Below are 55,927 nucleotides of genomic sequence, written 5' to 3'. Positions count from 1 at the left end.
CGGGAGCCACGGCTGGAAGTGGTCCGTGGCCATGATGCCGCGGAACCCGTGGGCCTCGGCGGCGATGCAGTTCTCGATGACGGCGGAAGGCTGGACCTGCTCCAGCATCGCGGCGTACCCGATGTGCATGGCCCCTCCTCTCGCGTCGTCGCTGTCTCCATTGAATGGATACTGGATCCAAAAGTCAAGCGGCTAGCTGTGGGATTGAGATTTGTTGCTCCCGGGGTCGGCGCCATGCGTTTGGCGTCGAGCACAAAAGCGTGGGTGGCGTGCCTGAACACACCACCCACACCCTCGTCATTCGTTGACCGAACTACGGCCCCTCGTCCAACGCGCCTCCATTCGCACGATGCCGAGTTCGTCGCTGGATGAAACGAACAACGCCGCGCACGAGAATGAAGGCGACAGCGAGAATCGCCGCGACGACCAGCAAGCTGATGATCAGCCCCGACCAGCTGAAAAGTGACGCGTCCATCTTCGTACTCCTTACGGCAGCGCAAACGACCCGGAGGCGGTGTACACGTAAGACCGACAATCCATCTGCATGTACGCTACTGCGCCCGTCGCTCTTCCGTTCCGGGAGAACGACCAACTACTCGCCCCGCTTGGTGAGGTGGCGCTGTAAGACTTCGAGTAGATCAGTCCGACAAACGGCCAAGCAGCCACCGCCCCGAATGCATCTGCCTTCACCGAACTCGTGATCTTGGTCAGCGCTTTGCCACCCGTGCGCTTGGTCGTCCACGAAACGCCCCAGTTGGCATCCACGAGATTGATACCACCAGTAATGCGGCCACTAGCGTTCGCTGTGGCGCCAGCCCCCGATCTTGTCACGTTGAACGATTGATTGAGGTTGTACAACGCAGCGGGGACGATGCGGGCTTCGGCACCGCCGTATGCCGCAGCCTCGATCGCGGGTGAACTGGCACTTGCGGGAGGCTCCGCGTCTATCAAGTACGCGCGCATGAACTCAAGGTCCTCAGCGCTCAGTGGCTGTCCCACTGAATAGTGGTCGGCTAGTGCGTCTTTTCGTTCCTCAACTTCCGCCCTCGACAACGCCGTGTTCTCGTCGAACGTCACGTCGGTCTGGTCGATAGGAGTCGTGTTCTCCTCATAGGCTTCGGCGGCTTCACCCGTCAGAGTCGAGGCCTCACCGCCGACTGATACGGCCTCTATGCCGCTCGAGGCCTCGGACGTCAGAGTCCCGTTGAGGGTCGAAGCCGGCCGGGCCGAAGCGGAGCCAGCGATGTAGCCCAGCGACCCGGTCGCGAGCAGGCTCACCGCCACACACGCGCCAAGCGCAATCCGCCGATTCTGATGTACACGCACAGTTTCTCCATCCATCGCGCTCACCGTGAGCAGCCGACCCGCCGCAGCTCAAGCTATGACGCGCATTCGAACCTGTCTGTCCGCCGTTCGGGGGACTCGGCTTCAGGAGAGGCTGACGCCACAGAGAGTTCCCCGTCAAACCGCAGGAGCTCGTCGATGCAGGCTCAGCAGTATTCCGGCACTAAGCACGAACTCGATGCCCGGAAGGCCGGGCCGATACGCGGCCGCGGTACTCGACCCGTCCTCTTTCGGAGTCACGCCCTCCGCCATCCGAGGAGGGCGGCAAGACCGATCGTCCAGGAGACAGCCGACGCGACCGACCCGCCTATACCGCCCACTCAGCGGCGACGGGACTGCACGGCGAGGGTCACGGTGGCGGAATCGGCGGGGGCGGGTGCGGCGGCGGCGAGGTCGGGGAGACCGGCGGCGACGGTCTTGCGGGTGCGGCCGATCGCTCGGCGCGACAGCGCCCACTGCAGGCCGTAGCCGATCGCGAACACCATGAGGGTGAAGATCAGTGCCATCGCGGCACCCTGATCGGGTGCGTAGAGCTGCGCGGACCGCGGGTTGATCATGGCGTAGATGTACATCGACAGCGGACGAGACGACGGCGTCGCCAGGAACGCCGGCAGCGTGAACTCGTTCGTGCCGAGGATGAACATCTGGATCCACACGGCCATCACGGTCGGCATCAGCAGCGGCGCGATGATGCGGCGGAACCCCTGGAACCTGCTGGCCCCGCTGGTGAGCGCCGCCTCCTCCAGCTCGGGCCTGATCTGCAGCGTCGCGCTGTACGACGAGCGGTACGCGATCGACACCCGGTACGAGTAGGCGATCACGAGCGCGAACAGCGTCCCGGCGAGCGGGATGTAGGGATTCAGCACCATGAAGGTGAGGAACATCGCGAAGCCGGCGATGGTCGCGGGGATCGCGACCGACGACGACGCGAACAGGTCGAGCGCCTTCACCCACCCGGTCTTCTTGCTGCGGGCGATGCCGTACGCGAGCACGGTCGCGAAGACCACCGCGATCGTGGCGCTGCCGCCCGCGATGAGCACCGTGCGCCCGAGCGACACCCAGAACTCGGAGTCGGCGAGCACCACCCCGAACGCCCCGAAGTCGGTGCGGCTCAGCATCGCGTCGATCGAGAACGCCACCGGGTACGGGGTGATCGCGGCCCACAGCAGCGCGAGCAGCGGCAGCACCGCGGTCAGCAGCACGAACACGGCCACCAGCACCATGACCGGGATCTTCCACGGCCCCATCCGCATGGTCGACGGCCGGAAGCCCTTGCCCGACACGGAGGCGCGGCGCTCTGCGTTCCTGGTCGCCCGCAGGTACACCGCGAACGCGATCGTGGTGATCACCAGGAACACCAGGCCCCACGCGGCGGCGAGGCCGTACTGCGGCAGCTCCCCCGCCTTCGAGCTGATCAGCGTCCACAGCTTCAGGGCGAAGATGCTGCGCCCCGACTCCTGGCCGAACAGCAGCGGCACCTCCAGGCTGCCGAGGCCGAGGATGAACGTCAGCACCGTGACCCCGAGCAGCCCGGGCCACAGCATCGGCAGCGTCACCCGCCGCAGGGTCTGCGGCCATGACGCGCCCGACACCCGCGCCGACTCCTCGAGCGACCCGTCCATGTTCGTCAGGATCGGCACGATCATCAGGTACGGGAAGGTCACGTTGGTGAGCGCCTGGATGACGATCATCGTCGGGAACGCATACGGGTCGATCGGCACGTCGCTCGCGAACGGCAGCAGCCGCAGCAGCTGGTTCAGCACACCCGACTCGGGCGACAGCATCAGCAGATACGCCTGCGCCTTCACGATCGGCGGGATGATGTACGGCACGATCACGAGCACCGAGATGAGCCGGCGCCACGGGGCGTCGGTGCGGACGGTGACCCAGGCCAGGCCGAACGCCATCAGCAGCGTGAGCAGGGTCGAGCCGCCGACGAAGGCCCCGGTCGCGCCGAGCACGCCCCAGAAGTCCTCGCGCAGCTGCCACAGGGTGACGAAGTTCTCGACGCCCCACTGGGCGGACGAGACCCCGAAGGGCAGGAACGGACCACGGAACGCGGTGATCACCTGAACGATCAGCGGCACCGCGAGCAGGAGGAAGATGACGATCCCGGAGACGACCATCGCGATCGTCATCGAGGTGGGACGCCGGCGTCCCGTGGTCCGTCGTGCCTGGAACATGGTTATCCGTTCAGCGCCTTGTCGGCCGCGTTGATCATGGCCTGCCAGTCGTCGCGGGTGTCTTGCGTCTCGGTCTCGGCACCGCTGTCGAGGCCGAGCAGCAGCGCATCGGCGTTCGTCTTCATGAGGCCCGTGGCCTCGCCGAAGGTCACGGCGGGGAGCCCGGCGAACGGCACCTGCGTGCTGGCGAAACGCTCGTCGGTCATGCGCAGGTGGATCCAGTCGGGGTCGAACGCGTTCCAGAGGGTCCACAGCGCGGCGCCCGGCTTGTTCTTCGCGTCGGAGTTGACGCCCGAGAACTGCGCCCACACCCCGGAGTGCTCGAACGGCGCCACCTGCAGCGACGGGTTCGGGTTGAACAGGGTCTGGTTGAGCGCGACCGGCACGTCTCCGCTCGACAGCGGGGCGCCCTGGTCTTCGAGCAGCTTCATGGTGCCGGACGACATCAGCTCGTCGATCAGGTCGAGCATCGCGTCTTCGCCCTCGGCCATGCCGTAGCCCGCGAAGACCACCGCGTTGTAGCCGGCGACCGACACCTTGCCGGTGTACTCGGGGGCGAGCAGGCCGTCGAGCGACGCCGGGACCTCCGCGATCTTGTCGGTGTTGTACTGCAGCAGCGACCCGTTGATGCTGTCGGGCATGAGCTCGGGGGCACCGAGGGTGAGGTACTCCTCCGGCACGCCGAAGCTCTGCCAGTCGACCTTCTCCCAGAAGCCCTCGTCGTACATCGCGGCCATCGAGGTGATCGAGCCGGAGACGACGTCGGTGTTGCGCGACCCGGTGGCCTTGGCCGAGATGATCGCCGACGACAGGTTGTAGGTGAGGCCCCGCGTCTCGACCTTGATGTCGGGGAAGCGCTCGTTGAACTGGGCGATCACGTCGGGCGACAGCTCGTACCAGTCCCAGATGACCAGGGTGCCGCCGTCCTCCTCCTTCGCCTGCTCGTAGAGGGCGTCGAGCTGCTTGTCGATCTCGGGCCAGTAGTCGTCGTAGAAGTTCTCGCAGCGCGTGATTGCTCCGACGTCGACCGCGTCGCACGTGGCCGCGGCGGCGTCGCCCTTCAGCGAGCTCTCGCCGTCGCCCGCCTCGGCCTGCGTGCCGCAGCCGCTCAGGGCGAGTGCGACGACCGCCGCTCCGGCGACGGCTCCCAGTGTTCTCTTCATGATCCGAATGTCCTCTCTGACATCAGGTGCGTGATCTCGGGTGTGGTGCGGGTTGCGTCATGCGGCCAGCACGCGGCAGGCGTGCGGGACCAGTTCGAGGAAGACCCTGCCGCCCTCGGGGGGTGTCGCCAGCGGAGCTCCGCGGCCGACGATCGTGCCGACCGTCTCGCCACCGGCGAGCACCTCGGCCTCGTACTCGACGATCTCGCCGAGGAACTCCACCCGCACGATGCGCACGGGGACGACGTTGGGGCGCTCGACCGCGGTCTCGTGCCAGCGCACGGCCTCGGGCCGCAGCGTCAGCGTGACCTCGTCGCCCGCCGTGACCCCGTCGGGGACGGGCGTGTGCAGCCGGGTGCCGAGTGCCTCGACCACCGCGTCATCGCTGCCGTCGCGGTCGACCACACGGGCGGGCACCATGTTCACGCGGCCGACGAAGTCCGCCACGAAGCGGTCGGCCGGCTGGTCGTAGAGCTCGCGCGGGGCGGCCTCCTGCACGATGCGGCCGCCGTTCATCACGGCCACCCGGTCGGACATCGACAACGCCTCGGACTGGTCGTGGGTGACGTAGAGGGCGCTGATGCCGAGGCTGCGCTGCAGGCTGCGCAGCTCGTTGCGCATGGTGTCGCGCAGCTTCGCGTCGAGGTTGGACAGCGGCTCGTCCAGCAGCAGCAGCCGCGGACGGTGCGCGAGCGCGCGGGCGAGGGCGAGTCGCTGCTGCTGCCCGCCTGACAGCGCGGTGGCGGGGCGCTGCGCGAGGTGGTCGAGCTGCACGAGTTCCAGTGCCTCCATCGCGCGCTTCTTCGCCTCCTGCTTCGGCAGCCGGGAGCCGGCGACCTGGAGGGGGAAGATCGCGTTGGCGAACACGGTCATGTGCGGCCAGATGGCGTAGTTCTGGAAGACCATGCCGATGTCGCGCTTGTCGGGCGACACGTGCTGGGTGCCGGTGGACAGCACGCCCCCGTCGAGCGATATGACTCCGCCGTTGCTGCGCTCGAGCCCGGCGACGCAGCGCAGCGTCGTGGTCTTGCCGCAGCCCGACGGCCCGAGGAGGGAGTAGAACGTGCCGGGCTCGATCGTGAACGTGACGTCCTTCACGACGGGGACGGCGGCGCCGTCGAGCTCGTAGTCCTTCTTCAGGGCGTCGACGACGAGTCGTCCGCCCCCGGCGTTCGCGGTCATCGGCGTCCTCTCTCGGGCGTCTGTTCTGGATTCTGGATCCACAATCGTCGCTACCATCATCGTCCCTCTCCCGTCGTCGCCGCCACCGGCTGCGGGGCGGCGGGTGCACCCCACGGCCGCGGCTTCACGAAGAACAGCACCACGAGCGCGCAGACCCCGAAGGCCACGGCCGACAGCAGCAGCGACTGCGACATCGCCCGCGCCAGCCCCACGCCGTCCTCGTCGGACAGCACGCTGCCGGGGTGGATCGCGCCAGGCACGAACCCGCGGATCTGCGCCGCCAGGGTCACGTTCATCAGCACGGCCAGCAGGGCGGAACCGATGACGGAACCCATCTGCCGCGTCGTCGAGTAGACCCCGGAACCCGCCCCGGCCTGCGTGTGCGGCAGGTTGCGTGTGGCGGTCGAGGCCAGCGGCCCGAACATGCCAGACACCCCGACCCCGAGCAGCGCCGACGGCAGCAGCAGCAGCCAGAACGGGGCGTCGAGCGTCATGGTCGCGGCGTACCAGGCCATCGCGACCGCCGAGATCGTGAACGCGGCGAAGGTCACCCAGCGCGGTCCGACCCGGTCGCTGAGCTTTCCGACGAACGGCCCGAGTACCCCGGACACCACCGCCATCGGCGCGAGCATGAGGGCCGCGAGCGTGGAGTCGAGGCCACGGGCGACCTGGAAGTAGAAGGCGAGGGGCACGGGCATCGCGGTGATGCCGACCCCCACCAGGAAGATCGTGGCGTTCGCGACGGAGAAGTTGCGATCGCGGAACAGCGCCAGCGGCATGAGCGGCTCGGCGCGGCTGACGCGCTGCCACACCACGAACAGCACCAGCAGCACGACGCCCGCGGCGATCAGCCCCCACACCGTGACCGGACCGGCGATCACACCCCAGTCGTACACCTCCCCCTCCTGGAGTCCGAAGACCAGGAGGAAGAGCCCGGCACCCGAGAGGATCACGCCGAGCAGGTCGAACCGATGGGGGTGGCCGTCCAGATCCGGCACCAGCCGCCACGCGACGACGAACGCCACCACGCCGACCGGGACGTTCACGAAGAAGATCCACTCCCAGCCGACCGTGTCGGTGAGCACGCCGCCCAGGATCGGCCCGACGAGCGTCGCGAGGCCGCCCACGGCACCCCACGCCCCCATCGCCTGGCCCCGGCCGCGCGGCGGGAAGACGCGGGCGATGATCGCCATCGTCTGCGGCGTCATCAGCGCGGCGCCGAAGCCCTGCACGGCCCGCGCCGCGATCAGCATCTCGATGCTGCCGGACAGGCCGCACGCGAGGGAGGCGAGGGTGAACAGCACGAGTCCCGCGAGGTACACCCGCTTGGGGCCGAACCGATCGCCGAGGCGGCCCGTGATCAGCAGCGGCACCGCGTAGGCGAGCAGGTACGCGCTGGTCACCCAGATCACCGTCGTGAGGTCGGCGTCGAACGCCGCGAGGATGACCGGGTTGGCGATCGCCACGATCGTCGTGTCCACGAGGATCATGAAGAAGCCGATGCACAGGGCCCACAGGGCGGGCCACGGCCGGACTGTCTGCGTCATGAGCTGCTTTCGGGTGGGGCGTCACGGGGGGGCGGGTGGTCCGGGGTCCGTCCTGTTCGCCCCCGAGTGCAGGACGGACGCCGGAGTTCCGGGGGCCGGGGTCAGCCGTCGGCGGAGGGGATCCCGGTGACGGGCTCCCCCAGCAGCGGCGTCGACACGGCGTAGATGCCGTGGTTCGCGAACAGCCAGATGAGGTTGCGGTCCCACTCGACGAAGATGCCGTGCACGGGTGCGGCGAGATCGTCGTCGTCCTTCAGTCCCATCGGCGGCACGAAGTAGGCGCCCACCTTCGGGTCCTCGGGGTCGCGCACGTCGAAGATCTGCAGACCGGCGGCGTAGAACGCGTACGGGATGACCCCGCCGTGCGGCGTGCCGGTGTTGGTGAAGTAGCCGGAGCGCTTGGGGCCGAACGAGCCGCGGCGCTGCGCCCAGTCGGTGAAGGCCGCCTCCGCGGGCGGCGTGGGCCGGGGCAGCGTGCGCACGACCCGCGGGTTCGTCGGGTCGCTCACGTCGATCTGGTAGATCTCCTTGGCGGGCTCGTAGCAGTCGGTGTTCATCGGGTAGCCGGAGACGTAGACGTACCCGGTCTCCTCGACCTGGGTGGTGTCGACGTTGTCGCCCTCGGTGCCGGCGACGCTCGTCGGCAGCGGGCACCAGCCCACGTGGTGGATGTCCGTCGGGTCGGAGACGTCGAGCACGAAGAAGCCCTGGCCGCCCTGCGCCGCGTAGCCGTACGTCCAACCCGACTCGACCGAGCGGGGCAGGAACACGCCCATGCGCGAGCCGAACCAGGAGGTCTTGTTGTTCCAGCGGTCGTTGTCGGCCAGGTACGGGGAGTCGTCCTCCTCGCCGGGCCGCGAGCCGGGCACCCACCAGGTCGACAGCAGCTCGGGCTTCGCGGGGTCGGACACGTCGTAGGCCGCGTGGCCCGCGGTCCACAGCGTGGTGCGGTACGGCTGGTTGGTGAAGGTGTTGTCGGGCGCGGTGGCCACGAACAGGTACTTGTCGCCGTAGTACACCGGGAGGTCGAGCACGCCGTTGCCCTCCTGGATCTCGCCGGGCGAGTGGTTCGGGTCGGTCGACACCTCGGTGAGCAGCGTCCACTCGCGCGGGCTCGGGCCGTCCATCCGCCAGGTGCGGAAGCCCCGCAGGCCCTCCCACTCCTTCAGCTGCCCCTCGACCGTGTCGTCGAGCCACTTGTTGGCGACGCGCCCCTGGAGGAAGTACCGCGGGGTCTCGCTCGCCTGGATCGCGATGTACGCGCCGAGCTCCTGGTTCCACTGCACGGTGGTCGCGCCGAACTGCGGGCGGGGGTCGCCCCAGCCCCACTGCTCCTCGTCGACGATCGTGAGGTCGCGCGGGTCGGTGATGTCGTACAGCTTCCAGTGGTTGCCGCCGCCGTAGTGCAGCATCAGCCGCCGCCCGTCCCAGTCATAGATGCACTGCCACGAGTGGCTCGTGTTCACCACGATCGGGTAGAACGCCTCGGCCTTCGCGTTGAGCGTGTAGGTCTCCGGGTCGCGGTAGTCGAGCTGACCGGGCCAGTCGACGAACACGTCGCGCGGGACGGAGGGGGTGTGGGCGGGCGGCAGGAACGTGCCGTCGGGCTGCATGCCCCACGTGGAGGGGTCGGGATCGGCCGGTTCTCCGGCGACGCGCTCGAAGTCCTCCGGACGGTACTTCTTCGCATCGGGCACGTAGGGAGAGCCGGCCATGTCGCCTCCATTGGCTGAATCGGGTGGGATCGTCACGACGTCGTGTCGTCCCCCTCAGATTCACCCGGTGCCGCGATGCTGTCCAATATCCATACGGGTCAGAGCCATGACCATCCGGGCATATCAGCCGAGGGGTCGCGGCTCCCCCTCCGTGTACTCGCTTTCCAGGGCCGCGAGCCGCGCGCCCTCCTCGCGCAGGTGCGTCAGCAGGGCGGTCGCGGCGGGCGAGGGCGCCCGATCCTTGGGCAGCGTGACGCCGACCGAACGCCGGATCGAGCTGAGCGGCGTGGGCAGGATCCGCAGCTCGCGGTCGTCGACCGCGATGAACATCGGCAGCGCCGCGATCACGTCGGTCGAGATCAGCAGCGTGCGCAGCGTCAGCATCGACGTGCACTCCACGCGGTCGGGAGGCAGGGGCAGCCCCTCGTGGAAGAACACCGCCTCCAGCTCCGCGCGCAGGGCGGTCTGGGCCACGGGGAAGATCCACGGGTAGGAGATGAGCTCCGCGAGCGAGTGCGCCTTGGCACCACCGAGCACCGGGTGCCCGGCCCGCGCGACCAGGCGGATCGGCTCGAGGTGCAGCCGCTCCTGCTCCAGTCGCACCGGCACCGTGGGCGACAGCCGCCCCACCGTGAGGTCGAGGTCGCCCGCGAGCAGCAGCTGCTGCAGGGTGTCGGGCGTGCCCTCGCGCACCACCACCGTGAGCCGGGGATGCTCGGCCTTCAGCCCCGCGATCGCCCGCGGCAGCAGCAGGTTCGACCCGGCCAGGTGCGTGCCGACCGTGACCGTGCCCAGCTGTCCGGACTGCAGCAGCCGCACTTCCTCCCCCGCCGCCCGCAGCTCGGCGAGCACGGACCGGGCCCGCTCGATGAACGCGTGCCCGTACGGCGTCGGTCTGACCCCGCGCGGCAGGCGCTCGAACAGTGCGACCCCGAGCACCTCCTCCACCTCGCGCAGTCCGCGCGTGACGACGGGCTGGGTGATGTGCAGCGACTCGGCCGCGCGCACGAGCGTGCCCTCGTCGGCGATGGCGGTGATGAGGACGAGGTGCCGGATCTTGACCCGGCCGTCGAGCAGTCGATCGGTGACCATGAGCGGGACTATAGCCGTGGGGGCATGGCAGTGCATCAAGAGAGTATTTGTCGGCATCCCTTCGACGTTCCTAGCCTGAGCGCATGCCTTCCGAGACGATGACGCCTCCCCGCCCTGCCGCCGAGCAGGGCCGGGCGCCCCGCGCGATCCACAACCTGATCGCCGGCGAGCGCGTCGAGGGCATCGGCTCCTTCGCCAAGATCAGCCCGATCGACGGCACGCTGATCGCCGAGGTGCACGAGGCCGGGGCCGAGCAGGTCGACCGTGCCGTGGCTGCCGCCCGTGCCGCGTTCGACGGACCGTGGGGTCGCATGACGGTGGCCGAGCGCGCCCGCCTGCTGCGGGGCGTCGCCGACGCGATCGACCGCCGCGCCGATGAGCTCGTGGCCGCCGAGGTCGGCGACACCGGCAAGCCCGAGTCCCTCGCCCGCGACCTCGACGTGGCCAGGGCCGCCGCGAACTTCCGCTCCTTCGCCGACACGGTCTCCGCCACCGGGCTCGACTCGTTCCTCACCGAACTGCCCGACGGCCGCCGCGCCCTCAACTACGCGGTGCGCAAGCCCCTCGGCGTGGTCGCGGTGATCGTGCCGTGGAACCTGCCGCTGCTGCTGCTCACGTGGAAGCTCGCGCCGGCCCTCGCCACCGGCAACACCGTGGTGATCAAGCCGTCCGAGGAGACGCCGTCGTCGGCCACGCTGCTCGCCGAGATCCTCGCGGAGGCGGGGGTGCCGGCCGGGGTGGTGAACGTGGTGCACGGCTTCGGCGCGGGTTCCGCGGGCGAGGCCCTCACGAAGCACCCCGGCATCGACGGTGTGACCTTCACGGGCGAGTCCTCCACGGGCTCCGCGATCATGCGGGCCGTCGCACCGCGCGTGCGTCCGGTGTCGTTCGAGCTCGGGGGCAAGAACGCCGCGCTCGTGTTCGCCGACGCCGACCTCGACGCCGCGGTGGCCGGACTCGCCCGCAGCACCTACCTCAACACGGGCCAGGTGTGCCTGTGCACCGAGCGCATCTACGTCGAGCGGTCGGTGTTCGACGATGTGGCGGCCGGGCTCGCCGAGCACGCGGGGCGGCTGCGCCTCGGTCGGCCGGAGGACCCCGCGACCACCACGGGCCCGCTGATCTCGCAGGCGCACCGGCAGAAGGTGCAGTCGTACTTCGACCTCGCGGTGTCGGAGGGCGCCACGGTGCTCGCGGGTGGCGGGGTGCCGACCCTCGGCGACGGACTCGACGGCGGCTCCTGGATCGAGCCGACACTGTGGACCGGGCTCGACAACAGCCACCGCACCGTGCGCGAGGAGGTGTTCGGCCCGGTCGCCGCCCTCATCCCGTTCGACAGCGAGGAGGAGGCGATCCGGCTCGCGAACGACACCGACTACGGGCTCGCCGCCGTCACCTGGACCACCGATCTCACCCGCGGTCACCGCGTCGCCCAGCAGATGCGCACCGGCATGTCGTGGGTCAACACCTGGTACCTGCGCGACCTGCGCAGCCCGTTCGGCGGCGTGGGGCTCTCCGGCATCGGTCGCGAGGGCGGCCACCACTCGCTCGAGTTCTACACCGAGCCGACGAACGTGTGCGTGCAGCTGTGACCGGGGTCCTCGACACCGAGGCCGTGCGGGCCGCCGACGAGCGGCTGCGGCGGGCGGCCGAGACCGGTCGCCCGTGCGCTCCGGTGCGCGACCTGCTCGGCGACACCGACCAGGACGCCGCGTACGCCGTGCAGTCGCTCGGCATCGCCCGTCACGTGGACGGGGGCCGGCGCATCGTGGGGCGCAAGATCGGCCTCACCTCGCCGGTCGTGCAGGCGCAGCTCGGCGTGGACAGCCCCGACTACGGCGTGCTGCTCGACGACATGATCCACGCCGACCGGGAGCCGCTCGACCTCGGGCGCTTCCTGCAGCCGCGCGCGGAGGCCGAGGTGGCGTTCGTGCTCGGGCGCGACCTCGACTCCCCCAACGCGACCGTCGCCGACGTGCTGCGGGCGACGGAGTTCGTGCTGCCCGCGATCGAGGTCGTGGACTCCCGGGTGGCGGGATGGGACATCCGCCTCACCGACACCATCGCCGACAACGCCTCCAGCGGCGCGGTCGTGCTGGGCACGACCCCCCGCCGGCTCGACGGCTTGGATCTGACCGCGCTCGGCATGACGCTCGACCGCGACGGGCGCCCCGTCTCGACCGGCAGCGGCGCCGCGTGCCTGGGCAGCCCCGTGATCGCGGTGGCCTGGCTGGCGCGCGAGGTCGCCCGGCGCGGACAGCCGCTGCGCGCAGGCGAGGTGATCCTGTCCGGGGCGCTCGGGCCCATGGTCGACGCAACGGCCGGCGTGTTCCGCGCCCGGCTCGACGGACTCGGAGAGGTGCGCGCCGACTTCCACGGCACGGCCTCCGGCACGGCGACGGAAGGGGCGGCGGCATGACCACGGGAATCGCCATCATCGGCTCCGGCAACATCGGCACGGACCTGCTCATCAAGGTGAAGCGGCTGTCCACCACGCTGCACGTGGTGGCGATGGCCGGGATCGACGAGCACTCGGACGGCCTCGCGCGCGCCCGCCGCCTGGGTGTCGCCACCACGCACGAGGGGGTGGACGGGCTGCTCGCCCTGCCCGAGTTCGCCGATGTCGAGCTGGTGTTCGACGCGACCTCGGCCGGCGCGCACTCCCGCAACGACGCCCTCGTGCGCAACGCCGGACGGCTCATGGTCGACCTCACGCCCGCCGCGATCGGCCCCTACGTGGTGCCCGTGGTGAACCTCGACGCGCACGCGGGGGCCACCAACGTGAACATGGTGACGTGCGGCGGGCAGGCGACCGTGCCCATGGTGGCCGCCGTGTCGCGCGTGGCCCCGGTCGCATACGCCGAGATCGTCGCCTCGATCGCCTCGAAGTCCGCAGGACCCGGCACCCGCGCGAACATCGACGAGTTCACCCAGACCACGGCCCGCGCGCTGGAGGTGATCGGGGGCGCCGAGCGGGGCAAGGCCATCATCGTGCTGAACCCCGCCGACCCGCCGCTCATCATGCGCGACACCGTGTACTGCCTGGTCGAGGGCGACCCCGCCACGCTCGACCGCGACGCCGTCCGCACCTCGGTGACCGACATGGTCGCCGCGGTGCAGGGGTACGTGGGCGGCTACCGGCTCGCGCAGGACGTGCAGTTCGACGCGGTCGACGAGGGGTACGTCCCCGCGCTCGACCGGGCGTTCCGCGGCACGCGCGTGACCGTGTTGCTGGAGGTGACCGGCGCCGGGCACTACCTTCCGGAGTACGCGGGCAATCTCGACATCATGACCTCGGCCGCCCTGCGCACCGCCGAGCGACTCGTCGCCCGACGGACGGGGGTTCCCGCATGACCGGCTCGACTCCGCGCGTGTACGTGCAGGACGTGACGCTGCGCGACGGCATGCACGCCATCGGCCACGGTTACACGACCGACCAGGTTCGCGACATCGCCCGGGCCCTGGAAGCGGCGGGCGTGGATGCGATCGAGGTCGCGCACGGCGACGGCCTCGGCGGATCCAGCGTCGCCTACGGGCACGGCGCCCACACCGATTGGCAGTGGATCGCGGCCGCCGCCGAGGTCCTGGACCGGGCGGTGCTGACGACCCTGATCCTGCCCGGCATCGGCACGATCGACGACCTCGCCCGCGCCCGCGACCTCGGCGTCGCGAGCGTGCGGGTCGCCACCCACTGCACCGAGGCCGACGTCGCGATCCAGCACATCACGTGGGCGCGCGAGCACGGCATGGACGTGTCGGGGTTCCTGATGATGAGCCACCTGAACGATCCGCGCGGGCTCGCCGAGCAGGCGCGGATCATGCAGGACGCGGGAGCGCACTGCGTGTACGTGACCGACTCCGGCGGACGCCTCACGATGCACGATGTCGCCGCGCGCGTGGACGCCTATCGCGACGTGCTCGACCCCGCGACGCAGATCGGCATCCACGCGCACGAGAACCTCTCGCTGAGCGTCGCCAACAGCGTGACCGCCGTCGAGCACGGCGCGTACCGCGTCGATGCATCCCTCGCGGGCCAGGGCGCCGGAGCGGGCAACTGCCCCGTCGAGGCGTTCGTCGCGGTGGCGGATCTGCTCGGGTGGGAGCACGGCTGCGACCTGTTCGCGCTGCAGGACGCCGCGGAGCAGCTGGTGCGTCCGCTGCAGCGCCGTCCGGTGCGCGTCGACCGCGAGACGCTCACCCTCGGCTACGCGGGCGTGTACTCCAGCTTCCTGCTGCACGCCGAGCGCGCGGCCGCGAAGCACGACCTCGACGCGCGGGACATCCTGGTCGAGCTCGGACGACGGCGCATGGTGGGCGGCCAGGAGGACATGATCGTCGATGTCGCGCTCGACCTGGTCGCCGCGCGTTCCGCGGGGGCGGCCTCATGAGCACCGACGCGGTCTACGCCGCCGCCCTCGACACCGCCCAGCGCACGGCCGCGCCCATCAACCAGCTGTCGCCCACGGAGGAGGTCGACCTCGCCACGGCCTACGCCACGCAGCACGCCCTCATCGCCCGACGGGTCGCCCGCGGCGAGCACATCACCGGGGTCAAGCTCGGATTCACGAGTCAGGCCAAGGCGCAGCAGATGGGTGTGCACGACGTGATCCTGGGCACCCTGACCGATGCCATGCGCCTGGACGACGACGGCGTGTTCGCGCGGCGGTCCGCCATCCACCCGCGCATCGAGCCCGAGGTCGCCTACCTCCTGCGCGCCGACCTGGACGCGTCCGCGGTCGACCGGCCGCTGTCGGAACTGGTGGCCGCGGTCGCCCCCGCCCTGGAGATCATCGACTCCCGGTACCGCGACTTCCGCTTCAGCCTCGCCGACGTGGTGGCCGACAACGCCTCCGCCGCGGCCTACGCGATCGGCCCCTGGACACCGCTCGACCGCGCGGGCGCCATCGACAACCGGGCCGTGCGGCTCGAGGTCGACGGCCGCATCGCCGCGACGGGCTCGACCGCCGCGATCCTCGGCGACCCCGGTCGCGCCATCCTCGCGGCCGCTCGACTCGGTGCGCGCCACGGCTTCGTGCTGCGGGCGGGCATGGTGCTCCTCGCCGGGGCCGCGACCGCCGCTGTTCCCCTGCCCGACCGCGGTGTGGTCGAGGCGACGGTCACCGGTCTGGGCGGCGTCACGATCCGCACGGACGACGGTTCCGCGTCGTCCGGCCCGAAGGGAGCATCATGACCGAGTCCCGCGGCATCCTCGTGGAGGGCAAGGCCACCCCGCGCGGACGCTTCCCGCACGCCAAGCTCAGCGGCGACCTCGTGTTCGTGTCGGGCACCTCCAGCCGCCGCCCCGACAACACGATCGCGGGCGCCGAGGTCGACGAGTTCGGGGCGACCCGGCTCGACGTCGCGGTGCAGACCCGCGCCGTGATCGAGAACATCCGCGCGGTGCTGGCCGCCGCGGGCTGCGACCTCGACGACCTCGTGCAGGCCACCACGTTCCTGGTCGACATGAACGACTTCGCCCCCTACAACGCCGTCTGGGCCGAGTACTTCGACGAGCAGGGTCCGGCCCGCACCACGGTCGCCGTGCACGCCCTGCCGCATCCGCACCTGCGCCTCGAGATCCAGGCGATCGCGAGGCGCCCCGACCGCACCACCCCTGCCACTCTCGAGGAGGAGAAATGAGCACCATCCCACCCGTCATCGACTTCGCCGCCTGGATCACGGAGAACGAGCACCTCCTGAAGCCGCCGGTCAACAACAAGGCCGCCTGGACGCCGATGGGCGACTTCATCGTGCAGGTCGTCGGCGGCCCCAACCAGCGCACCGACTTCCACTTCGATCCTTACGAGGAGTGGTTCTACCAGTACCGCGGCAACATGCACGTGAACATCCAGACGGAGGACGGCCCGCAGCGCATCGACATCCGCGAGGGCGAGATGTGGCTGCTGCCCGGCAACGTGTTCCACTCCCCGCAGCGCCCCGAGGAGGGGTCGATCGGCATCGTGATCGAGCGCATCCGCGAGGAGGGCACGCTGGAGAAGTTCGCGTGGTTCTGCCCGAACTGCAACACCAAGGTGCACGAGGTCGAGCTGCAGGTGCGCGACATCGTGGAGGACCTGCCGCCGGTGTTCCGCGAGTTCTACGACAGCGAGGAGGGGCGCACCTGCCCCGAGTGCGGCACCGTCCATCCCGGCAAGGGCTGACGCGGCGTTGGGCACGATCGACGTCCACACGCACTTCGTGCCGAGCGCCTGGCCCGACCTGTCCACGCAGGTCGGGCCAGGGCTCTGGCCGACCCTGCGCGTGGACTCCGAGCGCGAGGCGATGATCATGCTCGGCGAGTCCGAGTTCCGTCGCATCGGCGACGACTGCTGGGATGCCGAGGTGCGCCTGGCCGACATGGACGCCGACGGGGTGGAGATGCAGGTGGTCTCCCCCACTCCGCTGTTCTTCTCCTATGACAAGTCGGGAGACGAGGCGGTGAAGGTCGCGCGCCTCTTCAACGACCTAGCGCTGGAGATCTGCGCCCCCGCGCCCGATCGGCTCATCCCGTTCGCGCAGGTGCCGCTGCAGGATCCGGATGCCGCGTGCGTCGAGGCCGACCGCGCGATCGCCTCCGGTCACGCCGGGGTCGAGATCGGCAACCACGTCGGTGACCGCGACCTCGACGACGCCGGCATCGTCACGTTCCTCCAGCACTGCGCCGGGCGCGGGATCCCCGTGTTCGTGCACCCCTGGGACATGGCCGGCTCGCCGCGACTCGATCGCTGGATGGCCCGCTGGCTCACGGGCATGCCCGCCGAGACGCACCTGTCGATCATCGCGCTGATCCTCGGCGGAGTGTTCGACCGCGTTCCGCCGTCGCTGCGGCTCGCGTTTGCGCACGGCGGCGGCTCGTTCGCGTTCTGGCTCGGCCGCTTCGAGAACGCGTGGCGGCAGCGGCCCGACGTGATCGGCGTGAGCGCACAGCCGCCCTCTTCCTACCTCGACCGGTTCAGCGTCGACAGCGTCGTGTTCGACCCGGCCGCGCTGCGCCTGCTCGTCGACACGCTCGGCGCCTCGCAGGTGATGGTCGGCAGCGACTACCCGTATCCCCTGGGCGAGCGACCGGTCGGCGACGTCGTCCACCGCTCCGCCTTCCTCGACGACGCCGACAAGACCGCCATCCTCCGCGACAACGCCCTGCGCTTCCTCGGCCGCTGACCGCACGACCCGAACGGACCCGCCCCATGAGCACCACGACCCCGCCCAGCGCCACGACCCGCACCGCCCTCGACCGCGCCACCTGCGAGGCGCTCGACGCCTCCGATCCGCTCGGCTCGTTCCGCGACTGCTTCGTGCTGCCGGAGGGCGTGATCTACCTCGACGGCAACTCCCTCGGCGCGCTCCCCCGGCACACCCCGGCGCATGTGCAGCGCGTGATCACCGAGGAGTGGGGCACCGGGCTCATCCGCAGCTGGAACGACGCGGGCTGGTTCGCGAAGCCGCGTACGGTCGGCGACCGGATCGCCCCGCTGATCGGCGCCGCGGAGGGCGAGGTCGTGCTCGGCGACTCCACGTCGGCGAGCCTCTTCCAGGCCGTGGTCGCGGCGGTGCGCATGCGGCCGGGGCGGCGCGTGATCGTCGCCGAGCGCGGCAACTTCCCCACCGATCTGTACATGCTGGAGGCCGTGCAGGAGCTGCTCGGCGGCGGCGAACCCCTGGAGCGGCGTCTGATCGCCGACGACGGCCCCACGCTCGACGACGTGCTCGACGACCATGTGGCGGTGGTCGTGCTCACCCAGGTCGACTACCGCACCGGGCGGCTGCACGATCTGGCCGAGGTCACGCGCCGCGTGCAGGCCGCCGGGGCCCTGGTGGTGTGGGACCTGTGCCACAGCGCCGGGGCGCTGCCGATCGACCTGAACGCCGCCGGGGCCGACTTCGCGGTGGGCTGCACCTACAAGTACCTCAACGGCGGCCCGGGGTCACCATCGTTCCTGTGGGCCGCGTCCCGCCATCACGCCGCCGCCCGGCCCGCGCTCACCGGCTGGCACGGCCACGCCCGTCCGTTCGACTTCACGGTGGACTACGCCCCGGCGCCCGGCATCGAGCGGTTCCGCGTCGGCACACCGCAGCTGCTGTCGGTCGCGGGACTGGAGGCGAGCCTCGACATCTGGGACGACGTCGACCTGGAGCTGCTGCGCGAGAAGAGCCTGCGGCTGACCGAGCTGTTCCTGTCGCTCGTGGACGCGCGGCTCGCAGAGCGCTGGGGCATCGTCTCCGTCACACCCCGCGAGTCGTCCCGCCGCGGCAGCCAGGTGTCGCTGCGCCACGACGACGGCTATGCGGTGATGCAGGCCCTCATCGAGCGCGGGGTCATCGGCGACTTCCGGGCGCCCGACCTCATCCGCTTCGGGTTCACCCCGCTCTACACCTCCTACGCCGACGTGTGGGATGCGGTCGACGTGCTGCACGACGTGCTGGAGACCGAGGTGTGGCGCGAGCCCCGCTTCGCACGCCGCGGCACCGTCACCTGAGCCCCGGGCGGTCCTGCGCCCGCGGAGCAGTGTGTCCGCGGAGTCGCCCGCCGCGAGTCGTGCGCCGCGTCAGGAGTTGTCCGCGCCCTCCGCGGCCGCGTCGTCGAGCAGGGCGATCACGCCGTCGCGCACCTGGGTCAGGTGGGCCTCCAGCACGCCCAGCGCCTTCTTCGCGTCGCCGGCCGCGACCACGTCGACGAGCTCGGTGTGCGAATGATCGTGCGAGCCCGCGGGCCCCAGCCGCCACCCCAGCACGTAGCGCCCGAGCTTGAGCCGCAGCTGCTCGATCATCTCCCACAGCAGCGGGCGGGCCTGCGCGTCGTACAGGGTGGCGTAGAACTCGGTGCGCGCCTCGACGAACTCGCCGCCCTCGGAGATGTCGTCGGCGGTTTTCGCGAGCTCCCGCAGGCGCTCGACCCGTTCGGGCGTGATCTCCGCCATCGCCAGGCGCAGCGCCTCCTTCTCGAGCAGCATGCGCAGGTGGTAGACCTCCCCGGCCTCCTCCGTGGACAGCGCCCGCACCATCGCGCCGCGGCGGGCGTGGAACACCACGAGCCCGTCGGCCTCGAGCTGGATGAGGGCGGAGCGGATCGGGAGGCGGGAGATGCCGATCGATTCGGCGAGGGTCTCCTGGCGCAGTTTCATGCCGGGCGGGAGTGTGCCATCGAGGATCGCGTCGCGGATGATGTCGTACGCCATCGCGCCGACCGACCGATACCCGGCCCCGTGTCGCTGGGCGAGCTTCTGCAGCGCATCGGCGCGATCCTTCGCAGACGCCGCCGCGTCCCCTGACTTCACCATGGGTCAGAGGCTATCGGATCGAAGCCCTCAAACTCTGCATTCTGGATCCAAGATCACCGAGCGCGTCGCGCCCGGAGAACGAAGAACGCCCCCCGTCCCGGAGGACGGAGGGCGTTCGACAGACGTGCCTTACTTGGCGGCGACGACCTGCAGCGTGATGACCGCAGTGACGTCCTCGTGCAGACGCACGGTCGCCTCGTGCTCACCGGTCGCCTTGATGGGCGACGTGATGTGCACCTTGCGCTTGTCGATCGCACCGAGACCGGCGGCCTCGACCGCGTCGGCCACGTCGGCGGTCTTGACCGAGCCGAAGAGACGACCCTCCTTGCCGGCCTTGACCGCGAGGCGCACCTTGGCGGCCTCCAGCGAGTTCTTCAGGGCCACGGCCTCGTCGCGGTCGTGGATCGCACGCGCCTGGCGTGCGGCCTGGATCGACGCGACCTGCTTCTCGCCACCGCGCGTCCACGCGGTCGCGAAACCCTGCGGGATGAGGTAGTTGCGGGCGTACCCGTTCTTGACCTCGACCACGTCACCGGCGCTACCCAGCCCGGCGACCTCGTTCGTGAGAATCAGCTTTGCCATCTCAGTACCCCTTACCGGCCGGCGCCAGCGTAGGGCAGGAGCGCCATCTCGCGCGCGTTCTTGATCGCCGTGGCGATCAGACGCTGCTCCTGCACCGACACACCGGTGATGCGACGGGCGCGGATCTTGCCGCGCTCCGAGACGAACTTGCGGAGGGTGGCGACATCCTTGTAATCGATGACACCGACCCGGATGGACTTCGCGGGGGCGGCGTTCTTCGCGCCCTTCCGCGGCTTGCGGCGGTCGCCGCTCGACTTTCCAGCCATTGCTCTTCCTTAGTGATGATGATCGGACGCTGCGCGCTCGCGCGCATCCGGAGAATTGATCAGAACGGGGTGTCGTCGCCGAAGCTGCCCGGAGTGCTCCAGGCGTCGGCGCTGGTCGACGAGCCGGGCGTGGACCACGGCTCCTCCGACACCTGCTGCTGCTGCGGACGGGACTGCCCGCCACCGCCACCGCTCGAGGCCGCACGGGTGACCTGCGCGGTCGCGTACCGCAGCGAGGGGCCGATCTCGTCGACCTCCAGCTCGATCGCGGTGCGCTGGTTGCCCTCGCGGTCCTGGTAGGAACGCTGACGCAGACGGCCCTGCGCGATCACGCGCATGCCCTTGGTCAGCGAGCCCGCCACGTGCTCCGCGAACTCGCGCCAGACCGACGCGCGGAGGAACAGCGCTTCGCCGTCCTTCCACTCGTTCGCGGCACGGTCGAAGTTGCGCGGCGTCGATGCGATGGTGAAGTTCGCCACCGGCAGCCCGTTCTGCGTGTACCGCAGCTCGGGGTCGGCCGTGAGGTTTCCCACCACGGTGATGACGGTTTCGCCGGCCATGAGACTTAGGCCTTCGCAGCCTTGGCGGCCTTGCGGGCAGCCTTCTCTTCGGAGCGCTTGGCCTCGGACGCGATCATCGCCTGAGCCTCTTCCGCGCGCAGGACCTTGGTGCGCATGATCTGCTCGTTCAGCTTGAGCTGACGGTCGAGCTCCTGCGTGGCGGCGCTGGTCGCGGTGAAGTTGACGACGGCGTAGATGCCCTCGGTCTTCTTCTGGATCTCGTAGGCCAGACGGCGCTTGCCCCAGATGTCGACGTTCTCGATCGAGCCACCATCGTTGGTGATGACCTTCAGGAACTTGTCGAGCGTCGGGGCGACCTGGCGCTCGTCGATCTCGGGGGTCAGAATGACCATGAGTTCGTACTGGTGCGTCACTTACCCACCTCCTTCGGACTAGAACGGCTCTCGGGACTTTCCCGGGAGCAGGAGGGTGTGTGCACGTGCCTGCCCGTGGAACCCGAGCGGGTGCCGGAAGGCAGACAACCTCGACAGTCTAGCGGACATTCCTCCGAGCCGCCTCCCACCGATCGGCCCGCGGCTTGGCATGCTGGAGGGCGTGCCCGATGACCGTCATCGGGCACATGACTGGAGGGGGGCGCCATGCGCGTCAACAAGTGGGGGGTCGGCGTCGTTCTCGCCGCCGCCGTCATGCTCACCGGATGCTCGGCGGGCGGATCGGACAAGCCGGCCGACGCGAAGCCGAGCACGGCCGCATCGCAGGAGGCCGACGCACCGGCCACGGACTGCCCCGAGCTGGCCGAGGGCGCGACCGTCGACGGCACGGCGCTCGGCACGTGCATCGCCGACGCGATGGCCGACTCCGCGGGCTACGCCGCCAAGACGAGCGTGCTGGGCATGGAGAGCACCGCCCGCGTGAACCCCTCCGAGAAGGCCCTCGAGTCGATCTCGCCGATGGGCTCGATCGTCGCGATCGGCGACGACGTGTGGGTCAAGTCGCCGTCGAGCGACTGGCAGCCGGCCGACCCGGACTCCAGCGACCCGATCATCGCGGGCCTCAGCACGAGCGCGGCCGACGTCGCCGCCATGGACCCCGCCGCTGCGGCCGAGGCCCTCGCGGGCGACTTCACCGTGAGCGGCACCGGCGAGCGCCTCGGCCAGAAGGTGTTCCTGATCACCGGTTCGGTCGACCAGCAGGGCACGACCGTCGACGTGGCGTTCGAGGTCACCGCCGACTACGTCAACCTCGCATCGAAGAGCACCGCGTCCGTCGAGGGCCAGTCGCTGGAGATCGCGATGGAGATCACCGAGTGGGACGTGAAGCAGGACATCGTCGCCCCGGTGTGATCCGGGGATGACACGAAGGGCCGGGGCATGCGCCCCGGCCCTTCGCCGTCCGGCCCCGCGTCAGTAGGCGACGGGCGGGACCTCGGCCCACACGGCGCGGTCGTCCGTGGAGGGGGCGTCGGGGATGCGGCCGGCGCCGTCCGGCTCGGGGATGGCCGCGAGCAGGGCCTGCGTGTAGGGGTGCTGCGGCGCGGACCACAGCTGCTCCGTGGGGCCCGACTCGAGCACCCGTCCCGCGAACATGACCAGGGTGCGATCGGCGATGCGGCGCACCACGGCGAGGTCGTGCGAGATGAAGAGCATGCCGGCGCCCGACTCGGCCACCAGGTCGCGCATCAGTCCGGCCACGCTCGTCTGCGTCGAGGCGTCGAGCGCCGAGATGGGCTCGTCCGCCACGAGCAGCGAGGGCCGCGCGGCCAGGGCCCTGGCGATCGCGATGCGCTGCTTCTGCCCGCCCGAGAACTGGTGCGGGAAGCGGGTGCGGACGTTCGCGGGCAGCCCGACGCGTTCGAGCCACTCCTCCACGGTGGATCCGGCGGCACCGCGCGCTCGGGCGGTGGCGATGCCGTCGGAGATCTGGTCGCCGATGCGTCGGCGAGGGTTCAGCGAGGTCGACGGGTCCTGGAACACCATCTGGATCCCGGTCAGGGCGGTCGACCGGCGGCGGATGCCGAGCGGCGCGACCGGGGCCCCGCGGAACTCGACCGTGCCGGCGGCGGTCTTCTCGATGCCGACGACGGCGCGGGCGAGGCTCGACTTGCCGCTGCCCGACTCGCCGACCAGCGCGACGGTCTCCCCCGCGGCCACGCGGAGCGACACCCCGTTCACGGCGATCACCGGCGGATTGCCCGGGTATCGCACGACCACGTCGCGCGCGTCGAGGACGCTGACCTCACTCATGCGCATCCTCCTCGATCGAGTCGACCGCATCGACCTGGTCCGTCGCGTCGACCGCGGGCGCCTCGATGCGCGAGCCGGGGAGGGCGGCGAGCAGCATCCGCGTGTACTCGTGCTGCGGGTGCAGGAACAGGGTCTCGCGGTCGGCGAGCTCCACGATGCGGCCGTCCTTCATGACCGCGACGGTGTCGGCGATCGCGCTCATCACGCCGAGGTCGTGCGTCACGAGCAGCACGGCGAGGTTCCGTTCGATGGCGAGGTCGCGCAGCAGCTGCAGGATGCCGGCCTGCACCGTGACGTCGAGCGCCGTGGTGGGCTCGTCCGCCAGCAGCACCTCGGGGTCGCACACCAGGGCGCACGCGATCGCGATGCGCTGCCGCTGCCCGCCCGAGAACTGGTGCGGGTAGCGCTTCAGCGCCTCCGCCGGGTTCGGCACCTGCACGGTCTGCAGCAGCTCCACCGCCCGCTCGCGCGCCGCGGCGCCCGTGAGGCCGAGGTGCACGCGCATGTGGTCGGTGAGCTGGCGGCCGACCGGGAGCTGCGGGTGCAGCGACGCCGACGGGTCCTGGAACACCATCGCGATGCGCTTCCCGCGGATGCGGTTGAGGCCGCGGCGCTTCAGGCCGAGCAGCTCCTCCCCCGCGAGGGTGATCGAGCCGCCCGTGCGGGCCTGCCGCGGCAGCAGCCCGAGCACCGCGAGCGAGGTGAGGGTCTTGCCGGAGCCCGACTCGCCCGCGAGGCCGTGGATGCGCCCGGCCTCGAGCTCGAGCGAGACGCCCTTCACGAGCGGACGGCCGATGTCGACCGTGAGATCGCGGATGCTCAGCGCGGCGGTCATGCGGGCACCCCCGTCGCGGAGGCCTGGTGGTCGGCCTCCTTCTCGTGCGTGACCTCGGCGGTCGGGTCGAGCACGTCGCGCATCGCATCGCCGAGGAAGTTGAACGCCAGCACGACCGTGAGGATCGCGAGACCGGGGAACACCCCGAGCCACCAGGCGTCGAAGTTCTGCATGGCCCCCGAGATCATCGACCCCCACTCGGCGGTGGGCGGCTGCGCGCCGAGGCCGAGGAAGGAGAGGCCGGAGAGCAGCAGGATCGCGGCGCCGATGTCGAGCGTGGCGAGCACGAGCACGGGCCCGGCGATGTTGGGGAGGATGTCGACGAACAGGGTCCGCAGCGGCGAGTGGCCGAGCAGGCGTCCGGCGATCACGTAGTTCTGTCCGCGCAGGCCGAGCACGATGCTGCGGGTGACGCGGGCGTACTGCGGCCACGACACCACGATCGCCGCGATCACCGCGTTGAACAGCGACGGGCCGAGCGACGCGGCGACCACCATCGCGAGGATCACGGTCGGGAACGCCATGAAGAGATCGGTGATGCGCATCAGCGTCTCGTCGACCGCGCGGCCGAAGTAGCCCGCGACGGCGCCGATCAGCGTGCCGATGATCATCGCCGCGATCACGAGCATGAGCGCGAGCGGCAGGCTCACCGTCGCTCCGGTCATCAGTCGCGAGAAGATGTCGCGGCCGTTGCCGTCGGTGCCGAGGATCGTGTCGATGCCCGGCTCCTGCAGTCGCGGCAGCACCTGCGCGTTCGGCGGGTACGGCACCCACCACTGCGCCGTGAAGGCGATGACGATCCAGGCCGCCGCGATCACGGTGCCGATGATGCCGAGCGGGGTGCGCCAGGCGCGGGGCCAGCGGAAGCGGAAGCGCCAGGGGCCGGCGGCGGCGTCGATGCGGCTCATGCGATCCTCACTCTCGGGTCGAGCACGCCGTAGAGCAGGTCGACGATGAAGTTGATGAGGAGGTAGATGACGCCGACGACCAGACCGACGCCCATGATGCCGGGCAGGTCGAGGTTCGCGGCGGAGTTGTAGGCGTACGTGCCCAGGCCCGGCCACGCGAACACCGACTCCACGAGCACGGTGCCCGACAGCAGGGCCCCGAATGCGACGCCCACCACGGTGAGGATCGGCAGCGAGGCTCCGCGGAGCACGTAGTCGAGGATGACGCGCATGGCCGGGAGGCCCTTGGCGCGGGCGGCCCGCACGTAGTCGCTGCCCAGCACCTCCAGCACCGACGTGCGGATGAACCGGGTGAGCAGACCGATCGTCACGAGCGAGAGCACCATGACGGGAAGGGCGAGGTGGGCGAGCGCGTCGAAGAAGCCGACGCCGTCGCCGTTGAGCAGGTAGTCGACCGTGTAGAGCCCGGTCACGCGCGGCGGCGGGGTGATCGACGGCGAGATGCGCCCCGAGCCCGGCGCGATGCGCAGCTCCAGGAAGAAGACGTAGAAGCTGACCAGCGCGAGCCAGAAGGTGGGGACGCTGAGGCCGACGAGGGTGACCACGCGGATGACCTGGTCGGTGACGAGGCCCCGGCGGTAGGCGGCGAGCGTGCCGAGCACGATGCTGACCGCGAGGCTGACGATGATCGCCCCGATCGCGATCTCGATCGTCGCGGGCACCGCGGTGGCGAGGTCGCTGGTGACCGGGCGTCCGGTCACCAGCGACGTGCCGAGGTCCCCGCGGAGCAGGTTCCCCATATAGATGAAGTACTGCACGAACAGTGGCTGGTCGAGTCCGTTCGCCTTGATGAACGCCTCGCGCGTCGCCGGGTTCTGCGACGCGCCCTCACCGAGGGCGGCCGAGACCGGGTCTCCCGGCACCAGGTTGGTGAGCGCGAACGTGACGATCGTCACGCCCACCAACAGGAGCAGGGAGGTCCCGGCCCGCCGCAGCAGGTATCCGACGAGAGGCGAACGGCGCCGCTGCGCCTGCCTCTGCACGGCCACTGTCGTCATGGAAGGTCCGTTCAGCCGGCCGGGGCGATCTCGGCGATGTCCATCTCCCACACGGAGTTATACACGGCACCGGTCACGTCGCTCGCGGAGGAGATGTTGCGGCCCGGGACGATGAGCGGCACGAACGGACCCTGCTCCTGCATCGCCTCGGCGAACTCGGTGAACGCGGCCTCGCGCTGCGCGGGGTCGGTGGCGCTCGCGGCACCCGCCGCGATGCCCGCGATCTCCGGGTTGGCCTCGGCCGCCCAGCCGGCGCGCAGGCCGACCTTCAGACCGGGAGCGAAGGGGAGGAAGTTCGCCGAGTCGGCGTAGTCCGGACCCCAGAACCACAGGCCGAAGCCCTCGGTGCCGTTGACGTATGCGTCGAGCTCGGTCGCGAACGGGGCCGGGGCGAGCTCGACCGTGATGCCGGCGTCTTCGAGCTGCGCCTGCACGCGCTCCGCGAGCGGGGTGAACTCCACGCCGCCGACCGGGTAGTCGTTCGGGAACTGCAGCTTCAGCGTCTGGCCGGTGTAGCCGGCCTCGGCGAGCGCGGCCTTCGCCTTGTCGAGGTCCTGCTCCACGCCGCCGTCGAGTGCACCCTCGAATCCGGGCGGGATCACGCCCGTCGCCTGCACGGCGCCCGCACCGGCGAGCTCGAGCAGCGCGTCGTAGTCGAGTGCGTAGCGGATCGCCTCGGCGATCTTCACGTTGGCCAGCTCGCCGGCCACGGCGGGCGACTGGTTCAGCAGCAGGAAGATGGTCTGGCCCGACGGGACCGAGTCGACCGTGATGTCGTCGCCGAGGCCCGCGACCTGGTCGCCGTTGAGGTCCATCGCGACCATCGAGTCGCCGCCCTTGAGGTTGGCGAGCTGCGTGGCGCTCTCCGACACGTTGCGCACGACCACGCGGCTGTAGGCCGACTTCTCGTCGCCGTTGTACTCGTCGTTGCTCTTCAGGACCACCTGCGAGCTGAGGTCGAGCGTGTCGAGCACGAACGGCCCGGAGCCCGCGGACTCGCCGTCGAGGAACTCCTGCGCCGAGTCGGTGCCGTCGATCGCGCCGCCGTTCTCGATCACCACGTCGGAGTTCACGATGCCGAGGGCCGGGTTCGCGAGGATGGCCGGGAGCTGCAGCAGCGGGGTCTCGGACGTGAACCGGATGGTCTTGTCGTCGACCTCGGTGATGGTGAGGCCGCCGAGCAGGAAGTTGGGCTTGGCGTCTTCCATGCCCTGGATGCGCTGCAGCGAGAACACGACGTCCTTCGCCTCGACGGGCGAGCCGTCGGAGAAGACGCGGTCGCCCTCGAGGGTGAAGGTGAACTCGGTCGCGGCGTCGTTCTGCTCCCACGAGGCGAGACCGGGGACCGGCGTGGAGACGTCGGAGCCCTCGAAGTCGACGAGGGTCTCGTACAGGGCCTTCGCGATCATGTTGCCGGTCGGGTCGTAGGTGTGACCGGGGTCGGCGGTCTCGATCGAGAACGCGGTGTCGATGACGAGCGAGTCGGAGCCCTGGGACGAGTCGGAGTTGTTCGCCGAGTTCCCTCCCGAGCAACCCGCGAGCGCCAGGAGCGCGACGGCTCCGAGCGCGATGACCGGCGTGAAACGGCGTGACGACATGAGGGCCTCCAAGGGCGAGGAGTACATTCGGGTTCCGGTGATGTCCGATGTGGACGACCGGTGATCAGATTCGCATCATATGCGACGATGTGTCCAGCAAGTGCGGGTCACATCGGCACGCTTTGTCCAGAACCTCGGATGTCAGGAGCAATATGTCCAGCAAGGATGCGGATCCGTCGAAGCTTTCTGGACGAAGTGCCGCCCCACTGGATGAGACGGCGTACAGAATCCTCGATGTGCTGCGTGATAACGGTCGCGTCTCGATCGCCGCACTGGCCGAGAAGGTCGGCATCTCCCGCGCCAGCGCCTACACCCGGGTCGAGTCCCTGGTGCACGACGGCGTCATCACCGGCTTCAGCGCCCGCGTCGATCACGCCAAGGCCGGACTGTCGATCGGCGCGCTCGTGTTCGTCACGGTCATGCCGCAGGCCTGGGCCTCGTTCCGGGAGCGCATCATCGAGATGCCCGACGTGGAGTGGTGCGCCATCACCACGGGCGAGCACGACGCGATGCTGCTGATCCGCGCGGTCGACGTCAGCGGGGTGCACGAGTTCTCCACCGGGGTGATCGCGCAGCTGCCCGAGGTGCGCACCGTGGTCAGCGTCGTGGTGCTCGACGAGGTGGTCCGCCGCCCCTACCTGCTGCCCGCCGACCTCCCGGAGCGCGACACCGAGGTGCCGCTCGGCATGACCCGCTGGACACCCGCCTCCCCCGGCCGCGACACCCTCCCGCCCCGCTGACCCGGGGTCAGGCGGCGGGGATCTCCTCGACCACGCTCAGCTGCGGCAGGCCGTGCATCTCGTAGTGCTCGACGAGGCGGATGCGGCCGTCGTCGGTGAGCTCGAGCTCGCTCTCGCCGTCGCCGGTGACGACGGTGCCGTCGGTCTTGAGCACGTGCACGAACGACACCCAGATGGTGTCGGCGGTGCGGGTGCCGATGAACTTGCCGAACGTGACCGTGTCGCCCTCGTACCCGCCCCAGATGGCGCCGTCGCGCTCGAAGTACTCGAAGATGCTGGGGGCGTCGGGGTCGACGGCGGAGGTGGTGGACGACACCATGCGGAAGCGTCGGCCGTCGAGGGAGGGAAGGGTCGCAGTCGCAGTCACCCCTCGATTATGGAGGATGCCGCAGACGCCGCCGCGCGGGAGGCCGGGCGCCCGGGCCCGGCCGGTACCGTGGGTCGCATGGAGTGGATGGCCGACCCGAGCCCCGGCGCCTGGCTGCGCGACCGCCTCGACGACGACGTGACCGCGAGCATGCACGGCGTGGTGCCGCGCGGGTTCCCCGCCTACGCGCGCGTGTTCCATCCGGGGGTCGTGCGCTCCCTGCCCGACCGCCCGTACCCCACCCCCGACGAGTGGGAGCGCCTGCCGGAACCCGAGCGCCGCCGGCTCGACGCGCAGTTCTCCGGCGAGCGCGTGACCTGGGCCGACACCGCCGCGGTCTTCGGCACCACGATGCACGCACTCGCACAGTGGCAGCGGATCGTGCGCACCCCGGTCGAGGGCGACTGGCGCACCCGGATCGGCCCGGACGGGCGCGAGTACAACGCCCCTGCGGAGGGGGAGCTCGACCCCGACCTGCTGTCCGTGCTGGCGGGCCACCTCGCCGCGCACACCGCGACACCCGACGCGGGGGTCGCGGCGCTGTGGGAGGGATGGGGCGGGCTGGTCGGCTTCTTCGGACAGACGCCGTCGCGCGCGCTCCTCGGGTTCGACGACGACCCCCACCACCGGGCGATGCTGGAGCGCAGCACCCACGATCCGTTCAACAACGGCTTCCGCAAGCCCACCTGGCAGGAGGGCATCCTGTCACGCGAGATCTCGGAGGGGCCCCGGTTGCGGCTCCCCCAGCGCGACCACGTGCCGTTCACCGCCGGGGCATCGGAGTTCGCCGATCCGGACTGGGTCCTGCGGGCGCCGTGGCGCGACCTCGCCGCCGAGGAGCACGGGTTCCCGCCGTCGGCGCAGAGTCCGAGCCTGCTGTGGCCCGACGACCGCGCCTGGGTCATGGTCTCGGAGATCGACTTCGACTCGACGATCGTCGCGGGCTCGCCCGAGCTCATCCGCGCGATCTGCACGAACGAGCGGCTGGAGGCGCTGGTCCTGCGCGAGGGCGCCGACCTCACGTGGGACGCCGACGAGGTGAACCGGTGACGGCGCCCGCTCCGGCGCCGAGCTTCGACGCCCGTCCCCTCACGGAACCGGTCGACCCGGCCGCCGTGCGCGCCTTCGCCGCCGAGCTGCGGTCGCGGCGCACATCGGGCATGGCGGTGTCCTCCATCATCGCGATCGTCGCCGTGTCGATCGCCGGGCTGGTGATGCTGCCGATCCTGTTCACGGTGGTGCTGAGCCTCGCCGCATCCACCGGATCCCCCGGCGCGGCCGCGATCCCGCTCGTGCTGATCGTGCTGCTCGCGGCCGCGGTCGGCGTGCTCATCTGGATGGCCGTGCGCAACGGTCAGGCCACCCGCTACCGGCTGCACCGCTTCGCCCAGGCCAACGGCATGACGTACGAGCCGCGCGTGGACGACCCGCCGCTGCCCGGCATGATCTTCCAGCTGGGCCGGTCGCGCCTCGCCACGGACCTGGTGCGCGGCAGCCACCCGCGGTTCGTGGAATTCGGCAACTACCAGTACACGGTGCAGTCGGGGAAGAACTCCACGACCTACCGCTGGGGCTACGTGGCCGTGAAGCTCGACGTGCCGCTGCCCAACATCGTGCTCGACGCGACGGGCAACAACGGCTTCGGCTCCAACCTGCCGGCGTCGTTCCAGCGGGCGCAGCGGCTGTCGCTCGAGGGCGACTTCGACCGGCACTTCACCCTGTACTGCCCCGAGGGCTACGAGCAGGATGCGCTCTACCTCTTCACGCCCGACATCATGGCGCGGTTCATCGACAACGCCGCGCAGCTCGACGTGGAGATCGTCGACGACTGGCTGTTCCTGTACACGCAGCGCAAGGTGTCGACGCTGGATCCGGCGACCTGGGCGTGGCTGTTCGGCGCGGTCGGCGCGCTGCTGACGAAGTTCGACCAGTGGGCGCGATGGCGCGACGATCGGCTGGCTGCGCAGCGGACGCCGCCCGTCACGGCGGGATCCTCCGGCGGGCACGCGCTGCCGTTCGCTCCGCCGGTCGGCCTGCTGACGCCGCCGCCGGGCGTCGCGCCGCAGGGTCGACGCCTCAAGCGCACCGGGACGTGGCTTCCCCTGATCGTGGTGATCGGCTTCGCGGCGTTCTGGTTGCTGACGCGCTGGAACTGACCGCGTGCGAAGTGGGGGTGGGTGTCGTCTGGGGATCGACTCCCACCCCATCCCCCCTCGGGATCGAAAGGAATTCCGACGTTCCCTCCGCATGACGGCGATGCCGTCGCGCCCGCCAGGTCAGCTGGGGACTGACACCGGGAGGCGCCTGCCCAGGATGGTATACCGGTCGACGTTGCGTCCTGTTGCGTCCATGCGCCGGAATGGACCGCTCGCTCAGCTCTCCGCGACGGTCTCCCGCGCCGGCCACGACCGCGTCACCCGGTCGAGCACCCCATCCAGGGTCGACCACGCATCGGCCGAGCGCATCGACGTGCCGATGCGCTCCGCCGCCACGCGGAACGACGGCTGCGCCAGCACGCGGTGCACGGCCGCGGCGATCTGGGCGGACGCCGGGGTGTTGGTGCGGAGGTTCACGCCGGCGCCCGACCAGCCCACGCGCGCCGAGACCTCCACCTTGTCCTCCGTCTGGCCGGCGACGACGATCGGCACCCCGTGGGCGAGGGCCTGCTGCACGCCGCCGTACCCGCCGTTGGTGACCAGCACGTCGATCTTCGGCAGCAGCCGGTCGTACGGCAGGTACTCCGCCACCCGCACGTTCTCCGGCAGGTCGGCGGGAAGGCTGTTCCTCGGGCGCCCGCCCGTCGTCACCACCACGAGCAGGTCGGACGGCGCGAGCCCGTGCACCGCGGGCAGCACGAGCTGGGTGAAGTCGGAGTTGGCGATGGTGCCCTGGGTGACGTGCACGACCGGGCGGTCGCCGCCGAGGTCGTCCCACCAGTCCGGCAGCGGGGCGTCGGACGCGGTCGTAGGCAGCGGTCCGGCGAAGTGCACCGTGTCGGGCAGGTCGCCGCGCGGATACTCGAACTCGGGCACCGTGAACTGCACGTAGGCGTCGGTGCGTCCCGCCCAGTCCAGCACGAAGCCGCCGAGGTCGCGGCCGACGGTCTGCCGCGCCATGTCGTCGGCCTCACGCTGCACCCCGCCGAAGATCGCGCGCTCGGCGACGAGCCGCAGGGCCGCGTTGCGCAGGCGCCCCAGCGGCCCGCGCATCGGGGTGACGCCCAGCCCGAACGGCGCGGTGTCGACGCTGCGGGCTCCGAGGGGGAAGATCCCGAGCGCGATCACGGGCGGCCGCTCGGCCGCGGGCAGGAGCTGCAGCAGCGCACCCCCGACGAAGAGCGGCTCGGTGAGGACGGCGTCGATGCGACGGGAGGCGAGCTCGGCGCGCACGGCCGCGAGCTGGGCGGCACCGGGCCGCACGAACAGCGTGCTCATGTCGAACCGGAGTGCTGCGGGGCCGGTGAGACCCGCACGCTCGGGGAACGCGCCGTCGGCGTCGTCGAGGTCGACGTCGGCCTCGGGCGGCAGCGGAAGGAAGCGGGCGCCGCTGGCCAGCACGCGGTCGGCGTAGCGGGCGCTGGTGAGGAATCCGACCTCGTGCCCGGCGTCGACCAGGTGCCGGGCGACCTGCAGGAGGGACAGCACGTGACCGTGAGCGGGAGTGCAGGTGAGGAGGTAGCTGGACATAGCGTTCCTTCGGTTAGGATTGACTGTACCGTCGAAGTATTCATCACCCCCTGAGGAAAGTCAATGGCTGAAGCCGCCCCGCGTGCCTACACGTCCGCCCTGCGCACCCGCCAGGCCCAGGAGACGCGAGCGCGCATCGTCGCCGCGGCCGCCCGCCTCTTCGCGTCGCAGGGGTACCAGGCGACCACGATCGCTGCCATCGCCCGCGAGGCCGGGGTGTCGGCCGAGACCGTGAAGACCACCGCGGCGAAGGCCGAGCTGCTGATCGCCGCGTTCGAGGTGACGTTCTCCGGGTCGGAGGCCGCGGAGTCACTCGTGGAGACGGAGGTCGCCTCCGGACTGCTCGACCTGCCCGACGACGCATTCCTCGACGGCGTGCTCACCCAGATCACCACGGCCAACCAGCGCGGGCACGGCCTGTGGACCGTCCTGCTCGGGGCCGCGCTGTCCGACCCCGTCGTCGACGAAGCGCTCCGCCGCATCCTGGACAACCGGGCGGCGGACTACCGCGGGTTCGTGGCGGAGCTGGTGCGGCGCGGCATCGCCCCCGCGGCCACCGACACCGACGCGACCGCCGATGCCCTGTCGTTCCTGCTGTCGCCCGAGAGCTACCAGCAGCTGGTCGCGCAGTCCGGGTGGACGCCCGCCCGCTACGCCGAATGGCTGCGCACGACGGTGCTCGCCGAGGTCACACGCCCCTGACGCGCCTGCGCGTCAGCGCGCCGACCAGCCGCCATCCATCGTGTGGCTCGCTCCGGTGATCATGCCCGCCGCGTCGCCCGCGAGCCACAGCGCGAGCGCCGCGACCTCCTCCGGTTCCACCAGCCGCTTGATCGCGGACTCGGTGAGCAGTACCGATTCCAGCACCTCGTCCTCCGCGATGCCGTGCAGTCGCGCCTGGTCCGCGATCTGCTTCTCCACCAGCGGCGTGCGCACGTAGCCCGGATTCAGGCAGTTGCTCGTCACCCCGTGGGCCGCGCCCTCCAGCGCCGTGACCTTCGACAGGCCCTCCAGCCCGTGCTTGGCCGCGACATACGCCGCCTTGAACGGCGAGGCCCGCAGGCCGTGCACGCTCGACACGTTCAGCACCCGCCCGAACCCGCGCTCGTACATGCCGGGGAGGGCGGCGCGGATCAGCAGGAACGGGGCCTCCAGCATCAGCCGCAGGAGGAACGAGAACCGCTCCGGATCGAACTCCTCGATGGGGCTGACGTGCTGCACACCCGCGTTGTTCACGAGGATGTCGGTGTCGATCCGCACCTCGGCGAGCGCGGCGACGTCGGACAGGTCCACCTGCCACGCCTCCCCGCCCACCTCCGCCGCGAGGGCCTGCGCCGCGTCGCCGTCGATGTCGGCGACGGTCACCCGGGCCCCCGCGGCGGCGAACGCACGCACGCACGCGGCGCCGATCCCGCTCGCTCCGCCCGTCACGAGGGCCCGGCGTCCGCGCAGATCCGTCATGCGGTGGCCTTCTCCGCGTCCAGCCGTGCCGCGGTGCGCGCCGCGTCCTCGTCGTCGATCGCCTGCAGGGAGATGCCGGTGGTCTCGCGCAGCGACAGCACGGCGATGGCCGTGACCACGCAGGCGATCACGATGTAGATCGCGATCGGCAGCCAGGAGCCGAAGTCGCGCAGCCACTGGATCGCCAGGATCGGGGCGAGCGAGCCGGCGAGGATGGCCGTCACCTGCGAGCCCAGCGAGACGCCCGAGTAGCGCATGCGCGTCGGGAACAGCTCCGCCATCACGGCCGGCTGCGGCGCGTACATGAACGCGTGGAAGCAGAGCCCGATCGTCACCGCCAGCACGATCAGCACCGGGTTGAGCGTGTCGAACAGCGGGAAGGCGAAGAACGCCCACGTCGCGCTGAGGATCGCGCCGGTCAGGTACACGGGCTTGCGGCCCCAGCGGTCGGCGAGCCGGCCGAGCTGCGGGATGACCGCGAAGTGCACCACGTGTGCGATCAGCAGCGCCAGCAGCAGCTGGCTGGTGTCGTACTCGTGCACGGTCTTGAGGTACACGATCGTGAAGCTGACGACGATGTAGTAGACGATGTTCTCCGCGAACCGGAGGCCCATCGCCTGCACGATGCCGACCGGGTAGCGGCGCAGCACCTCGACGACGCCGTAGGAGGTGGCCTTCTCGGTCTCGACCTGGGCCTTCGCCTCCAGGAAGATCGGCGCCTCCTCCACGTGACGGCGGATGTAGTAGCCGACGAGGACGATCACGGCGGACAGCCAGAACGCGATGCGCCAGCCCCACTCGAGGAACGCGGCGGAGCTCATGACCCACGAGCTCACGAGCAGCACGAGCGTGGCGAGCAGGTTGCCCACCGGGACGGCGGCCTGCGGCCAGCTCGACCAGAACGCGCGCGAGCGGTCGGGGCTCTGCTCCGCGACCAGCAGTACCGCGCCGCCCCACTCGCCGCCGACCGCGAAGCCCTGGATGAACCGCAGGGCCACGAGCATCGCGGGGGCCCAGTAGCCGATGCTCTGGAACCCGGGCAGGCAGCCCATCAGGAACGTCGCGGCGCCGACGATGATGATCGTGGCCTGCAGGGTGGGCTTGCGGCCGAAGCGGTCGCCGATCTGCCCGAACACGATGCCGCCGAGCGGGCGCGCGATGAAGCCGACCGCGTAGGTGACGAAGGCGGCGATGATGCCGTCGAGCGGGGATCCGGTCGCGGGGAAGAAGTAGGTGCCGAACACCAGGCTCGCGGCGGTGGCGTAGAGGAAGAACTCGTACCACTCGACGACGGTGCCGGCCATGGAGGCCGCGACGACGCGCTTGAGCTTCGACGGGGGTGCGGCGGTCGGGGATGCAGCAGTGGGGGATGCCATGTCTCTCCTTCGGGTGTCGACGGTGACACCTCCCGACCAGTGTCGGCGGGCGCTGAAGCTGCAGCAATGCCCAGTCACGCGCAGCCCCTGTGCATAATTGCAGAATGGAGGCGACGAGGCGACCCCGGGCTGACGACCTGCTCGTGCTGCTCGCGGTCGCCCGCACCGGCCGCTACACGAGCGCCGCGACCCACCTCGGCCTCGACCACACCACGGTCGCCCGGCGCATCGCCGCCCTGGAAGACGCCCTCGGCGGACGGGTCGTGGCCCAGTCCGCGTCCGGATGGGAGCTCACCGACCTCGGGCGCACCGCCGCCGAGACCGGAGGACGCATCGAGGCCGCGCTCTCGCAGCTCGACGACGGCGGCGGCGACACCCCCGACCCGGTCGCGGGCGTCGTGCGGATGTCGGCCACGGACGGCTTCAGCGCCTACATCGCGGCGCCCGCCATCGCCGACCTGCGCCTCGAGCATCCGCGGCTGACCGTCGAGATCGTCGCCGCGACGCGTCGGGCGGCCGAGCACCGCGCCGGGCTCGACCTGGAGGTGGTGGTCGGCGCACCCCAGACCCGCAGAGCCCACGCGGTGAAGCTCGGCACCTACACGCTCGGCATGTACGCCTCGCGCGACTACCTCGCGCGCACGGGCACGCCGGCCACGCGGGAGGAGCTGGAGCGGCATCGCCTGGTGTACTTCGTCGACTCGATGCTGCAGGTGGACGCACTCGACCTCCCGCGCCGGCTCGTGCCCGGGATGCAGGACGGCCTCACGTCGACGAACGTGTTCGTGCACGTGGAGGCGACCAGGGCGGGCGCGGGCATCGGGCTGCTGCCGTGCTTCGCCGCCGACCGCCACGACGACCTGGTGCGACTGCTGCCGTCGGTGTTCGCCGAGAAGCTGCCGTACTACATGGTCGCCCGGCCCGAGTCGCTGCGGCTCCCCGCGGTCGCCGCCCTCGCCGACGCGCTGCGCGCCCGCACCCGCGCCTCCCGGGCGATGCTCGACGGCCTCACCGCGTGAGCGTCGCGCGGGCGTCCTTCGTCGGCAAGTACAGCGTGCGGCGCTCTCCGGGAAAGCTCGTGAAGCCGAAGCGCTCGTAGAAGGGCACGACCTCGTCGCTGATCGCGTGCACCAGGACGGCGTGGATGCCGATCGTGGCCGCGGCCTCCAGCGCACGGAGGGTCGCGTGCTGCAGCAGCGAGGCCCCGAGCCCGAGCCCCGAGAACTCCTGATCGACGGCGAGCCGACCGAGGAGCACGACCGGCACGGACGACGGCATCCCGGCCGACAGCGGACGGAGACCCTCTGCACGGTCGAGCGAACTCGCGGACAGACAGTAATACCCGGCCACCCGGCCCTCGCGCGTGACCGAGACCATGGTGCGCGATGCGCCGCTCTTCTCGTTGCGACGCGCGCGCCCGCGGAGCCAGATATCGAGGCTCTCCACCCCGCACCGGAAGTCGGCGACCGCGTCGCCCACGGCGAGCGGCCGCGGCGTGAGGAGCTCAGTCAACGAACACGGACTCCCGGTCCAGGAGCGTGCGCAGCCCGTCGATGGACCGCGCCGGGCGGTCCATCACCTCGATGAATGCGTCGAAGCGCACCATGTCGACGAGCATTCTGCGGTCGCGCTGGATCACCTCTTCCGCCCGCTCCACGAGAGCCGCAGCGGAGAAGTCGGTCACCGTGCGGCCCTCGATGGCAGCCGCCTCCTCGATCGCCGCCTTCTGCTCTGAGGTGACGCGGAACTCCAGGCGGGCGTTCTTCAGGGGAGTACTCATCGCCCCAATGTACGGCAGATCACCGTACGGTCAGGCGAGCCCCAAGGACCGGAGCTCGGCGGGGTCGAGCATGCGCGAGCGGATGAGGAACCGCAGACCCGTTGGGCCCTCCACGCTGAAGCCGGCGCCGCGGCCGGGGACCACGTCGATCGTGAGGTGCGTGTACTTCCAGTACTCGAACTGCGACGCCGACATGAACACCTCCACGGGCTCGGTCAGCCCCACGTCGAGCCGTCCGAGCAGCACATCGCCCGGACCGGTGAGGAACATCCCCACGGGGTAGCACATGGGCGCGGAGCCGTCGCAGCAGCCGCCCGACTGGTGGAACATGAGCGGACCGTGCTGCGCGGTCAGTTCACGCACGAGTGCGGCCGCGGGCTCCGTCACCGCGACCCGCTCGGGGGTGCTCGCCGTCATGTGCTCGTCCTTCCGTGGTGCCCGGTCGTCGAGCGAGACCCCGCCGCTCGCGCGTCGCTCGCTCGACGACCGGAGTATCCCGGGCGGACGCTGCCGCGCCCGCCCGGGAGGCGGATCAGAAGAAGCCCATCGGGCCCTCGGCGTACGACACCAGGAGGTTCTTCGTCTGCTGGTAGTGGTCGAGCATCATCTTGTGGTTCTCCCGGCCGACGCCGGACTGCTTGTACCCGCCGAACGCGGCGTGCGCCGGGTACTGGTGGTACGTGTTCGTCCACACCCGGCCGGCCTCGATCGCCCGGCCGGCGCGGTAGGCCGTGTCGCCGCTGCGGCTCCACACCCCCGCGCCGAGACCGTACAGGGTGTCGTTGGCGATCGAGATCGCGTCGGCGAAGTCGTCGAACGAGGTGACCGACAGCACAGGGCCGAAGATCTCCTCCTGGAAGATGCGCATGTCGTTCGTGCCCTCGAACACGGTCGGCTGCACGTAGAACCCGTCGCTCAGGTCGCCGCCGAGGTCGGCCCGCTCACCGCCCGCGAGCAGTCGCGCCCCGCCCTGCTTCCCGATGTCGATGTAGCTGAGGATCTTCTCCAGCTGGTCGTTCGACGCCTGCGCGCCGATCATCGTCGCCGGGTCGAGCGGGTTGCCCTGCACGACCTTCTTCACCCGCTCCAGCCCGTCGGCGAGGAAGCCGTCGTAGATCGAGCGCTGGATGAGCGCCCGCGACGGGCACGTGCACACCTCGCCCTGGTTCAGCGCGAACATCGTGAAGCCCTCGAGCGCCTTGTCGTAGAACGGGTCGGTCGTGGAGCGCGCGACGTCTTCGAAGAACACGTTCGGGCTCTTGCCCCCCAGTTCCAGCGTCACCGGGATGAGGTTCTGCGACGCGTACTGCATGATCAGCCGCCCCGTCGTGGTCTCGCCCGTGAACGCCACCTTGCGGATGCGCTTGTGCTGCGCGAGCGGCGCCCCGGCCTCGATGCCGAACCCGTTCACGATGTTCACGACGCCGGCCGGGATGAGGTCGCCGATCAGGTCGAACAGGAACAGGATCGAGGCGGGGGTCTGCTCGGCCGGCTTGATGACGATGCAGTTGCCCGCGGCGAGCGCCGGCGCCAGCTTCCACACGGCCATCAGGATCGGGAAGTTCCACGGGATGATCTGTCCGACCACGCCCAGCGGCTCGTGGAAGTGGTACGCGACGGTGTTCTCGTCGAGCTGGCTGATGCCGCCCTCCTGCGCCCGCAGGACCCCGGCGAAGTAACGGAAGTGGTCGATCGCGAGGGGGATGTCGGCGGCGAGGGTCTCGCGCACTGGCTTGCCGTTCTCCCAGGTCTCGGCGACCGCGATGGCCTCCAGGTGCTGCTCCATCCGGTCGGCGATGCGGTTCAGCAGCACCGAACGCTCGGCGGGGCTGGTCTTGCCCCAGGTGGCGAACGCCCTCCACGCCACGTCGACCGCGCGGTCGACGTCTTCGCTCGTGCCGCGGCCCACCTCGGTGAAGGGCTTGCCGTTGACCGGGCTGATGTTCTCGAAGTACTGACCCTTCACGGGCTCGACGAACTCGCCGCCGATGTAGTGCCCGTACCGGGGGCGATAGGTGGCCACGGCACCGGGCTGCCCCGGAGCGGCGTAGGCGAGGGACACGTCTTCTTCGACGATGGTCATGGGGTCTCCTTCGACGGGTGGGCCGCGGCCTCGATGCTCAGCGGCTGTCTCCGACGGTAGGCGGCTCCCCGTTGCAGCCCCGTGCGCAACGTTGCAGGAGGTTGCAGCCTCAGGGGAGCGCCGCGAGGAAGGCGCGGAACCGCTCGGCCATCGCCCCCGGCACCTCGGCGATCGTGAAGTGCCCGCCGTGCTCGAGCCGCTCGAACACGCGCAGGTCGCGGTAGTAGCCGCGGGCGAGCCCCTCGGGGTAGTCGTGCTCGTGGCGCTGGATGAACACCGCGGCGGGAACCGTGACCGGCGGCATCGGAGCCGGAGTGTCGGCGCCCTCGTAGTACGGCCGGAAGGAGCTCGCGATGCTCTGCGTGACCCAGTAGATCATCGCCTCGGTGAGGATGCGGTCGCGCGAGATCACGGCCTCCACGGCCGCCGGGTCGTCGCCGTCGGTGTCGGCCCACTCCGACAGCTTCTCGGCGATCCACGCGAGCAGCCCCGCCGGGGAGTCGTTGAGCGCCGCGGCCAGGGTGTCGGGCCGCGCCCACTGCACGTGCCCGTACGACCCGTTCGGTCCGTGCTCGGCGTCGAGCCGGGCGAAGAACGCCTGCACCTCCGGGTCGTCGCTCGCCGCCCGCTCCTCCGGCGTGCCGAAGTGCGCATGGGTCGCGACGATGCCCGCCACCTGCTCGGGGTATGACGCGGCGATCAGATCGCTCACGTTCGCCGAGACGTCTTCTCCGTAGGTGACGTAGGAGTCGTAGCCCAGCACCTCGGTCATCAGCCGGTGCATCGTGGCGGCGAAGCGCCGCTCGTCGGCCGGACCGTCGGCGTAGGGCTGCGAGAACGCGAAACCGGGCAGGCTGGCGACCACCACGTGGACGTCGTCGAGGAGCGCCGCGGCGTCGAGCTGCAGCGCGAACGTGTGCGGCCAGCCGTGCATCAGGAGCAGCGCCGGGGCGTCGGGCCGCTCGGAGCGCAGGTGCGCGAAGTGGACGTCGGTGCCGTCGACCTCGGCGAGGAACTGCGGGAAGCCGTTGAGCCACTCCTCCCGCGCCCGCCAGTCCCACTCCGCCCAGGACTGCACGAGCTCGCGCAGCCAGGCCGCGTTCATGCCGGAGCGCATGCGCCGGGGTGAGTCGTCGAGCAGCCGCGCGCGTCGAAGGCGGGCGCGCAGATCGTCGAGCACCTCGTCGGACACGTGCACCCGGAACGGACGGATCTCGGTCATGCCCGGACGCTACGCGGGGCCACCGACAGCGCGTTCGATGCGGGTGACCAGGCCCGCCCGCCGCGGCGAGCGCGCGGGCAGCATCTCCAGCGCGAGCCGCAGCACCTCCGCGTCTTCCCGCCCCTCGGGGATGTCCGCGTACGCGAGCAGCACGTCGAGACTCGCCTCCGACAGCATCGCCTCCCGGAGCGCGGCGCGCACGGTGTCGCGGAACTCCTCCACGCCCGGTGAGGTCGACTCGGGCAGCACGGCACCGCGGTAGGCGGTGAGCGCGACGCGGTGGGCGCCGCGGTCGAGCAGCGACAGCACGTCGTGGGCGTCGGTCTCGAGCGGCACGGGCAGCCGGTACGGGCGGGACTCGGGCACCAGGTCGGGAGCCGTGCGCTCCAGCACCTTCCGCAGCCGCACCATCTCCGGGCGCAGGGTGTCGGGCGACACGTCGGGCCCGTACACCAGCTCGCACAGCCGTTCGGCGGAGAGCCCCTGCCGGTGCACCGCGAGCATCAGGAGGATGGCGGCGTGCCGCGCGCTCAGCTCGATCACCGCCTCCTCGTGCGCGGACTCCGTCTCCAGCCGCGCGCGGTCGCGGCCGAGCACGTGCAGCCGCGCGCGGGCGGTCGCCGTCGCTCGGGGCTTCGGGGAGGGACGGCTGCGCGGGGATTCGGCGCGCCGCCGCAGCCGGGCCACCATCAGCTCGGACTCGACGGCACGGGCGGTCGCGTCAACGAGCAGCCGGGCCTGCGGGGTGACGACCTCGGCGCCGCCGGTGATGTCGATCACGCCGAGCACCCGCTGGGTCTCCGGGTCGCGCACAGGCGCCGCGCTGCACGACCACGGGTGCACGAGCCGGTTGTAGTGCTCGGCACCGCGGATCTGCACCGACTGCCCGAGGGCGAGCGCGGTGCCCGGTGCGCTGGTGCCCACGGCGGCCTCCGACCAGTTCGCCCCCGCCACGAAGCCCATGCCGTCGGTGAGCGAGCGCAGCTGCGCGTCGCCCTCGATCCACAGCAGCCGCCCGGCCTGGTCGCCGACGGCGATCACGACCCCCGAGTCCTCCGAGGAGCCCGGCAGCAGCAGGGCGCGGATCAGGTCCATCGCGGAGGCGAGCGGATGCGCGAGTCGGTACTCCTCCAGCTCCTCGGCGTGCAGGTCGAGCGGCGGAAGCCCTTCCGGTCCGACGCGACCCCGCCATGACCGCTCCCACGACTCCCGGACGAGCGGGCGCACCTCCTGCAGGCGGCGGTCGTCGAGGTTCCCGGCGATCAGCTCCTCGTGCGCACGCTCGACGAGCAGGCGCGGGGCCTCGGGGAGAGACCCGTGGGTTCCCTGCCACGGTGCAGACACGCGATCTCCTTCGTCGAGAACGGGCGTGCCCTCAGTGTAGGAGCGTCGGACCTGCGGCGGAATATCGCCTCGCGCCCCCGCGGGACTCCTCCCGGGCAGGGGCTCGAAGGCTCAGCGGAGCAGGCCCGCGACCAGGGCGTCGATCACGGCATCGGTCGAGGTGTCGGGGTCGATCGGGGTGGTGAGGCGGTCGAGCAGGAGGCCGTCGATCGCGTAGTGGAACAGGGCGATCTCCGCGCGTCCGCCGGGCAGGCCCGCCGCGGTGTTGAAGGCCACGTCGGCGTCGAAGCCCGCGCGCTGCCACGCGCCGAGCACGGCCGCGAGCTCGGGGCGCCGGGCGCTCTCCAGGCGCAGCTCGAACAGGGCGAGCGTCACGTCGCGGTCGCCGGTGAGCCGACGCACGATGTCGCGCACGTAGTCGGCGAACAGCGCGGGGCCGGGGGTGCCGGCGGCGCGACGCTCCAGATCCTCGGGGGTCGGAGCGAGCCGTTCCCCGATGCGGTCGACGAGTCCTTCGATCAGGGCCTCGCGGCTGCGGAAGTAGTTCGACGTGGTCCCCGTGGGCACCTGCGCCTCGACGTCGACGGCCCGGTGGGTGAGTCCGCGCGAGCCCTCGCGGGCCAGCACCGTCAGCCCGGCGTCGGCGATCACGCGGCGACGCGACTCGTTCTTGACCATGCCTCGACCCTAGCGCAATCACTACGGCTGTTGTAGTCTCAACCGCGACAGATGTAGTGATTGGAGAATCATGCGAGAACTCGTGTACTACGTGGCCGTCACGCTCGACGGCTTCATCGCCGGCCCGGGCGGAGAGTTCGACGCCTTCCTCGTCGAGGGCGACCACATGGACGGCATCAACGCCCGGTTCGCCGACACGATCCCCACGGTCGCCGCCGAGGCGCTGGGCATCGAGCAGCGCAACGACGTGTTCGACACCGTGCTGATGGGCTGGAACACCTATCAGGTGGGCGGCCTGCCGAGCCCGTACCGGCACCTGCGCCAGATCGTGTTCAGCCGCGCGCACACGGCCGAGGCCGAGAACCTGGAGGTGACGGCGGAAGACCCGGTCGAGGTCGTTCGCCGGCTCAAGCAGGAGGACGGCAGTGCGATCTGGCTGTGCGGAGGCGGCGCCCTCGCGGCCACCCTCGCCGACGAGATCGACCGGCTCGTGCTCAAACGCCAGCCGCTCCTCTTCGGCTCGGGCATCCCCCTCTTCGGCGAGCGCCCGTATCGCCCCGAGCGGTTCGACGCCGTGGAGACGACCGCGTACGAGTCCGGCGTCGTGTTCTCCGATTTCGAGAGGCGCCGCGAGAACTGAGCGCCCGGCGGCCCGGAGGGCGGGTCCCATACCCCCTCCCGGCCGCCCTGGCAATGGCGTTCTCCGAATCCGTCCCGCTTCCTATCGTGAGGTCACACCCACGAGTCAGGAGAGACGCCATGAACGTCGAGACCCCCATCCCCACTGGCTCCCCGCAGCGCACGCAGACGCCTCCGTCCGCCGGTGCCGCTGAGCAGTCCTGCGAGCGGATCGACTTCGACAGATATGTCGTCGACCCCGCCTCGCCCGTGGGTTACATTGACGTCGTGCCGCCCCTCTACGTCTGCTACCTCGGTCACCCCTATGCGCGCGCCGTCGAGGTCGCGCAGGTCTACGAGTTCGACCACGCCGTCGGCATCGTGAGCGCCATGGCCGCCGGTTCGCGCCACCACGCCCTCGCCGGATGAGCCGCGAGATCTGGCCGGGCGAGGCCTACCCGCTGGGCGCGACGTTCGACGGACAGGGCACCAACTTCGCCCTCTTCAGCGAGGGCGCGGAGAGCGTGGAGCTCTGCCTGTTCGACGACGACGGCACCGAGACCCGGGTGCCACTCACCGAGGTCGACGCGTACGTCTGGCACGGCTACCTGCCCACCGTGCAGCCGGGGCAGCTGTACGGGTATCGCGTGCACGGCCCGCACGACCCCGCGCAGGGCCGGCGCTTCAACCCGAACAAGCTGCTGCTCGACCCCTACGCCAAGGCCGTCGCCGGCGACATCGACTGGGGGCAGTCGCTGTTCGGCTACGACTTCGGCGACCCCGACTCCCGCAACGACGACGACTCCGCCGCCGCGATGGTCAAGGGCGTCGTGATCAACCCGTTCTTCGAGTGGGCGGGCGACCGTCGCCTTAAGACCCCGTACGCCGAGACCGTGATCTACGAGGCGCACGTGAAGGGCCTCACCCAGCGTCACCCCGAGATCCCGGAGGAGCTGCGCGGCACCTACGCCGGCATCGCCCACCCCGCCGTCGTCGAGCACCTGCAGCGCCTCGGCGTCACCGCGCTGGAGCTCATGCCCGTGCACCAGTTCGTCAACGACTCGGTGCTGCAGGACAAGGGTCTGTCGAACTACTGGGGCTACAACACCCTCGGGTTCTTCGCCCCGCACAACGCCTATTCGGCGACCGGTCAGCACGGCCAGCAGGTGCAGGAATTCCGCGCCATGGTGCGCACCCTGCACGAGGCCGGCATCGAGGTCATCCTCGACGTGGTCTACAACCACACCGCCGAGGGCAACCACCTCGGGCCCACCCTCTCGATGCGCGGGATCGACAACGAGGCGTACTACCGCCTGGAAGAGGACCGCCGCTACTACACCGACTACACCGGCACCGGGAATAGCCTCAACGCCGGCAACCCGCACGCCCTGCAGCTGCTCATGGACTCGCTGCGCTACTGGGTCACGGAGATGCACGTCGACGGGTTCCGCTTCGACCTCGCCTCCACGCTCGCCCGCGAGTTCTACGACGTCGACCGCCTCGCCGCGTTCTTCGAGCTCGTGCAGCAGGATCCGGTGGTGTCGCAGGTCAAGCTGATCGCCGAGCCGTGGGACGTGGGGCCCGGCGGCTATCAGGTGGGCAACTTCCCGCCGCAGTGGTCGGAGTGGAACGGCAAGTACCGCGACACCGTGCGCGACTTCTGGCGCGGCGAACCGCAGGCGCTGGGCGAGTTCGCGGCCCGCCTCACCGGCTCGGCCGACCTGTACGAGCACTCCGGACGGCGGCCGGTCGCGTCGATCAACTTCGTCACCGCGCACGACGGCTTCACGCTGCGCGACCTCGTGTCGTACAACGACAAGCACAACGCGGACAACGGCGAGGACAACAACGACGGCGAATCGCACAACCGCTCCGACAACAACGGCGTCGAGGGCCCGACCGACGACGTCGAGGTGAACCGGCGGCGAGCGCGCCAGCAGCGCAACTTCCTCGCCACGCTGCTGCTGTCGCAGGGCGTGCCGATGATCTCGCACGGCGACGAGCTGGGGCGCACGCAGCACGGCAACAACAACGGCTACGCGCAGGACAACGAGCTCACCTGGATCGACTGGGACGCCGCCGACCTGCCGCTCGTGGAGTTCACCGCCGCGGTCGCACGACTCCGGCGCGAGCACCCGACCTTCCGCCGCAGCCGCTTCTTCGACGGGCGACCGGCGAGCGCGGACGACGGCGAGCGGATCCCGGATGTCGTCTGGCTGCGGCCCGATGGCGGCCCGATGGCACCGGAGGACTGGGACTCGGGCTTCGGACGCTCGGTGGGGATGTTCCTCAACGGCCGCGGCATCCGCGAGAACGACCGCCGCGGCCGCCCGGTGGAGGACGTGAACTTCCTGGTGTACTTCAACAGCGGAGACGAACCCGTCGAGCTGGTGCTGCCCGACGAACGCCACGGCCGCGAGTGGTCGGTGGCCGTCGACACCGCCGGCGACATCGACGACACCCGTCCGCTCGATGCCCGCGCCGCGATCCCGCTGGAGGGCAAGGCCATGATCGTGCTGCGCGAGATCGACGGCGAACCCCTCGCGACCGACGACTCCGTGGACGCCTCGCTCCGCTCGCAGAGCGAGCAGGCCGACGCATGACCCGACGGCCACTGTCGACGTACCGCCTGCAGATCAGCCGGGACCTCCCGCTCGACGCGGCGGCCGAGCTCGCGCCGTACCTCGCCGACCTCGGGGCCTCGTGGGTGTACGTCTCGCCGCTGCTCGCGGCCGTGCACGGCTCCACCCACGGGTACGACGTGGTCGACCACACCCGCGTGGACGCGGACCGCGGCGGCGAGGCCGGTCTCGAGCGCTTCGCCGCGGCCGCGCACGACGCGGGGCTGGGCGTGCTGGTCGACATCGTGCCCAACCACGTGGGCGTCGCGGTGCCGCGACAGAACCCGTGGTGGTGGGAGGTGCTGCGGCTCGGGCGGCAGACCAGGCGCGCGGCGGCCTTCGACATCGACTGGGCGGCCGGCGGCGGACGGATCCTGCTGCCGCTGCTCGGCTCCGCGCCCGACGAGGCCCGCGCGAACGGCGAGCTCGTGGTCGACGCGACCCCGGCCGCCGACGCCCCCGACGGCGTGCTGCGCTACTTCGAGCACGAGCTGCCCCTCGCCCCCGGCACCGCCGCGCTCGCGGACGACCTGCCGCGACTGCTCGCCGCCCAGCACTACGAGCTGCGGTACTGGGAGGACCAGAACACCGACCTCACCTACCGGCGCTTCTTCGCGGTGTCCGAGCTCGCCGGGGTGCGCGTGGAGCTGCCGGACGTGTTCGCCGACTCGCACCGCGAGATCCTGCGCTGGCTGCGCGAGGGCCTCGCGGACGGGCTCCGCGTCGACCACCCGGACGGCCTGGTCGACCCGGGCGGCTACCTGGAGCAGCTGGCCGACGCGACCGGTCGCGCGTACACCCTCGTGGAGAAGATCCTGGAGCCGGGCGAGGCGCTGCCGGCCTGGTGGCGCACGGACGGCACCACGGGATACGACGCGCTGGCCGAGCTGGACCGGCTGTTCGTCAACCGCGACGGCGTGGCCGCACTCGACCGCCTGGACGCACGACTGCGCTCCGAGACGGGGCTTCCGCCCGCACTGGCATGGCCCGACCTGATCCACGACACGAAGCGGATGATCGCGGACACCCTGCTGGTCGCGGAGGTGCGGCGCCTGGTGCGCACCCTGCCGCGCGGCATCGTGCACGCCGACGACGCCCTCGCCGAGCTGGTCGCGTGCTTCCCGGTGTATCGCGCCTATCTGCCCGAGGGCAGCGAGCACCTGCGCGCGGCGTTCGCGGAGGCCCGGCGGCGGCGCCCCGACCTCGACGCGGCGTTCACCGAGCTCGAACCCCTGCTGAGGGACACGTCGCTGGAGGTCGCGCAGCGCTTCCCCCAGGTGACCGGCGCTGTCATGGCGAAGGGCGTGGAGGACACCGCGTTCTACCGGTACACGCGACTGGGCACACTCACGGAGGTCGGGGCCGACCCGTCGATCCCCGCGGTCACGGTCGAGGAGTTCCACGAGGCGCAGCGGGCCCGGCTCGCCGCCTGGCCGTACTCGATGACCACGCTCTCCACGCACGACACCAAGCGCTCGGAAGACGTCCGGGCGCGGCTCGCGGTGCTGTCCGAGGTCCCGGAGCGATGGGCCGAGGTGCTGGAGGAGCTGCGCGCCGTGGCGACCACGGGCCACGGTCCGCTCGACGCCCTGCTGTGGCAGGCCGCGGTCGGCGCGTGGCCGATCCCGTCCGAGCGTCTGCTGGCGTACGCCACCAAGGCCGCGCGCGAGGCGGCGGAGCGCACCACCTGGCAGCGCCCCGACGCCGCGTTCGAGGAGGGTCTCGCGGCCGTCGCCCAGGCCGTCGAGGGCGACGCCGCCCCGATCCTCGACCGCTTCGTCGCGGAGATCGCGGGCCACGGCCGCTCGAACTCGCTCGCCGCCAAGCTGCTGCAGCTCACCGGCCCCGGCGTGCCCGACGTGTATCAGGGCTCCGAGCTGTGGGACCTGTCGCTGGTCGACCCCGACAACCGTCGTCCGGTCGACTTCGCGCTGCGGGCGCGGATGCTGAGGGAGCTGGATGCCGAGGTCGCCCGCGGCATCCTCCCGCCGATCGACGACTCCGGCGCCGCGAAGCTCCTGGTCACCTCCCGGGCGCTGCGCCTGCGCCGCGACAACCCGGAGCTGTTCCGCTTCTACCGCCCGGCCGTGGTCGAGGGGGCGGCCGCCGAGCATGCCGTCGCGGTGCACCGCGGCGGGGCGACCGCGATCGCGACGCGGTTGCCCGTGGGCCTCGCGCGGCGCGGCGGCTGGGGCGACACCGTGATGATGCGGCCGGACATCCCCGGGACCGACCTGCTGACCGGGCGCCGCATCGCCCCGGGGCCCGTGCGGCTGGCCGAGCTGCTGGACACGTATCCCGTGGCGCTGATCGAGCTCGCGCGGTGAGGGGGACACGGTCGTGATGGAGGTGTGGGCTCCGCGGGCACGGCGGATGCGGCTGCGGCGGCTCGCGGCCGAGGGCACCGCGACCGACACGGAGCTCACGGCTGCGGCCGACGGCTGGTGGCGGGGCGACGGCATCCTGGCGGACGGCGAGCGCTACGGCTTCCTGATCGACGACGACGAGCACCTGCGCCCCGACCCCCGGTCGCGGCGGCAGCCGGACGGCGTGCACGAGGCCTCGGCCGCGTTCGACCCCGCCGCGTTCGCGTGGACCGACAGCGACTGGACCGGAAGGCAGCTCGCGGGCGGGCTGATCTACGAGCTGCACCTGGGCACGTTCACACCCGAAGGCACGCTCGACGCGGCGGTCGCCCGGCTGGACCATCTGGTCGAGCTCGGCGTGACCCACGTCGAGCTGCTGCCCGTGAACGCCGTCAACGGGCGGTGGAACTGGGGCTACGACGGCGTGCTCTGGTTCGCGGTGCACGAGGAGTACGGCGGCCCGGCGGCGTATCAGCGCTTCGTGGACGCCGCGCACGCCCGGGGCCTCGCCGTGGTGCAGGACGTCGTGTACAACCACCTCGGGCCGAGCGGCAACTACCTGCCCCTGTTCGGTCCGTACCTGCGCGACGCCGACAGCACCACGTGGGGCGACTCGGTCGACCTCGACGAGCCGGCCGTGCGGGCGTACATCATCGACAACGCCCTGATGTGGCTGCGCGACTTCCACGTCGACGGCCTGCGGCTCGACGCCGTGCACGCCCTGCACGACACCCGGCCCGTGCATCTGCTGCGCGAGCTGTCGGAGCGGGTCGACGCGCTGTCGGCGCAGCAGAACCGTCCGCTCACGCTGATCGCCGAGTCCGACCTCAACGACCCGACGCTGATCCTGCCGCGCGAGGCCGGAGGGTACGGGCTCACGGCGCAGTGGTCGGACGACTGGCACCACGCGGTGCACGTCGCGCTCACCGGCGAGACCACGGGCTACTACGAGGACTTCGCATCGCCGGAGGCCGTGGCGAAGGTCACCGACCGGGGCTTCTTCCACGACGGCACGTTCTCCACGTTCCGCGACCGCCCGCACGGAGCGCCGATCCCGCCCGAGGTCCCGTCGTGGCGGCTGGTGACCTTCGCGCAGGATCACGACCAGGTCGGGAACAGGGCGGCGGGCGACCGGCTCTCCGCCACGCTTTCGCCTGATCGCCTCGCGGTCGCCGCGGTGCTCACGCTCACGGCCCCCGGCACGCCCATGCTGTTCATGGGCGAGGAGTGGGGGGCGACCACGCCCTGGCAGTTCTTCACCTCGCACCCGGAGCCGGAGCTGGGCCGCGCGGTCGCGGAGGGCCGCACGGCCGAGTTCGCGCGCATGGGGTGGGATCCGGCGGCGGTGCCCGACCCGCAGGACCCCGACACCTTCGCCCGCTCGCACCTGGACTGGGCAGAGGTCGAGCGACCGGAGCACGCGCGACTGCTGCGCCTGTACCGCGACCTCGCGCGACTGCGCCGGGAGCGGCCGGAGCTGACGGAGCCCGACACGACGCACGCGAGGGTCGAGGTGCGCGCCACCGACGGCCGCCCGGAGCATCGCGTGTACCGCATCGACCGGGGGGCGCTGTCGGTGCTGGTGAACCTCTCCCCCGCCCGGGCGGTCTTCGCGGTCGCGGACGAGGCGGTGGAGCTCGTGTCGACCGGAGCCCACACGCGCGCGGACGGCCTGCTCACGCTGCCGCCGGACAGCGCCGCGGTCGTGGGTCCGCCGTTGCACTGAGCCCCGCACGGGGAGGGGGTGGTCAGCCGCGGGCGGCCCACCATTCGCGCAGGCGCTGCTCGGCGACCTCCGGCCCGAGCACGCCCTCGTCGAGGCGCAGGTCGAGCAGGAACTTGTACGCCTCGCCCACCTCGCGGCCCGGGCGGATGCCCAGCACCTCCTGGATGCGGTTGCCGTCGAGCTCCGGGCGGATCGCGTCGAGCTCCTCCTGCTCGCGCAGCGCCGAGATGCGCGACTCGATGTCGTCGTAGGCCGCGGAGAGCCGGGCGGCCTTGCGCTTGTTGCGCGTGGTCACGTCGGCCCTGGTGAGGATGTGGAGGCGCTCCAGCAGGTCGCCCGCGTCGCGCACGTACCGGCGCACGGCCGCGTCCGTCCAGGTGCCCTCCGCGTAGCCGAAGAACCGCAGGTGCAGCTCGATCAGGGCGACGACGGCGTCGGTCGTGGCGGTGTCGAAGCGCAGGGCCTGCAGGCGCTTGCGGGCCATGCGCGCGCCGACCACGTCGTGGTGGTGGAAGGTCACGGCCCCGCCCGGTTCGAGCTTGCGGGTGCGCGGCTTGCCGATGTCGTGCAGGAGGGCGGCGATGCGCAGCGGCACGTCGGGCGCGGCGCCGGGGTGCCGGGTGTGCTCCAGCGCGATCGCCTGGCGCAGCACCGTGAGCGAGTGCTCGTACACGTCCTTGTGGTGGTGGTGCTCGTCGACCTCGAGGCGCAGCTCGCTGACCTCGGGCAGGAACTCCTCGATAAGGCCGGTGTCGACCAGCACGCGGATGCCGCGCACGGGGTCGTCGGTCTGCATCAGCCGCACGAGCTCGGACTGGATGCGCTCGGGGCTGACGATCGCCAGGGTCTCGCGGAGCTCGGTGATCGCGGCGGCGGTGTCGTCGTCGACGCGGAAGCCGAGCTGGGCGCTGAAGCGGGCGGCCCGCAGCATGCGCAACGGGTCGTCGCCGAACGACACCCGCGGGTCGGCGGGCGTGCGGAGGACCCCGGCCACCAGATCCTCCACGCCTCCGGTCGGGTCGATCAGCTTCACCGCCGGCACCTGGAGGGCCATCGCGTTCACGGTGAAGTCGCGCCGCACGAGGTCGCCGTCGATCGTGTCGCCGAACTCGACCGTGGGCTTGCGGGTGACCCCGTCGTAGCTGTCGGCGCGGTACGTCGTGATCTCGACCTGCTCGCCCCGCACGCGCGCGCCGATCGTTCCGAACGCGCGACCGATGTCCCAGTGCGCCGAGGCCACGGGCTTCACGATCGCGAGGATCTGGTCGGGCGAGGCGTTCGTGGTGAAGTCGAGGTCGTGCGTCTCCCGGCCGAGCAGGGCGTCGCGCACCGGTCCGCCCACGACGGCGAGCTCGAACCCGGCCTCGGCGAACGCCTGCGCGAGGGTGCGGACGACGGGATTCTCGGCGAGCGCGCCGAGACGGGCGAGGCCGTCGGCCATGTTGAGCATGGGTTCCAGCGTACCGGGGCGCCCGCGTTCACCTCCCCGTCGTCTCGGCGTCAGGTGACGGTCATCCGGCTTCGATGGGCTGGACGGGCCCCGTGCGGCTGAGCACGGAACCCCACCCACGAAGGACTGACATGACCTCCCCCACCCCTGCGGTGCGGTGGCGGCGTCGCGGACTCACGTCCGTCGCGCTGCTCGCCGTGCTCGGCGGCGCCGTCGTCGCTCCCGCGGCCCTCGCCGCACCCGACCCCGAGGTGCCCACCGGCTCGCTCATCACCGGCGACACCGCCTGGCACTATCTCGACGACGGCACCGACCCGTCGCCCGCCCCTGCCGCCCTGCGCGACTGGACCCTGCCCGCCTTCGACGACAGCGCCTGGAAGACCGCTCCGGGCAGCTTCGGCGCGAAGAACGGCAAGCTCGGCGCTGTCGGGCCGCAGACGCCGAAGACGCTCCTGAACCACTACCTCGACGGGGTGAAGGCGCCCGCCGTCCCGACGTACTTCTTCCGCACCACGTTCGAGCTCGAGGCCGGCGTCGCCGAGCAGGTCGCAGCCCTGCAGAGCACCGTCACCTACGACGACGCGCTCGTCGTGTGGATCAACGGCACGGAGGTCGCGCGCTACGTCGACGGCCGCATCACCGACACCACCAACGTCGAGTACGCGGGCGACTCCAACGGCGACCCGCTCACCAGCACGTTCAGCGCCGAGGGCGCACTGCTGCACGACGGCACCAACACCATCGCGGTGTCGCTGTTCCAGGACCGCGCCACCAGCTCCGACATCTACTTCGACATGTCGTCGCTCACGCTCGTGCCCGCGTCCGACCCCGGCACCCCGGTGATCGCCCCGCCCACGCGCGTGATCCTCACCCCGACCGAGCGGCCCGAGGTGTCGCAGTCGTTCTCGTGGCTCGCGGGCGACGCCTCGCACACGGTCGGACAGGTCGAGATCGGCGCGGCGGCCGGCGGTGAGACGCGCGTCGTCGACGCGTACGACGCGGGGGTCGTGAACGGCAACCCGAACAAGCACTTCTCGGCCACCGTGACCGGACTCACCCCGGCGACGGAGTACCGCTACCGCGTGGGTCTCCCCGGCAGCTGGAGCGACTGGTTCACCTTCCGCACGGCCGACCCGAACGCCACCGACTTCCAGTTCCTGTACTACGGCGACGCCCAGATCGGTCTGGACACCACGTGGCCGAGCGTCGTGAAGCAGGCCGAGGCGAACGCACCGCGCTCCATCGGCTCCGTGCACGCGGGCGACCTGATCAACACGTCGAGCAACGAGAACGAGTGGCTCAACTGGTTCAAGGGCATGGAGGACTCGGCCGTCCGCACCAACGTGATGGCGGCCCCCGGCAACCACGAGTACTCCGGCGACAAGCTGCTCACGGCGTGGAAGGCCGCCTTCGAGTACCCGCACAACAACCCCTCGATGAGCTCGATCGGCGCCCTGGCCGACCTCGCGAAGGGCGACTCCCCCGTGGCGCAGCAGTACCGCGCGTTCTTCGAGCACTGGAGCGCGTTCGCCGCGGAGACCGCGTACTACACCGACTACCAGGGCGTGCGCTTCATCACGCTGAACGCGACGCGCGACACGACCTTCCTCACCCCGGCCGGCCTCCCGTCGTGCTCGGGCGCGGACTGCCCGTCGTCGCAGATCGGCACGCTGTGGACGCGGTTCCAGGCGGCGTGGCTCGACCTGCTGCTGCAGAACAGCCCGTCGAAGTGGAACGTCGTGACCTTCCACCAGCCGGTGTTCTCGGCGTCGGCCGGCCGTGACGAGCCGGTGCTGCGTGCCGAGTGGCTGCCCGTGTTCCAGCGCAACGACATCGACCTGGTGCTGATGGGCCACGACCACACGTACGCCCGCGGCTACGTGAACACCGACGCGACCGACACCCCCGGCCTCACCACGGGCCCCGTGTACGTGGTATCGAACTCGGGCGCGAAGCACTACGACCTGGAGACCCCGGAGAAGAACGTCTGGACCAACAACGGCGCCACCCAGGTGCTGCGCGGCGAGGGCGTGACCACGTACCAGGTGATCGACGTGTCGAAGAACCAGCTCGTGTACCGGTCGTACCTGGCGGAGAAGACGGCGTCCGCGTCGACCGACCTGCCCGTGGGAGCCGTGTACGACACGTTCACGGTGACCAAGTCCGACGCAGGCGAGAAGTGGGTGACCGAGGCCGGGGTCACTCCCCCGGTGACCGAGGAGCCGGAGCCCGAGCAGCCCGCGTCCGTCGAGCTGGGCGCGACCACGGTCGCGGCCGGCGGCACGGTCACGGTCTCGGGCAGCGGCTTCGCGGCGGGTGCCGAGCTGCAGCTGGAGCTCCGCAGCGACCCGGTGTCGCTGGGCACGGTGACGGCCGCGGCCGACGGGTCGTTCTCCCGCACCGTCACGATCCCCGCGGCCACCCCGGCCGGTGCGCACACGCTCGCCGTGATCCTGCCGGACGGCACCGAGGTCACGGCCGCGCTCACCGTGACCGCGGCCGCGGGCGGCGGGGCGACCACTCCGGGCCAGGGCGGCTCGGGCGGCGCGAGCGACGGCGATCTCGCGACGACCGGTGCCGACAGCGTGCCGTACATCGTCGCCGCGGTCGTGCTGCTCGCCGCGGGCCTCGGCCTGTTCGCGCTGCGCCGCCGTCGTGCGCTGGCGACGGAGGCCTCGACGGTGGAGTCCGCCGAGGCGGAGTAGCCGCCCGCGTGACCGAGGGCGCCGCCGGGGCTTCGGCTCCGGCGGCACCTTCGCTCGTCGTGGTCCTGGGATAACCTTCACGTGCCCGAACCCGCGAAGGAGAACCCGTGCCCGCGAACGATGTGATGGCCGACGAGACCGACCGGATCGTGGCCGCGGCCCTGCAGGTGAACGGGCGGGCGTCGTGGGGTGAGATCGCGCGCGCCATCGACCTGCCGGAGCGCACGGTCGCCCGCCGTGGACAGCGTCTGCTCGACCGCGGCCTCGTACGGGTCTCCACCTACGTCGACCCGGCGAGGGTGCTGCACGCCCGGGCCGTGCTGTTCCGCATCACGACCGAGCCGCACGCGCTGTGGCACGTCGCCCGCACGCTCGCGCGGCGCACCGACGCCTCCTCGGTGTCGGTCCTGGAGGGCAGCAGCGACATCGCGGGCATGCTGCTCCCCCACGACGACGCGTCGATCCGCGAGCTGCTGTTCACCGATTTCCCGGAGGTCGACGGCATCGCGTCGATCAACGTCACCACGGTGCTGAAGTTCTTCCGCTCGGGGCACGACTGGCGGGTGGGCGTGCTGACCGACGAGCAGGTGCGCATGCTCAACGAGTCGTCGGGCTCGGAGGTCGATCCGGCCGATGCGCTGAGCGCCGACGAGGAGGCGCTGATCCGGCTGCTGCTGAAGGACGGGCGGATGCCGGTGGCGCAGCTCGCCCGCGCCCTGGGCCTCAACGTGACCACGACCCGGCGCCGCATGGAGTCGCTGAACCGGCGCGGCCTGATGCATCCGCGCACCGAGATCGTGCCGAGCCTGTTTGGGCTGGGCCTGGAGGCGCTCGTGTGGCTGCGCGTGCCGATGGACCGGCTGGAGAAGGTGGGCACGGCTCTGGCCGCGGCTCCGGAGGTGAAGTTCATCGTGGCGACGACGGGCACCTCGCAGCTGCTCATGAACGTGCTGGTGACCGATGCCGACGCGTTCTACGACTTCCTCACGGGACCGGCGGTCGCGGGACACGACGGGCTCGAGGTCGTGGAGTCGCTCGTCGTGATCACCCCGGTGCTTCGCGGCTCGCTGATCGTCGACGAGGCACCCGAGGCGCTGGCGCAGGACATGCCGACGGGAGCCATCCGGCTATAGGCCGATTCTGTTACGGGAGTGTAAAGAAATGGCGAGATCGTTCGCTATAGCTTGACCTAGTGGCGAAATAGGGCGAGTATCCTCTCCAGGGCCATCACCCCTGGAGAGGACGATCGTGTTCACGGCTACTGGAGACGACTGGGCGGACCGCGCGGCGACGCTCACCCTGCGCACCCGCATGTTCATCGACGGCGCGTGGGAGGACGGCACCGCCGAGCCGCTCGCCCCGGTCAGCCCGCGTGACGGTCGCGCCCTGCCGCCCATCGCCGCCGCCTCGGACGCCGACGTCGACCGCGCCGTCCGCTCGGCCCGCGCCGCGTTCGACTCCGGCGTCTGGTCGCGCATCGCCCCCCGCGAGCGCGGGCAGCGCCTGATCGCGTTCGCGCAGCTCATCCACGACAACGCCGAAGAGCTCGCCCTCACCATCTCGCTGGAGATGGGCAAGCCCGTGCGCGAGGCCCTGCAGACCGAGCTGCGCGCCGTGGTGAACTGCTTCCGCTGGTACGGCGAGGCCGTCGACAAGGTGCTCGACGAGCTGCCCGTCACCGCGCCGGGCAGCCTCGCCCTCGTCACCCGCGAACCCGCCGGTGTGGTCGCCGCCGTCGTACCGTGGAACTTCCCGCTCACGATGACCGCGTGGAAGCTCGCCCCCGCGCTCGCGGTCGGCAACAGCGTGGTGCTCAAGCCCGCCGAGCACACCACCTTCTCCGCACTCCGCCTCGCCGAGCTCGCGCACGAGGCGGGCATCCCCGCCGGCGTGCTCAACGTCACCCCCGGTGCCGGGCACATCGCCGGCCGGGCCCTCGGCGAGCACCACGACGTCGACGTCGTCACCTTCACCGGCTCCCCCGAAGTCGGCCGCCGGTTCCTCGGCTACGCCGCCGCCTCCAACGGCAAGCGGGTGTGGCCCGAGCTGGGCGGCAAGACCGCGAGCCTCGTGCTCCCCGACGCCGACCTGGAGCGCGCCGTGCGGGCGACCGCCGACGGCTGCTTCTACAACCAGGGCCAGATGTGCACGGCCTCGTCGCGGCTGCTCGTGCCGCGGGCGCAGCGTGA

At 71.1% G+C, this 55,927-nt stretch carries 54 protein-coding genes (2 of these 54 only partly in view); 23 read left to right on the top strand and 31 right to left on the bottom strand.

The window, feature by feature from the left end; all coding sequences use genetic code 11:
- From DW297_RS15210 to DW297_RS15175, 9 genes are all read right to left on the bottom strand, one after another.
- Positions 1-129: the 5' portion of a TIGR03557 family F420-dependent LLM class oxidoreductase gene (locus DW297_RS15210; protein ID WP_136033905.1), read on the bottom strand. The gene continues 864 nt to the left of window position 1, outside the view; only the first 129 of its 993 coding nucleotides appear in the window; the start codon lies at positions 127-129; its stop codon lies off the left edge, out of view.
- Positions 130-313: 184 nt separating this feature from the next.
- A complete protein-coding gene (locus DW297_RS19005; protein WP_168442879.1) occupies positions 314-475 on the bottom strand; it encodes a hypothetical protein in 162 nt (53 codons plus the stop codon).
- Between the two features lie 11 nt (positions 476-486).
- Positions 487-1,350, bottom strand: coding sequence for a hypothetical protein (locus DW297_RS15205; RefSeq protein ID WP_136033903.1), 864 nt, complete (start codon positions 1,348-1,350; stop codon positions 487-489).
- A 314-nt stretch (positions 1,351-1,664) separates the two neighbouring features.
- Entirely contained in the window at positions 1,665-3,527 is a 1,863-nt protein-coding gene (locus tag DW297_RS15200) for an ABC transporter permease (protein ID WP_136033901.1), read from the bottom strand.
- A 2-nt stretch (positions 3,528-3,529) separates the two neighbouring features.
- On the bottom strand, positions 3,530-4,690 hold the full coding sequence (locus tag DW297_RS15195) for an ABC transporter substrate-binding protein (RefSeq protein ID WP_136033899.1): 1,161 nt from the start codon (positions 4,688-4,690) through the stop codon (positions 3,530-3,532).
- A 57-nt stretch (positions 4,691-4,747) separates the two neighbouring features.
- Positions 4,748-5,872 (bottom strand): ABC transporter ATP-binding protein, encoded by a 1,125-nt coding sequence (locus DW297_RS15190; RefSeq protein WP_168442878.1) that lies wholly within the window; start codon positions 5,870-5,872, stop codon positions 4,748-4,750.
- Between the two features lie 56 nt (positions 5,873-5,928).
- Positions 5,929-7,419: a DHA2 family efflux MFS transporter permease subunit gene (locus DW297_RS15185; RefSeq protein WP_136033895.1), complete on the bottom strand. Its 1,491-nt coding sequence runs from the start codon at positions 7,417-7,419 to the stop codon at positions 5,929-5,931.
- Between the two features lie 101 nt (positions 7,420-7,520).
- Positions 7,521-9,134 carry an LVIVD repeat-containing protein gene (locus DW297_RS15180; RefSeq protein ID WP_136033893.1) on the bottom strand — a complete coding sequence of 538 codons (1,614 nt, stop codon included), beginning with the start codon at positions 9,132-9,134 and terminating at the stop codon, positions 7,521-7,523.
- Positions 9,135-9,257: 123 nt separating this feature from the next.
- A complete protein-coding gene (locus DW297_RS15175; protein WP_136033891.1) occupies positions 9,258-10,226 on the bottom strand; it encodes a LysR substrate-binding domain-containing protein in 969 nt (322 codons plus the stop codon).
- Between the two features lie 83 nt (positions 10,227-10,309).
- On the opposite strand from DW297_RS15175, the gene DW297_RS15170 reads away from it, so the two are divergent.
- The 9 genes from DW297_RS15170 to kynU are packed head-to-tail and all read left to right on the top strand — an operon-like array spanning position 10,310 to position 18,703.
- On the top strand, positions 10,310-11,818 hold the full coding sequence (locus DW297_RS15170; protein ID WP_240744646.1) for a 2-hydroxymuconic semialdehyde dehydrogenase: 1,509 nt from the start codon (positions 10,310-10,312) through the stop codon (positions 11,816-11,818).
- On the top strand, positions 11,815-12,645 hold the full coding sequence (locus DW297_RS15165; RefSeq protein ID WP_168442877.1) for a 2-keto-4-pentenoate hydratase: 831 nt from the start codon (positions 11,815-11,817) through the stop codon (positions 12,643-12,645). Before DW297_RS15170 ends, DW297_RS15165 begins: the two co-directional genes overlap by 4 nt.
- The gene (locus tag DW297_RS15160; RefSeq protein WP_136033888.1) at positions 12,642-13,580 is read left to right on the top strand and encodes an acetaldehyde dehydrogenase (acetylating); all 939 of its coding nucleotides are present in this window, start codon (positions 12,642-12,644) and stop codon (positions 13,578-13,580) included. The genes DW297_RS15165 and DW297_RS15160 overlap by 4 nt, the downstream gene beginning before the upstream one ends.
- On the top strand, positions 13,577-14,614 hold the full coding sequence (gene dmpG / locus DW297_RS15155; protein ID WP_136033886.1) for a 4-hydroxy-2-oxovalerate aldolase: 1,038 nt from the start codon (positions 13,577-13,579) through the stop codon (positions 14,612-14,614). The genes DW297_RS15160 and dmpG overlap by 4 nt, the downstream gene beginning before the upstream one ends.
- Positions 14,611-15,417, top strand: coding sequence for a 2-keto-4-pentenoate hydratase (locus DW297_RS15150; RefSeq protein WP_136033884.1), 807 nt, complete (start codon positions 14,611-14,613; stop codon positions 15,415-15,417). Before dmpG ends, DW297_RS15150 begins: the two co-directional genes overlap by 4 nt.
- The gene (locus tag DW297_RS15145) at positions 15,414-15,866 is read left to right on the top strand and encodes a RidA family protein (RefSeq protein ID WP_136033882.1); all 453 of its coding nucleotides are present in this window, start codon (positions 15,414-15,416) and stop codon (positions 15,864-15,866) included. The genes DW297_RS15150 and DW297_RS15145 overlap by 4 nt, the downstream gene beginning before the upstream one ends.
- Positions 15,863-16,387 (top strand): 3-hydroxyanthranilate 3,4-dioxygenase, encoded by a 525-nt coding sequence (locus DW297_RS15140; protein ID WP_136033880.1) that lies wholly within the window; start codon positions 15,863-15,865, stop codon positions 16,385-16,387. The genes DW297_RS15145 and DW297_RS15140 overlap by 4 nt, the downstream gene beginning before the upstream one ends.
- A gap of 7 nt (positions 16,388-16,394) precedes the next feature.
- Positions 16,395-17,387: an amidohydrolase family protein gene (locus tag DW297_RS15135; RefSeq protein ID WP_136033877.1), complete on the top strand. Its 993-nt coding sequence runs from the start codon at positions 16,395-16,397 to the stop codon at positions 17,385-17,387.
- A 26-nt stretch (positions 17,388-17,413) separates the two neighbouring features.
- Positions 17,414-18,703 carry a kynureninase gene (kynU, locus tag DW297_RS15130; RefSeq protein WP_136033875.1) on the top strand — a complete coding sequence of 430 codons (1,290 nt, stop codon included), beginning with the start codon at positions 17,414-17,416 and terminating at the stop codon, positions 18,701-18,703.
- 69 nt (positions 18,704-18,772) lie between these two features.
- On the opposite strand, the gene DW297_RS15125 is transcribed toward kynU, so the two are convergent.
- From DW297_RS15125 to rpsF, 5 genes are all read right to left on the bottom strand, one after another.
- Positions 18,773-19,504: a GntR family transcriptional regulator gene (locus tag DW297_RS15125; protein WP_136033873.1), complete on the bottom strand. Its 732-nt coding sequence runs from the start codon at positions 19,502-19,504 to the stop codon at positions 18,773-18,775.
- Positions 19,505-19,633: 129 nt separating this feature from the next.
- Positions 19,634-20,086, bottom strand: coding sequence for a 50S ribosomal protein L9 (rplI, locus tag DW297_RS15120; protein ID WP_136033871.1), 453 nt, complete (start codon positions 20,084-20,086; stop codon positions 19,634-19,636).
- Positions 20,087-20,097: 11 nt separating this feature from the next.
- Entirely contained in the window at positions 20,098-20,352 is a 255-nt protein-coding gene (gene rpsR, locus DW297_RS15115) for a 30S ribosomal protein S18 (protein ID WP_017203799.1), read from the bottom strand.
- A 59-nt stretch (positions 20,353-20,411) separates the two neighbouring features.
- Positions 20,412-20,912 (bottom strand): single-stranded DNA-binding protein, encoded by a 501-nt coding sequence (locus DW297_RS15110; RefSeq protein ID WP_136033869.1) that lies wholly within the window; start codon positions 20,910-20,912, stop codon positions 20,412-20,414.
- 5 nt (positions 20,913-20,917) lie between these two features.
- Positions 20,918-21,286, bottom strand: coding sequence for a 30S ribosomal protein S6 (rpsF, locus tag DW297_RS15105; protein ID WP_021201450.1), 369 nt, complete (start codon positions 21,284-21,286; stop codon positions 20,918-20,920).
- A gap of 225 nt (positions 21,287-21,511) precedes the next feature.
- On the opposite strand from rpsF, the gene DW297_RS15100 reads away from it, so the two are divergent.
- Positions 21,512-22,216: a hypothetical protein gene (locus DW297_RS15100; RefSeq protein ID WP_136033867.1), complete on the top strand. Its 705-nt coding sequence runs from the start codon at positions 21,512-21,514 to the stop codon at positions 22,214-22,216.
- Positions 22,217-22,276: 60 nt separating this feature from the next.
- Here the strand turns inward: DW297_RS15100 and DW297_RS15095 are convergent, their stop codons facing one another.
- From DW297_RS15095 to DW297_RS15075, 5 genes are read right to left on the bottom strand one after another with little or no spacing between them, the layout of a single operon-like run.
- Positions 22,277-23,116, bottom strand: a complete 840-nt coding sequence (locus DW297_RS15095) for an ABC transporter ATP-binding protein (protein WP_136033865.1) — start codon at positions 23,114-23,116, stop codon at positions 22,277-22,279.
- Entirely contained in the window at positions 23,109-23,951 is an 843-nt protein-coding gene (locus DW297_RS15090) for an ABC transporter ATP-binding protein (RefSeq protein WP_240744645.1), read from the bottom strand. Before DW297_RS15090 ends, DW297_RS15095 begins: the two co-directional genes overlap by 8 nt.
- The gene (locus tag DW297_RS15085) at positions 23,948-24,859 is read right to left on the bottom strand and encodes an ABC transporter permease (RefSeq protein ID WP_136033863.1); all 912 of its coding nucleotides are present in this window, start codon (positions 24,857-24,859) and stop codon (positions 23,948-23,950) included. Before DW297_RS15085 ends, DW297_RS15090 begins: the two co-directional genes overlap by 4 nt.
- On the bottom strand, positions 24,856-25,917 hold the full coding sequence (locus tag DW297_RS15080) for an ABC transporter permease (RefSeq protein WP_136033861.1): 1,062 nt from the start codon (positions 25,915-25,917) through the stop codon (positions 24,856-24,858). Before DW297_RS15080 ends, DW297_RS15085 begins: the two co-directional genes overlap by 4 nt.
- Positions 25,918-25,928: 11 nt before the next feature.
- Positions 25,929-27,515, bottom strand: a complete 1,587-nt coding sequence (locus DW297_RS15075; protein ID WP_136033859.1) for an ABC transporter substrate-binding protein — start codon at positions 27,513-27,515, stop codon at positions 25,929-25,931.
- Between the two features lie 152 nt (positions 27,516-27,667).
- On the opposite strand from DW297_RS15075, the gene DW297_RS15070 reads away from it, so the two are divergent.
- Positions 27,668-28,255 carry an Lrp/AsnC family transcriptional regulator gene (locus DW297_RS15070; protein WP_206252186.1) on the top strand — a complete coding sequence of 196 codons (588 nt, stop codon included), beginning with the start codon at positions 27,668-27,670 and terminating at the stop codon, positions 28,253-28,255.
- 7 nt (positions 28,256-28,262) lie between these two features.
- Here the strand turns inward: DW297_RS15070 and DW297_RS15065 are convergent, their stop codons facing one another.
- Positions 28,263-28,622: a hypothetical protein gene (locus DW297_RS15065; protein ID WP_240744643.1), complete on the bottom strand. Its 360-nt coding sequence runs from the start codon at positions 28,620-28,622 to the stop codon at positions 28,263-28,265.
- Positions 28,623-28,700: 78 nt separating this feature from the next.
- On the opposite strand from DW297_RS15065, the gene DW297_RS15060 reads away from it, so the two are divergent.
- Positions 28,701-29,672: a hypothetical protein gene (locus tag DW297_RS15060; protein ID WP_136033857.1), complete on the top strand. Its 972-nt coding sequence runs from the start codon at positions 28,701-28,703 to the stop codon at positions 29,670-29,672.
- Positions 29,669-30,778, top strand: coding sequence for a hypothetical protein (locus tag DW297_RS15055; RefSeq protein ID WP_136033855.1), 1,110 nt, complete (start codon positions 29,669-29,671; stop codon positions 30,776-30,778). Before DW297_RS15060 ends, DW297_RS15055 begins: the two co-directional genes overlap by 4 nt.
- 216 nt (positions 30,779-30,994) lie before the next feature.
- On the opposite strand, the gene DW297_RS15050 is transcribed toward DW297_RS15055, so the two are convergent.
- Positions 30,995-32,308 (bottom strand): glycosyltransferase, encoded by a 1,314-nt coding sequence (locus tag DW297_RS15050; RefSeq protein WP_136033853.1) that lies wholly within the window; start codon positions 32,306-32,308, stop codon positions 30,995-30,997.
- 63 nt (positions 32,309-32,371) lie between these two features.
- Here DW297_RS15050 and DW297_RS15045 point away from each other — a divergent pair, with 63 nt between their 5' ends.
- On the top strand, positions 32,372-33,010 hold the full coding sequence (locus DW297_RS15045; RefSeq protein WP_136033851.1) for a TetR/AcrR family transcriptional regulator: 639 nt from the start codon (positions 32,372-32,374) through the stop codon (positions 33,008-33,010).
- A 12-nt stretch (positions 33,011-33,022) separates the two neighbouring features.
- On the opposite strand, the gene DW297_RS15040 is transcribed toward DW297_RS15045, so the two are convergent.
- Positions 33,023-33,769: a 3-hydroxybutyrate dehydrogenase gene (locus DW297_RS15040; protein WP_136033849.1), complete on the bottom strand. Its 747-nt coding sequence runs from the start codon at positions 33,767-33,769 to the stop codon at positions 33,023-33,025.
- Positions 33,766-35,145, bottom strand: coding sequence for an MFS transporter (locus DW297_RS15035; RefSeq protein WP_136033847.1), 1,380 nt, complete (start codon positions 35,143-35,145; stop codon positions 33,766-33,768). Before DW297_RS15035 ends, DW297_RS15040 begins: the two co-directional genes overlap by 4 nt.
- Before the next feature lie 104 nt (positions 35,146-35,249).
- Here DW297_RS15035 and DW297_RS15030 point away from each other — a divergent pair, with 104 nt between their 5' ends.
- Positions 35,250-36,164, top strand: a complete 915-nt coding sequence (locus tag DW297_RS15030; protein WP_136033845.1) for a LysR family transcriptional regulator — start codon at positions 35,250-35,252, stop codon at positions 36,162-36,164.
- Here the strand turns inward: DW297_RS15030 and DW297_RS15025 are convergent.
- The 7 genes from DW297_RS15025 to DW297_RS14995 all read right to left on the bottom strand — a co-directional run bounded on the left by DW297_RS15025 (position 36,154) and on the right by DW297_RS14995 (position 42,252).
- On the bottom strand, positions 36,154-36,657 hold the full coding sequence (locus DW297_RS15025; RefSeq protein WP_136033843.1) for a GNAT family N-acetyltransferase: 504 nt from the start codon (positions 36,655-36,657) through the stop codon (positions 36,154-36,156). The genes DW297_RS15030 and DW297_RS15025 overlap by 11 nt on opposite strands.
- Positions 36,650-36,925, bottom strand: coding sequence for a type II toxin-antitoxin system TacA family antitoxin (locus DW297_RS15020; RefSeq protein ID WP_136033841.1), 276 nt, complete (start codon positions 36,923-36,925; stop codon positions 36,650-36,652). Before DW297_RS15020 ends, DW297_RS15025 begins: the two co-directional genes overlap by 8 nt.
- Positions 36,926-36,955: 30 nt before the next feature.
- Positions 36,956-37,342, bottom strand: coding sequence for a DUF779 domain-containing protein (locus tag DW297_RS15015; protein ID WP_136033839.1), 387 nt, complete (start codon positions 37,340-37,342; stop codon positions 36,956-36,958).
- 115 nt (positions 37,343-37,457) lie between these two features.
- A complete protein-coding gene (gene exaC, locus DW297_RS15010) occupies positions 37,458-39,008 on the bottom strand; it encodes an acetaldehyde dehydrogenase ExaC (protein WP_136033837.1) in 1,551 nt (516 codons plus the stop codon).
- A 109-nt stretch (positions 39,009-39,117) separates the two neighbouring features.
- On the bottom strand, positions 39,118-40,230 hold the full coding sequence (locus DW297_RS15005; RefSeq protein WP_136033835.1) for an epoxide hydrolase family protein: 1,113 nt from the start codon (positions 40,228-40,230) through the stop codon (positions 39,118-39,120).
- Positions 40,231-40,239: 9 nt separating this feature from the next.
- Entirely contained in the window at positions 40,240-41,574 is a 1,335-nt protein-coding gene (locus DW297_RS15000; protein ID WP_136033832.1) for a GAF domain-containing protein, read from the bottom strand.
- Between the two features lie 111 nt (positions 41,575-41,685).
- The gene (locus DW297_RS14995; protein ID WP_136033830.1) at positions 41,686-42,252 is read right to left on the bottom strand and encodes a TetR/AcrR family transcriptional regulator; all 567 of its coding nucleotides are present in this window, start codon (positions 42,250-42,252) and stop codon (positions 41,686-41,688) included.
- Between the two features lie 70 nt (positions 42,253-42,322).
- Here DW297_RS14995 and DW297_RS14990 point away from each other — a divergent pair, with 70 nt between their 5' ends.
- The 5 genes from DW297_RS14990 (at position 42,323) to treZ (ending at position 49,583) form a co-directional block, all read left to right on the top strand.
- Positions 42,323-42,892 carry a dihydrofolate reductase family protein gene (locus DW297_RS14990; protein WP_136033828.1) on the top strand — a complete coding sequence of 190 codons (570 nt, stop codon included), beginning with the start codon at positions 42,323-42,325 and terminating at the stop codon, positions 42,890-42,892.
- 119 nt (positions 42,893-43,011) lie between these two features.
- Positions 43,012-43,299, top strand: coding sequence for a hypothetical protein (locus tag DW297_RS14985; RefSeq protein WP_136033824.1), 288 nt, complete (start codon positions 43,012-43,014; stop codon positions 43,297-43,299).
- Positions 43,296-45,473 carry a glycogen debranching protein GlgX gene (glgX, locus tag DW297_RS14980; protein ID WP_136033822.1) on the top strand — a complete coding sequence of 726 codons (2,178 nt, stop codon included), beginning with the start codon at positions 43,296-43,298 and terminating at the stop codon, positions 45,471-45,473. Before DW297_RS14985 ends, glgX begins: the two co-directional genes overlap by 4 nt.
- On the top strand, positions 45,470-47,818 hold the full coding sequence (gene treY / locus DW297_RS14975; protein ID WP_136033820.1) for a malto-oligosyltrehalose synthase: 2,349 nt from the start codon (positions 45,470-45,472) through the stop codon (positions 47,816-47,818). Before glgX ends, treY begins: the two co-directional genes overlap by 4 nt.
- Positions 47,819-47,834: 16 nt before the next feature.
- Positions 47,835-49,583: a malto-oligosyltrehalose trehalohydrolase gene (gene treZ, locus DW297_RS14970; protein ID WP_168442880.1), complete on the top strand. Its 1,749-nt coding sequence runs from the start codon at positions 47,835-47,837 to the stop codon at positions 49,581-49,583.
- Between the two features lie 22 nt (positions 49,584-49,605).
- Here the strand turns inward: treZ and DW297_RS14965 are convergent, their stop codons facing one another.
- Entirely contained in the window at positions 49,606-51,033 is a 1,428-nt protein-coding gene (locus DW297_RS14965) for a CCA tRNA nucleotidyltransferase (RefSeq protein ID WP_136033815.1), read from the bottom strand.
- A 131-nt stretch (positions 51,034-51,164) separates the two neighbouring features.
- On the opposite strand from DW297_RS14965, the gene DW297_RS14960 reads away from it, so the two are divergent.
- From DW297_RS14960 to DW297_RS14950, 3 genes are all read left to right on the top strand, one after another.
- Positions 51,165-53,738 carry a purple acid phosphatase family protein gene (locus DW297_RS14960; RefSeq protein WP_136033814.1) on the top strand — a complete coding sequence of 858 codons (2,574 nt, stop codon included), beginning with the start codon at positions 51,165-51,167 and terminating at the stop codon, positions 53,736-53,738.
- Between the two features lie 107 nt (positions 53,739-53,845).
- Positions 53,846-54,871: an Lrp/AsnC family transcriptional regulator gene (locus DW297_RS14955; protein ID WP_136033800.1), complete on the top strand. Its 1,026-nt coding sequence runs from the start codon at positions 53,846-53,848 to the stop codon at positions 54,869-54,871.
- 115 nt (positions 54,872-54,986) lie between these two features.
- Positions 54,987-55,927, top strand: the 5' portion of a protein-coding gene (locus DW297_RS14950; protein ID WP_136033798.1) for an aldehyde dehydrogenase family protein. The gene runs 550 nt beyond the window's last position; only the first 941 of its 1,491 coding nucleotides appear in the window; its start codon is at positions 54,987-54,989; its stop codon lies off the right edge, out of view.

Origin of the sequence: Microbacterium sp. PF5, assembly GCF_004794315.1 — a bacterium.
Taxonomy (GTDB): domain Bacteria; phylum Actinomycetota; class Actinomycetes; order Actinomycetales; family Microbacteriaceae; genus Microbacterium; species Microbacterium sufflavum.
Note: the sequence above shows the minus strand (reverse complement) of the source record. Positions and strands in the feature narration are given on the sequence as shown.

Excerpts from the sequence above, each read along its gene's own strand:
- DW297_RS19005 (WP_168442879.1), bottom strand. The coding sequence starts at position 475 with ATGGACGCGTCACTTTTCAGCTGGTCGGGGCTGATCATCAGCTTGCTG.
- DW297_RS15200 (WP_136033901.1), bottom strand. The coding sequence starts at position 3,527 with ATGTTCCAGGCACGACGGACCACGGGACGCCGGCGTCCCACCTCGATG.
- DW297_RS15195 (WP_136033899.1), bottom strand. The coding sequence starts at position 4,690 with ATGAAGAGAACACTGGGAGCCGTCGCCGGAGCGGCGGTCGTCGCACTC.
- DW297_RS15190 (WP_168442878.1), bottom strand. The coding sequence starts at position 5,872 with ATGACCGCGAACGCCGGGGGCGGACGACTCGTCGTCGACGCCCTGAAG.
- DW297_RS15185 (WP_136033895.1), bottom strand. The coding sequence starts at position 7,419 with ATGACGCAGACAGTCCGGCCGTGGCCCGCCCTGTGGGCCCTGTGCATC.
- DW297_RS15180 (WP_136033893.1), bottom strand. The coding sequence starts at position 9,134 with ATGGCCGGCTCTCCCTACGTGCCCGATGCGAAGAAGTACCGTCCGGAG.
- DW297_RS15175 (WP_136033891.1), bottom strand. The coding sequence starts at position 10,226 with ATGGTCACCGATCGACTGCTCGACGGCCGGGTCAAGATCCGGCACCTC.
- DW297_RS15170 (WP_240744646.1), top strand. The coding sequence starts at position 10,310 with ATGCCTTCCGAGACGATGACGCCTCCCCGCCCTGCCGCCGAGCAGGGC.
- DW297_RS15160 (WP_136033888.1), top strand. The coding sequence starts at position 12,642 with ATGACCACGGGAATCGCCATCATCGGCTCCGGCAACATCGGCACGGAC.
- dmpG (WP_136033886.1), top strand. The coding sequence starts at position 13,577 with ATGACCGGCTCGACTCCGCGCGTGTACGTGCAGGACGTGACGCTGCGC.
- DW297_RS15150 (WP_136033884.1), top strand. The coding sequence starts at position 14,611 with ATGAGCACCGACGCGGTCTACGCCGCCGCCCTCGACACCGCCCAGCGC.
- DW297_RS15145 (WP_136033882.1), top strand. The coding sequence starts at position 15,414 with ATGACCGAGTCCCGCGGCATCCTCGTGGAGGGCAAGGCCACCCCGCGC.
- DW297_RS15140 (WP_136033880.1), top strand. The coding sequence starts at position 15,863 with ATGAGCACCATCCCACCCGTCATCGACTTCGCCGCCTGGATCACGGAG.
- kynU (WP_136033875.1), top strand. The coding sequence starts at position 17,414 with ATGAGCACCACGACCCCGCCCAGCGCCACGACCCGCACCGCCCTCGAC.
- DW297_RS15125 (WP_136033873.1), bottom strand. The coding sequence starts at position 19,504 with ATGGTGAAGTCAGGGGACGCGGCGGCGTCTGCGAAGGATCGCGCCGAT.
- rplI (WP_136033871.1), bottom strand. The coding sequence starts at position 20,086 with ATGGCAAAGCTGATTCTCACGAACGAGGTCGCCGGGCTGGGTAGCGCC.
- rpsR (WP_017203799.1), bottom strand. The coding sequence starts at position 20,352 with ATGGCTGGAAAGTCGAGCGGCGACCGCCGCAAGCCGCGGAAGGGCGCG.
- DW297_RS15110 (WP_136033869.1), bottom strand. The coding sequence starts at position 20,912 with ATGGCCGGCGAAACCGTCATCACCGTGGTGGGAAACCTCACGGCCGAC.
- DW297_RS15100 (WP_136033867.1), top strand. The coding sequence starts at position 21,512 with ATGCGCGTCAACAAGTGGGGGGTCGGCGTCGTTCTCGCCGCCGCCGTC.
- DW297_RS15095 (WP_136033865.1), bottom strand. The coding sequence starts at position 23,116 with ATGAGTGAGGTCAGCGTCCTCGACGCGCGCGACGTGGTCGTGCGATAC.
- DW297_RS15090 (WP_240744645.1), bottom strand. The coding sequence starts at position 23,951 with ATGACCGCCGCGCTGAGCATCCGCGATCTCACGGTCGACATCGGCCGT.
- DW297_RS15085 (WP_136033863.1), bottom strand. The coding sequence starts at position 24,859 with ATGAGCCGCATCGACGCCGCCGCCGGCCCCTGGCGCTTCCGCTTCCGC.
- DW297_RS15080 (WP_136033861.1), bottom strand. The coding sequence starts at position 25,917 with ATGACGACAGTGGCCGTGCAGAGGCAGGCGCAGCGGCGCCGTTCGCCT.
- DW297_RS15075 (WP_136033859.1), bottom strand. The coding sequence starts at position 27,515 with ATGTCGTCACGCCGTTTCACGCCGGTCATCGCGCTCGGAGCCGTCGCG.
- DW297_RS15070 (WP_206252186.1), top strand. The coding sequence starts at position 27,668 with ATGTCCAGCAAGGATGCGGATCCGTCGAAGCTTTCTGGACGAAGTGCC.
- DW297_RS15060 (WP_136033857.1), top strand. The coding sequence starts at position 28,701 with ATGGAGTGGATGGCCGACCCGAGCCCCGGCGCCTGGCTGCGCGACCGC.
- DW297_RS15050 (WP_136033853.1), bottom strand. The coding sequence starts at position 32,308 with ATGTCCAGCTACCTCCTCACCTGCACTCCCGCTCACGGTCACGTGCTG.
- DW297_RS15045 (WP_136033851.1), top strand. The coding sequence starts at position 32,372 with ATGGCTGAAGCCGCCCCGCGTGCCTACACGTCCGCCCTGCGCACCCGC.
- DW297_RS15040 (WP_136033849.1), bottom strand. The coding sequence starts at position 33,769 with ATGACGGATCTGCGCGGACGCCGGGCCCTCGTGACGGGCGGAGCGAGC.
- DW297_RS15035 (WP_136033847.1), bottom strand. The coding sequence starts at position 35,145 with ATGGCATCCCCCACTGCTGCATCCCCGACCGCCGCACCCCCGTCGAAG.
- DW297_RS15030 (WP_136033845.1), top strand. The coding sequence starts at position 35,250 with ATGGAGGCGACGAGGCGACCCCGGGCTGACGACCTGCTCGTGCTGCTC.
- DW297_RS15020 (WP_136033841.1), bottom strand. The coding sequence starts at position 36,925 with ATGAGTACTCCCCTGAAGAACGCCCGCCTGGAGTTCCGCGTCACCTCA.
- DW297_RS15015 (WP_136033839.1), bottom strand. The coding sequence starts at position 37,342 with ATGACGGCGAGCACCCCCGAGCGGGTCGCGGTGACGGAGCCCGCGGCC.
- exaC (WP_136033837.1), bottom strand. The coding sequence starts at position 39,008 with ATGACCATCGTCGAAGAAGACGTGTCCCTCGCCTACGCCGCTCCGGGG.
- DW297_RS15005 (WP_136033835.1), bottom strand. The coding sequence starts at position 40,230 with ATGACCGAGATCCGTCCGTTCCGGGTGCACGTGTCCGACGAGGTGCTC.
- DW297_RS14995 (WP_136033830.1), bottom strand. The coding sequence starts at position 42,252 with ATGGTCAAGAACGAGTCGCGTCGCCGCGTGATCGCCGACGCCGGGCTG.
- DW297_RS14990 (WP_136033828.1), top strand. The coding sequence starts at position 42,323 with ATGCGAGAACTCGTGTACTACGTGGCCGTCACGCTCGACGGCTTCATC.
- DW297_RS14985 (WP_136033824.1), top strand. The coding sequence starts at position 43,012 with ATGAACGTCGAGACCCCCATCCCCACTGGCTCCCCGCAGCGCACGCAG.
- glgX (WP_136033822.1), top strand. The coding sequence starts at position 43,296 with ATGAGCCGCGAGATCTGGCCGGGCGAGGCCTACCCGCTGGGCGCGACG.
- treY (WP_136033820.1), top strand. The coding sequence starts at position 45,470 with ATGACCCGACGGCCACTGTCGACGTACCGCCTGCAGATCAGCCGGGAC.
- treZ (WP_168442880.1), top strand. The coding sequence starts at position 47,835 with ATGGAGGTGTGGGCTCCGCGGGCACGGCGGATGCGGCTGCGGCGGCTC.
- DW297_RS14965 (WP_136033815.1), bottom strand. The coding sequence starts at position 51,033 with ATGCTCAACATGGCCGACGGCCTCGCCCGTCTCGGCGCGCTCGCCGAG.
- DW297_RS14960 (WP_136033814.1), top strand. The coding sequence starts at position 51,165 with ATGACCTCCCCCACCCCTGCGGTGCGGTGGCGGCGTCGCGGACTCACG.